At 37.1% G+C, this 57,671-nt stretch carries 58 protein-coding genes (2 of these 58 only partly in view); 28 read left to right on the forward strand and 30 right to left on the reverse strand.

What is annotated here, in order from left to right:
- Positions 1-183 carry the 5' portion of a hypothetical protein gene (locus Q2T41_RS18410; RefSeq protein WP_143815189.1) on the reverse strand. 240 nt of this gene lie to the left of the window's left edge, so the window shows 183 of its 423 coding nt (coding positions 1-183); it begins with the start codon at positions 181-183; the stop codon falls past the left edge of the window.
- A 149-nt stretch (positions 184-332) separates the two neighbouring features.
- On the opposite strand from Q2T41_RS18410, the gene Q2T41_RS18415 reads away from it, so the two are divergent.
- Positions 333-788 (forward strand): hypothetical protein, encoded by a 456-nt coding sequence (locus Q2T41_RS18415; protein WP_304437274.1) that lies wholly within the window; start codon positions 333-335, stop codon positions 786-788.
- A gap of 3 nt (positions 789-791) precedes the next feature.
- Here the strand turns inward: Q2T41_RS18415 and Q2T41_RS18420 are convergent, their stop codons facing one another.
- Entirely contained in the window at positions 792-2,276 is a 1,485-nt protein-coding gene (locus Q2T41_RS18420) for a S10 family peptidase (protein ID WP_304437275.1), read from the reverse strand.
- A 202-nt stretch (positions 2,277-2,478) separates the two neighbouring features.
- On the opposite strand from Q2T41_RS18420, the gene Q2T41_RS18425 reads away from it, so the two are divergent.
- The 3 genes from Q2T41_RS18425 to Q2T41_RS18435 all read left to right on the forward strand — a co-directional run bounded on the left by Q2T41_RS18425 (position 2,479) and on the right by Q2T41_RS18435 (position 7,280).
- A complete protein-coding gene (locus Q2T41_RS18425) occupies positions 2,479-3,615 on the forward strand; it encodes a Gfo/Idh/MocA family protein (protein ID WP_304437276.1) in 1,137 nt (378 codons plus the stop codon).
- Positions 3,616-3,816: 201 nt separating this feature from the next.
- A complete protein-coding gene (locus Q2T41_RS18430; protein ID WP_304437277.1) occupies positions 3,817-5,391 on the forward strand; it encodes a PhoX family protein in 1,575 nt (524 codons plus the stop codon).
- A gap of 68 nt (positions 5,392-5,459) precedes the next feature.
- Positions 5,460-7,280 carry a cytochrome-c peroxidase gene (locus Q2T41_RS18435; protein ID WP_304437278.1) on the forward strand — a complete coding sequence of 607 codons (1,821 nt, stop codon included), beginning with the start codon at positions 5,460-5,462 and terminating at the stop codon, positions 7,278-7,280.
- On the opposite strand, the gene Q2T41_RS18440 is transcribed toward Q2T41_RS18435, so the two are convergent.
- The 3 genes from Q2T41_RS18440 to Q2T41_RS18450 are packed head-to-tail and all read right to left on the reverse strand — an operon-like array spanning position 7,277 to position 9,285.
- Positions 7,277-8,041, reverse strand: a complete 765-nt coding sequence (locus tag Q2T41_RS18440; RefSeq protein ID WP_304437279.1) for a TIGR02757 family protein — start codon at positions 8,039-8,041, stop codon at positions 7,277-7,279. The genes Q2T41_RS18435 and Q2T41_RS18440 overlap by 4 nt on opposite strands.
- Positions 8,038-8,595 (reverse strand): CPBP family intramembrane glutamic endopeptidase, encoded by a 558-nt coding sequence (locus Q2T41_RS18445; RefSeq protein ID WP_304437280.1) that lies wholly within the window; start codon positions 8,593-8,595, stop codon positions 8,038-8,040. The genes Q2T41_RS18440 and Q2T41_RS18445 overlap by 4 nt, the downstream gene beginning before the upstream one ends.
- A gap of 9 nt (positions 8,596-8,604) precedes the next feature.
- Positions 8,605-9,285, reverse strand: coding sequence for an ABC transporter ATP-binding protein (locus Q2T41_RS18450; RefSeq protein ID WP_089260511.1), 681 nt, complete (start codon positions 9,283-9,285; stop codon positions 8,605-8,607).
- Between the two features lie 217 nt (positions 9,286-9,502).
- Between Q2T41_RS18450 and folE the strand changes: the two genes are divergently transcribed.
- The 4 genes from folE (at position 9,503) to Q2T41_RS18470 (ending at position 12,201) form a co-directional block, all read left to right on the forward strand.
- A complete protein-coding gene (gene folE, locus Q2T41_RS18455; protein WP_089260510.1) occupies positions 9,503-10,102 on the forward strand; it encodes a GTP cyclohydrolase I FolE in 600 nt (199 codons plus the stop codon).
- 78 nt (positions 10,103-10,180) lie between these two features.
- The gene (locus tag Q2T41_RS18460; protein WP_089260509.1) at positions 10,181-10,480 is read left to right on the forward strand and encodes a hypothetical protein; all 300 of its coding nucleotides are present in this window, start codon (positions 10,181-10,183) and stop codon (positions 10,478-10,480) included.
- 54 nt (positions 10,481-10,534) lie between these two features.
- On the forward strand, positions 10,535-11,755 hold the full coding sequence (locus tag Q2T41_RS18465) for a sulfite oxidase (RefSeq protein ID WP_304437281.1): 1,221 nt from the start codon (positions 10,535-10,537) through the stop codon (positions 11,753-11,755).
- A complete protein-coding gene (locus Q2T41_RS18470) occupies positions 11,755-12,201 on the forward strand; it encodes a monoheme cytochrome C (RefSeq protein WP_304437282.1) in 447 nt (148 codons plus the stop codon). Before Q2T41_RS18465 ends, Q2T41_RS18470 begins: the two co-directional genes overlap by 1 nt.
- Positions 12,202-12,274: 73 nt before the next feature.
- Here Q2T41_RS18470 and Q2T41_RS18475 read toward each other — a convergent pair whose 3' ends face one another.
- The 8 genes from Q2T41_RS18475 to Q2T41_RS18510 form a co-directional block, all read right to left on the reverse strand.
- Positions 12,275-14,542, reverse strand: a complete 2,268-nt coding sequence (locus Q2T41_RS18475; RefSeq protein ID WP_304437283.1) for a TonB-dependent receptor — start codon at positions 14,540-14,542, stop codon at positions 12,275-12,277.
- Positions 14,543-14,612: 70 nt separating this feature from the next.
- Entirely contained in the window at positions 14,613-14,864 is a 252-nt protein-coding gene (locus tag Q2T41_RS18480) for a hypothetical protein (protein WP_304437284.1), read from the reverse strand.
- A gap of 131 nt (positions 14,865-14,995) precedes the next feature.
- A complete protein-coding gene (locus tag Q2T41_RS18485) occupies positions 14,996-15,313 on the reverse strand; it encodes a DUF6787 family protein (RefSeq protein WP_304437285.1) in 318 nt (105 codons plus the stop codon).
- Positions 15,314-15,343: 30 nt separating this feature from the next.
- Positions 15,344-15,811, reverse strand: a complete 468-nt coding sequence (locus Q2T41_RS18490) for a DUF6146 family protein (protein ID WP_304437286.1) — start codon at positions 15,809-15,811, stop codon at positions 15,344-15,346.
- A gap of 65 nt (positions 15,812-15,876) precedes the next feature.
- On the reverse strand, positions 15,877-16,509 hold the full coding sequence (locus tag Q2T41_RS18495) for a DUF937 domain-containing protein (RefSeq protein ID WP_144800435.1): 633 nt from the start codon (positions 16,507-16,509) through the stop codon (positions 15,877-15,879).
- Between the two features lie 68 nt (positions 16,510-16,577).
- A complete protein-coding gene (locus tag Q2T41_RS18500; RefSeq protein WP_304437287.1) occupies positions 16,578-17,528 on the reverse strand; it encodes a D-2-hydroxyacid dehydrogenase in 951 nt (316 codons plus the stop codon).
- Between the two features lie 68 nt (positions 17,529-17,596).
- Entirely contained in the window at positions 17,597-18,661 is a 1,065-nt protein-coding gene (gene serC / locus Q2T41_RS18505) for a 3-phosphoserine/phosphohydroxythreonine transaminase (protein ID WP_304437288.1), read from the reverse strand.
- A 73-nt stretch (positions 18,662-18,734) separates the two neighbouring features.
- Positions 18,735-19,796: an acyl-CoA reductase gene (locus Q2T41_RS18510; RefSeq protein WP_304437289.1), complete on the reverse strand. Its 1,062-nt coding sequence runs from the start codon at positions 19,794-19,796 to the stop codon at positions 18,735-18,737.
- Between the two features lie 89 nt (positions 19,797-19,885).
- Here Q2T41_RS18510 and Q2T41_RS18515 point away from each other — a divergent pair, with 89 nt between their 5' ends.
- Positions 19,886-20,239, forward strand: coding sequence for a 4Fe-4S dicluster domain-containing protein (locus Q2T41_RS18515; RefSeq protein ID WP_089260499.1), 354 nt, complete (start codon positions 19,886-19,888; stop codon positions 20,237-20,239).
- A 209-nt stretch (positions 20,240-20,448) separates the two neighbouring features.
- On the opposite strand, the gene Q2T41_RS18520 is transcribed toward Q2T41_RS18515, so the two are convergent.
- From Q2T41_RS18520 to Q2T41_RS18530, 3 genes are read right to left on the reverse strand one after another with little or no spacing between them, the layout of a single operon-like run.
- Positions 20,449-23,550 (reverse strand): TonB-dependent receptor, encoded by a 3,102-nt coding sequence (locus Q2T41_RS18520; RefSeq protein WP_304437290.1) that lies wholly within the window; start codon positions 23,548-23,550, stop codon positions 20,449-20,451.
- Between the two features lie 13 nt (positions 23,551-23,563).
- Positions 23,564-24,577, reverse strand: coding sequence for a FecR family protein (locus tag Q2T41_RS18525; RefSeq protein ID WP_304437291.1), 1,014 nt, complete (start codon positions 24,575-24,577; stop codon positions 23,564-23,566).
- A 56-nt stretch (positions 24,578-24,633) separates the two neighbouring features.
- Positions 24,634-25,212 carry an RNA polymerase sigma factor gene (locus Q2T41_RS18530; RefSeq protein ID WP_304437292.1) on the reverse strand — a complete coding sequence of 193 codons (579 nt, stop codon included), beginning with the start codon at positions 25,210-25,212 and terminating at the stop codon, positions 24,634-24,636.
- 202 nt (positions 25,213-25,414) lie between these two features.
- Here Q2T41_RS18530 and ychF point away from each other — a divergent pair, with 202 nt between their 5' ends.
- Positions 25,415-26,509, forward strand: a complete 1,095-nt coding sequence (gene ychF / locus Q2T41_RS18535) for a redox-regulated ATPase YchF (RefSeq protein ID WP_304437293.1) — start codon at positions 25,415-25,417, stop codon at positions 26,507-26,509.
- Here ychF and Q2T41_RS18540 read toward each other — a convergent pair.
- Positions 26,506-26,799, reverse strand: a complete 294-nt coding sequence (locus tag Q2T41_RS18540) for a chaperone modulator CbpM (protein WP_304437294.1) — start codon at positions 26,797-26,799, stop codon at positions 26,506-26,508. The genes ychF and Q2T41_RS18540 overlap by 4 nt on opposite strands.
- A 1-nt stretch (position 26,800) precedes the next feature.
- Positions 26,801-27,697 carry a DnaJ C-terminal domain-containing protein gene (locus tag Q2T41_RS18545; protein WP_304437295.1) on the reverse strand — a complete coding sequence of 299 codons (897 nt, stop codon included), beginning with the start codon at positions 27,695-27,697 and terminating at the stop codon, positions 26,801-26,803.
- Between the two features lie 237 nt (positions 27,698-27,934).
- Between Q2T41_RS18545 and Q2T41_RS18550 the strand changes: the two genes are divergently transcribed.
- From Q2T41_RS18550 to Q2T41_RS18565, 4 genes are all read left to right on the forward strand, one after another.
- A complete protein-coding gene (locus Q2T41_RS18550; protein WP_304437296.1) occupies positions 27,935-29,800 on the forward strand; it encodes a DNA topoisomerase IV subunit B in 1,866 nt (621 codons plus the stop codon).
- A gap of 25 nt (positions 29,801-29,825) precedes the next feature.
- A complete protein-coding gene (locus tag Q2T41_RS18555) occupies positions 29,826-32,489 on the forward strand; it encodes a DNA gyrase/topoisomerase IV subunit A (RefSeq protein WP_304437297.1) in 2,664 nt (887 codons plus the stop codon).
- Between the two features lie 8 nt (positions 32,490-32,497).
- Positions 32,498-32,926, forward strand: coding sequence for a large-conductance mechanosensitive channel protein MscL (gene mscL, locus Q2T41_RS18560; protein ID WP_304437298.1), 429 nt, complete (start codon positions 32,498-32,500; stop codon positions 32,924-32,926).
- A 108-nt stretch (positions 32,927-33,034) separates the two neighbouring features.
- Complete coding sequence (locus Q2T41_RS18565; RefSeq protein WP_304437299.1) at positions 33,035-33,994, forward strand: sterol desaturase family protein; 960 nt, start codon at positions 33,035-33,037, stop codon at positions 33,992-33,994.
- A 66-nt stretch (positions 33,995-34,060) separates the two neighbouring features.
- Here Q2T41_RS18565 and Q2T41_RS18570 read toward each other — a convergent pair whose 3' ends face one another.
- The 4 genes from Q2T41_RS18570 to Q2T41_RS18585 form a co-directional block, all read right to left on the reverse strand.
- Positions 34,061-35,530, reverse strand: coding sequence for a Gfo/Idh/MocA family protein (locus Q2T41_RS18570; protein ID WP_304437300.1), 1,470 nt, complete (start codon positions 35,528-35,530; stop codon positions 34,061-34,063).
- 110 nt (positions 35,531-35,640) lie between these two features.
- Positions 35,641-36,450 (reverse strand): TerC family protein, encoded by an 810-nt coding sequence (locus Q2T41_RS18575; protein ID WP_304437301.1) that lies wholly within the window; start codon positions 36,448-36,450, stop codon positions 35,641-35,643.
- A gap of 2 nt (positions 36,451-36,452) precedes the next feature.
- Complete coding sequence (locus tag Q2T41_RS18580; protein WP_304437302.1) at positions 36,453-36,830, reverse strand: hypothetical protein; 378 nt, start codon at positions 36,828-36,830, stop codon at positions 36,453-36,455.
- 50 nt (positions 36,831-36,880) lie between these two features.
- Positions 36,881-37,243, reverse strand: a complete 363-nt coding sequence (locus Q2T41_RS18585) for a helix-turn-helix domain-containing protein (protein ID WP_304437303.1) — start codon at positions 37,241-37,243, stop codon at positions 36,881-36,883.
- A gap of 254 nt (positions 37,244-37,497) precedes the next feature.
- On the opposite strand from Q2T41_RS18585, the gene Q2T41_RS18590 reads away from it, so the two are divergent.
- The 3 genes from Q2T41_RS18590 to Q2T41_RS18600 all read left to right on the forward strand — a co-directional run bounded on the left by Q2T41_RS18590 (position 37,498) and on the right by Q2T41_RS18600 (position 39,805).
- Positions 37,498-38,598 (forward strand): M14 family metallopeptidase, encoded by a 1,101-nt coding sequence (locus tag Q2T41_RS18590; RefSeq protein ID WP_304437304.1) that lies wholly within the window; start codon positions 37,498-37,500, stop codon positions 38,596-38,598.
- 116 nt (positions 38,599-38,714) lie between these two features.
- Positions 38,715-39,194, forward strand: coding sequence for an Lrp/AsnC family transcriptional regulator (locus tag Q2T41_RS18595; RefSeq protein ID WP_027066901.1), 480 nt, complete (start codon positions 38,715-38,717; stop codon positions 39,192-39,194).
- 41 nt (positions 39,195-39,235) lie between these two features.
- Positions 39,236-39,805: a DinB family protein gene (locus Q2T41_RS18600; protein ID WP_304437305.1), complete on the forward strand. Its 570-nt coding sequence runs from the start codon at positions 39,236-39,238 to the stop codon at positions 39,803-39,805.
- Here the strand turns inward: Q2T41_RS18600 and Q2T41_RS18605 are convergent.
- On the reverse strand, positions 39,802-40,143 hold the full coding sequence (locus tag Q2T41_RS18605) for a hypothetical protein (RefSeq protein WP_089260483.1): 342 nt from the start codon (positions 40,141-40,143) through the stop codon (positions 39,802-39,804). The genes Q2T41_RS18600 and Q2T41_RS18605 overlap by 4 nt on opposite strands.
- A 109-nt stretch (positions 40,144-40,252) precedes the next feature.
- The gene (gene aroB, locus Q2T41_RS18610) at positions 40,253-41,314 is read right to left on the reverse strand and encodes a 3-dehydroquinate synthase (RefSeq protein ID WP_304437306.1); all 1,062 of its coding nucleotides are present in this window, start codon (positions 41,312-41,314) and stop codon (positions 40,253-40,255) included.
- A 111-nt stretch (positions 41,315-41,425) separates the two neighbouring features.
- Between aroB and Q2T41_RS18615 the strand changes: the two genes are divergently transcribed.
- Positions 41,426-42,592, forward strand: a complete 1,167-nt coding sequence (locus tag Q2T41_RS18615) for a proline dehydrogenase family protein (protein WP_304437307.1) — start codon at positions 41,426-41,428, stop codon at positions 42,590-42,592.
- A 1-nt stretch (position 42,593) separates the two neighbouring features.
- Here Q2T41_RS18615 and Q2T41_RS18620 read toward each other — a convergent pair whose 3' ends face one another.
- The 6 genes from Q2T41_RS18620 to porX form a co-directional block, all read right to left on the reverse strand.
- The gene (locus Q2T41_RS18620; RefSeq protein WP_304437308.1) at positions 42,594-42,977 is read right to left on the reverse strand and encodes a DUF4258 domain-containing protein; all 384 of its coding nucleotides are present in this window, start codon (positions 42,975-42,977) and stop codon (positions 42,594-42,596) included.
- Between the two features lie 79 nt (positions 42,978-43,056).
- Entirely contained in the window at positions 43,057-44,256 is a 1,200-nt protein-coding gene (locus tag Q2T41_RS18625) for an alanine dehydrogenase (RefSeq protein WP_304437309.1), read from the reverse strand.
- A 93-nt stretch (positions 44,257-44,349) separates the two neighbouring features.
- A complete protein-coding gene (locus tag Q2T41_RS18630) occupies positions 44,350-44,784 on the reverse strand; it encodes a hypothetical protein (RefSeq protein ID WP_304437310.1) in 435 nt (144 codons plus the stop codon).
- 327 nt (positions 44,785-45,111) lie between these two features.
- Entirely contained in the window at positions 45,112-45,243 is a 132-nt protein-coding gene (locus tag Q2T41_RS18635) for a hypothetical protein (protein WP_304437311.1), read from the reverse strand.
- Positions 45,244-45,481: 238 nt separating this feature from the next.
- A complete protein-coding gene (gene tsaE / locus Q2T41_RS18640) occupies positions 45,482-45,892 on the reverse strand; it encodes a tRNA (adenosine(37)-N6)-threonylcarbamoyltransferase complex ATPase subunit type 1 TsaE (RefSeq protein ID WP_304437312.1) in 411 nt (136 codons plus the stop codon).
- A gap of 10 nt (positions 45,893-45,902) precedes the next feature.
- The gene (gene porX / locus Q2T41_RS18645; RefSeq protein ID WP_089260475.1) at positions 45,903-47,447 is read right to left on the reverse strand and encodes a T9SS response regulator signal transducer PorX; all 1,545 of its coding nucleotides are present in this window, start codon (positions 47,445-47,447) and stop codon (positions 45,903-45,905) included.
- Between the two features lie 86 nt (positions 47,448-47,533).
- Here porX and Q2T41_RS18650 point away from each other — a divergent pair, with 86 nt between their 5' ends.
- From Q2T41_RS18650 to Q2T41_RS18695, 10 genes are all read left to right on the forward strand, one after another.
- Complete coding sequence (locus Q2T41_RS18650; RefSeq protein WP_304437313.1) at positions 47,534-48,763, forward strand: HD domain-containing protein; 1,230 nt, start codon at positions 47,534-47,536, stop codon at positions 48,761-48,763.
- Between the two features lie 23 nt (positions 48,764-48,786).
- Positions 48,787-49,803: a UDP-3-O-(3-hydroxymyristoyl)glucosamine N-acyltransferase gene (gene lpxD / locus Q2T41_RS18655; protein WP_304437314.1), complete on the forward strand. Its 1,017-nt coding sequence runs from the start codon at positions 48,787-48,789 to the stop codon at positions 49,801-49,803.
- Positions 49,804-49,805: 2 nt separating this feature from the next.
- The gene (locus tag Q2T41_RS18660; RefSeq protein ID WP_304437315.1) at positions 49,806-51,206 is read left to right on the forward strand and encodes a bifunctional UDP-3-O-[3-hydroxymyristoyl] N-acetylglucosamine deacetylase/3-hydroxyacyl-ACP dehydratase; all 1,401 of its coding nucleotides are present in this window, start codon (positions 49,806-49,808) and stop codon (positions 51,204-51,206) included.
- Between the two features lies 1 nt (position 51,207).
- Positions 51,208-51,993, forward strand: a complete 786-nt coding sequence (gene lpxA, locus Q2T41_RS18665) for an acyl-ACP--UDP-N-acetylglucosamine O-acyltransferase (RefSeq protein WP_089260471.1) — start codon at positions 51,208-51,210, stop codon at positions 51,991-51,993.
- A 45-nt stretch (positions 51,994-52,038) separates the two neighbouring features.
- Entirely contained in the window at positions 52,039-52,605 is a 567-nt protein-coding gene (gene efp, locus Q2T41_RS18670; RefSeq protein WP_089260470.1) for an elongation factor P, read from the forward strand.
- A 42-nt stretch (positions 52,606-52,647) separates the two neighbouring features.
- Positions 52,648-53,583, forward strand: coding sequence for a UDP-3-O-(3-hydroxymyristoyl)glucosamine N-acyltransferase (locus Q2T41_RS18675; protein WP_304437316.1), 936 nt, complete (start codon positions 52,648-52,650; stop codon positions 53,581-53,583).
- A 71-nt stretch (positions 53,584-53,654) separates the two neighbouring features.
- Positions 53,655-54,527: a succinate--CoA ligase subunit alpha gene (gene sucD, locus Q2T41_RS18680; protein WP_089260468.1), complete on the forward strand. Its 873-nt coding sequence runs from the start codon at positions 53,655-53,657 to the stop codon at positions 54,525-54,527.
- Between the two features lie 106 nt (positions 54,528-54,633).
- Positions 54,634-55,383 (forward strand): 3-oxoacyl-[acyl-carrier-protein] reductase, encoded by a 750-nt coding sequence (gene fabG, locus Q2T41_RS18685; protein WP_089260467.1) that lies wholly within the window; start codon positions 54,634-54,636, stop codon positions 55,381-55,383.
- 67 nt (positions 55,384-55,450) lie between these two features.
- Positions 55,451-57,478, forward strand: a complete 2,028-nt coding sequence (locus Q2T41_RS18690; protein ID WP_304437317.1) for a VWA domain-containing protein — start codon at positions 55,451-55,453, stop codon at positions 57,476-57,478.
- A gap of 10 nt (positions 57,479-57,488) precedes the next feature.
- A protein-coding gene (locus tag Q2T41_RS18695; RefSeq protein ID WP_304437318.1) for a prohibitin family protein crosses the window boundary here: on the forward strand, positions 57,489-57,671 show its 5' portion. The gene runs 633 nt beyond the window's last position; the window shows 183 of its 816 coding nt (coding positions 1-183); its start codon is at positions 57,489-57,491; the stop codon falls past the right edge of the window.

A 57,671-nucleotide genomic window follows, 5' to 3' on the forward strand; every position in this document is an offset into this window, starting at 1 on the left:
TAACTGTATGTTCAAGGTCATTTTTTTAAAAACCCATTGACTGCCAAAATAACCTAAAAGAGCCAAAACAGGAACTATGAATAGAAAAATATCCTGGCCATTGGTACTTGTATTAAAGCTATTTATTTGTAACACTATCCAAACCGTAAATATGCCTAAACCTGCTACAAGGAATAAATGCATAATAGAGAGACTTTTGATAAAATTTTTTAGTTCCATAAGTTATTTAAAATGGTAAGATACTATAATTATAAACTCTAATGAATAGGTGCTGTTGCAAACTTAGGATTTTATGAAATTTAGGAAATTAGAATAATTATCTTTGTGGACTTATGGTAAAATATATTTTGGTCTTACTTGTCCTTTTAACCATGCATACGGCTAAAGGACAAATTGAAAGTGATAAGGCTTTGCATTTTTTGGGTGGAAACCTGTATGGTTTGGTTGGAGCCGGTATTGCAAATGAAATTTCTGATGGAGATAGAACCTGGACCTTTATTGGAGCAGTAGGCGGTAGTTTGTTAATTGGCGTGGCCAAGGAAAGTATTGATCAAAAGCAGTATGGAGGTTGGGACAATGCAGATTTGATTGCCACTGTACTGGGTGGTGCCACTATAGGTTTCACCATTGATATTTTCAAAAAAAGAAAGCAACGTAAACGCGATAAGATTTTCAAAGATGCAGTTGGTGAAAACTACAACTACGATAGAGAAACATTCCCAGTACAAGAGTTGAAAATTAATTCGTTGCACGTACTAGGTATGTCCAGTACCGTATTACATAGATAATTATTAGTATTTGGCACTTTTTCCGTTGGCCATTGTTCGCAATATAAACTCCCTTACATCATCATTAGCTGTTTTTAGGTCCTCTCTACGTAAATACATCATATGGCCGGAACGGTATCCCTTAAAACTAAAACGGTCTTTTAGCCTTCCACTTGGGTCAACTTGCCACATGGTATATTTTGCATTGAAATAGTTGGTTGCACCGTCATAGTATCCAGATTGAATCATTACGTTCAAATATGGATTTTGGGCCATGGCCTGTCTTAAATCATCTCGGGTTTTGTCGTTTTCATTGTTCCAAGGGTGCACGGGGCCAAACATGTTATATTTTACATCGGTCTTAAAATTAAGTTCCTCTTGTAAATAATAGTTTATGGCAGGGGTAAAGCTATGTAACCAGGAAGTTAGTTCAGAATTGTAATCAGGTCTCATTCCGGCCATTTGCCTATCTATGCCCAAATATCTTGAATCTAATCTGCCTACGGTGTATCCACCCTTATCCCTTAAAAGGTTTTTCCAAAAAAAGGATGTTGGTACGGATAGATTTTGATCAATAACATCTTGTTGATCTAACCCGGAATAGTAAGCAATCTTTTCAGCCACCTTCTTCTTTTCGGATGCATCTAAAAATCCACCTTTGGCCAATGCCGGTATTAACTGGTTAATGGTGTAATCTTCGGATTCCGGTAAAATATCAAGAAGGTCTTTTTCCTGTAATGCCTTTGGCAATGCTTTGTGGTGCCAAGCCGCCGCCGTGTAATAGGGCAGGTTTATTGCTTCCGCTACTGGGCCGCTATTACGGATGACTTTATAATCTGCGGGAGAAACCATGATTACCCCGTTTAAATACATCCATTGTTGATTTTGTAAAGCTAAGGAAAGGCCCATGACCCTTGTACCGCCATAACTCTCCCCAATGATATATTTAGGGGAACGCCATCTATTATTTCTGGTCACAAATGTGTTAAGCCACTCCGCTAAATATTTAATATCGGAATTAATTCCAAAGAACTTATCCCTGTCAACTTCTTTTCCGCTTTCCGGAATAGTTCTACTATATCCTGTATTTACTGGGTTTACATAGACTATATCGGCAACATCCAAAACGGAATATGGATTCTGATCTACACCATAGGGCTGTACAGGATAACCTTCATCATCTATTTTTAATATTTTAGGTCCTGTATAAGCCAAATGCATCCATACGGATCCGGAACCCGGACCACCGTTAAATGAGATCAATAAAGGTCTAGCGGCGCGATCTTTAATATTATTCCTGGTATAGTATGTATAATGTAAAGTTGCAACGGGTTTGGAATTACTGTCCCAAACGGGTTGGGTGCCGGTAGCTGCGGTATATGAAAAGGTACTACCGTTTATCGTTGCATTGTGCTGGGTGGTAATTACCGTATCTACAGGTATGGTACGCGATTGCGCAAATACTGCCGAAGTTAAAACTAAGAAGAAAAGGTGTACAATTTTTTTCATGTTCAATTGGTGTTGGTGAGTATACGAAAATAAGAATATTACAGGCATCATTTAATGGGTATTATTGAATACTTAAACTCATTTACACCTTGGATTCATTTCGATAATCTAACGATAAGGAAAGTTTTCAGATTTTTTAGTATTCTAATGTCCTATCTGTTAATTTTAATTAATTTAATACTAAAGCTAAATCACGAAGAACATGAAACACTATACAAGACGTAATTTTGGAAAGCTGGCTACAACAGGTTTTTCTGGCGCTGTCGTTTTTGGGTCCGTACCGTTGGCTATGGGTTTAAATAAGGGGAATGAAACTAAAAAACTTGGTGTTGCTTTGGTAGGACTGGGTAGTTATAGTACTTATCAATTGGCTCCGGCACTTGTCCAGACAGAACATTGCTATTTGGCGGGCATAGTAACGGGTACAAAAGAAAAGGAGGCCACATGGTCTAATAAGTATAATATTCCAAAAAGAAATATATATAACTATGAAAATTTTGACGCGATAGCCAATAATGATGATATCGATATAGTATATGTGGTGTTGCCCAATAGCATGCATGCAGATTTTAGTATAAGGGCCGCCAAAGCAGGAAAACATGTAATTTGTGAAAAACCTATGGCGGTCAGCGTGGAAGAATGTGATGCCATTATGGCCGCATGTAAAAAAGCGGATGTAAAATTATCTGTAGGGTATAGAATGCAAAGTGATCCCTATACACAGGAAGTAAAAAAATATGTAAGGGAAAAAACCTTTGGCGATGTTCATTTTGTATCCTCCGATGCCGCTTATATTTCTAGGGGAAATCCAGATCAATGGAGGTTGAACAAGAAATTGTCGGGCGGTGGGGCTCTACTTAATATGGGTGTTTATGCAATACAGACCAGTATTTATGGGGTAGGAGAAAATCCCACAAGTGTATCTGCGCAGGAGTTTAGTACACGACCAGAATATTTTAAGGATACGGATGAGACCATTACTGCCCAGTTTAGATTTAACAATGGTGCCGTAGCCCATATGATGACTTCCCATAATGCAAACGGGAACCGACTAAAAGTACATTGTAGCAATGGCTGGTTTGAGCTGGATCCTGCCCATAACTACGGACCAATCAATGGTAGAACATCCAAAGGAACTACTATTTCCTTTCCTCATCAAAGTCAGCAAGCATTACAGATGGATGATTTTGCAAGACACATTCTATTAGGTACCAAAAATGTTGCTCCTGGTGAAATGGGAAAGCGTGACATGATTATTGCCGAAGCAATTTATGCATCGATTGCAAATGGCGGCAAAACACAACCTTTAAATTTAGGTACCATGGGTATTGTAAGTTAAATTTATGATTTACAATGTATTATATTTTGTAATCGTAGCGGTTAACAATTAGTTCAATGTTACGTAATTCTATCATTACCTAAATTTTACATAGTAACACTAATTTAAGATAAGCATAAAGCAATGCTAATTTTAAGGGTACCTTAAAACAAAGATGTCAATATAGTTTTGTGGAGTAGATAACCTAAAACTAAATTGATAATGAAAATCACAAAAAACGTAGTAATAAAAACCTTGCTATCATGTATTGTTATGGTCGTAATGAGTTGCGACCCTGAGGATGGAATTGATGGAATAAATGGAAAAGATGGTGTTGACGGCGTAGACGGGGTAGATGGCCAAGATGGAAAAGATGGTGAGGATTTTACACCACCGGCAACCATGTTCGAAAACAAGTCCAACTTAGCTCCTTTAGTAGCCATGATGCCCCAGTTCAATTATGTGGAGGCATATTCATTAATAAGCTCCTCTGATACTTTAAGCAATGATTTTAAATTGGTAGGGGCACAGGACGGTGCAGGTTTTTTAAAAGACCCTGAAAGTGATGGTTATATCTATGTGGTAAATTCTGAAGATGCCTATGCAGTGAGCAGGATTAAATTAGACGCCAACCTTAATCCTATTAGTGGGGATTGGTTATTGAATTCTGGTGTGGCCGATTTTGCTAGACAATGCTCCGCTACCATGTGGGAAGCAGATATACATGGCGGTGGGTCAGATATATTTCTTTCTGCTTCTGAAAGTATTAATTACGATGTAAAGGGAATTGATCCCTATGTAGCAACACCTACACCGACCGCAGATTTTGGTTTGGATGCTCTTGGTGAATTTTCATGGGAGAATGCAGTGCCTTTACCAAAGAATGCCTATCCTGGTAAAACGGTTATTTTAGGCGGGGACGATGATTCCAGTGGCTCTGAAGGCCAAGTTTCATTATATTACTCGGAGGATGGTGATGCAGATCTTACCGGAGGAAAAATCTATGTACTTCGTTTTAAGCAAGTGTCCGATGGGTCGGGGGGTGTTATCGATGCTACTCCTGAAACCATATATAACGAATCTAACTTGGACTTTCAAACCACCTATGATGTAGAGTTTGTTGAAATTGTGGATGGTGCGGATATGACCAAGAACGAAATGGAAGACGCTTCCGTAGCGGTATATGCATCTGCATTTATGAGGGTAGAGGATGTTGATCATCAAAAAGGAACAGATGAAAAGGGAAGAAACGTATTTTTTGCTGTAACCGGCAGGGGACCTGGTGCTGGCACGTATAATGACTGGGGAACGGTATACAAACTGGAGCTGGATGAAGAATCGCCATTGACCGGAAAATTAACGCAGATCGTTAGTGGAAATACCGATAGTAACAACGCGGACGGGAACCTAAGCATGTTGCAAAGCCCGGATAATATCTGTGTTACGGAAAACTTTGTATACTTTCAGGAAGACCCTAATTCTTTTGACAGGGGCCATGCTGCATATATATATCAATCAGATTTAAATGGTAACAGTATACGTCCGGTTCTTGAATTAGTGCTTAGGTCCGATCTTACCGCTGATGGATCGCTAAATGTTGGTGATGGCGATGGTGGCGAATATGGTGCGCTTATAGATATTTCCGACAAAATAGGGGTTCCGGATACATTCATTTTAAACTTACAGCCACATTACTGGCAAGATGATTCATTTAAGGGGCGTGATGGACATGTAAACACGGATTATGAAGATAATCAAGGTGGACAAATCGTTATCCTTAAGGGGTTACCTAGATAATTTTTCTTTAATCAACTGAAAGGGCCTACCCAATTTTTTGGGAGGTCCTTTCTAATTTAAATACGTTTATGTTCAAGAATCTTTGTTATCTATTGGTGTTTGGGGTTGTGTTGGTTTCATGTAAGGATGTATCAATCACCACTACGGAAACCTTAGATAAGGTGCCGGATTTTACTAAAGCTCATGACTATTATTATTCAAACATGGTTTTGGCCGTTAACTATATGGATTCATTGATGATGGTCAAGGTAGATGATCCTTTGGCAAAGCAATATTTTAAAGAGGTCCGTACCTCTTTCAAAAAAGCGGAGCCATATGCGTCCTATCTTAAACCGGAAGTTGGTCATAGGGTAAACGGACCGGCTTTACCGGTTCTGACCGAAGATACCCAAAAAGTACTTGCACCCATTGGACTGCAAAAGATCGAGGAGAGTATTTATTCAGGAATAGATGATGAGAAAACTTATGAGCGCGAGTTGGAGTTGACCAAGGGGCTTATGGTAGTTTTACGCAATTATATCCCAAAACGTACTCTTACCTCCCAACGTTTTTTTATAAGTATCCATCAACAGCTTATGAGAATTGTGAGCTTGGGTATAACGGGTTTTGACACCCCTGTAAGTCAACTAGGAATTGAAGAAACCAAAACATCGCTCAACAGTTTATTTAATGTATATAGTATGTCGTTGGCACATATTGTAAAAGAGCGGTCACCAGAACTTAATGAGGATTTTGAGAAAACCGTTGCTTTGGCAATCAATTTTATTGGGGACAATCCCAATTTTGAGACTTTTGACCGGTATGTGTTCATTAGGGATTATTTTAATCCTATAACTAGAAATTGGCTGGCCATTAGAAAAGCATCTAGTAGTTGGGAGCCTGTAGATAACTTTCCATTTAATTTTGATGCTCCCACTTTTTTTGAATCCAATTCATTTAACCCAAACTTTTTTATATCGAACACCAATAAAAATCCGACCCAACAGCAAATAGACTTAGGAAAACAATTATTTTTCGATAAAAATCTATCCAAGAATAAGGATATGGCCTGTGTCACCTGTCACAATCCAAATAAGGGTTGGGCGGATAACGTGGTATTGAATAAGGATAATGAAGGAAAAGATTTAGACCGTAATACACCAACGTTGATCAATGCTACATTTCAGCAAAGTCAATTCTGGGACGGGCGTTCACCAGATTTAATAGCTCAAGTATCCGCTGTGTTTACTAATGAGAAAGAATTTGCATCTTCGGTTCATCAATTTTCCAACGAGATCATGATCAACGATAGTTATCGGCTCTTGTTTAAAGAGGCCAACGGAGATATATCCATAAAAAATATTGATATGGTTAAAGCGATATCTTCCTATATAGCCACCCTTAACGGATTTGACTCAAAGTTTGATAAAAATATTAGGGCAGAAGTAAATTCATATACAGAGGAGGAAAAATTAGGATTTAATCTGTTTACGGGAAAAGCCCTTTGTGCTACTTGCCACTTCATACCTTTGACCAATGGTACTGTACCACCATTTTTTGCGGAACATGAGAAAGAGATTATTGGTGTTCCTGCCAATGCCAATAACAAACAACTGGATGAAGATGTAGGGTTTTATGCAATATCCAAAATAGACCTACAAAAAGGAATGTTCAAAACCCCAACGGTACGTAATGTAGGTGTTACTGCTCCTTATATGCATAATGGTGTTTATAATACCCTAGAGGAAGTCGTTAATTTTTACAATCTTGGTGGAGGTATAGGTTTGGGCTTTGATCTACCGCACCAAACACTACCTTTTGATCATCTGGAGCTGACTAGTAATGAGGAAAATGCATTGGTAGCATTTATGAATACTTTGACAGACGTTCCCAAAATCACCAATTATTAAAATTTTTCAAAAACGCCGAGTCCAAATAAGGCAAAGTCATATTTTACGGGATCAACTGGATCTAGCTTCCTTAAATTGGCATCTAGTTCTACTAAAGCCTTGGCATCATTTTGTTTACGTTTTAGCAGACCTAGTTTACGTGCTACGTTACCGGAGTGTACATCCAAGGGACATGATAATATTGAGGAAGGTATATTTTCCCATAAACCAAAATCAACTTCAGTACTTGCATCCCTGACCATCCATCTTAGAAACATATTAATGCGTTTTGCCGCAGAACCTTTTAATGGGTCAGATACATGTTTGGTTGTTCTGGTTTCATGGGGCAGTTCAAAAAAAAGCTCTTTGAATTTAGATATCGTAGGTTGTAATGAATTTGATGTCTGGTATTTGGTAAAGATTCCTTCAAGCCCATTATGTACTTTATAGATATGCCTTAAACTTTTTATGAAATAGCTTAAGTCAATTCCATTAAAAGTTCTATGTACAAAATTGGCTAATTGGTCCAAATCATTTTCACTGTAATTACTTATGAAATCATAAGGACTTTGGCCCATTAACTCCATTAACTTATGTGAATTGTTAATGATACTTTTTCTGTTTCCCCAGGCAATTGTAGCTGTTAAGAAAGCACTGATTTCAATATCTTCCTTTATGGTGAACATATGTGGAATTTGGATAGGGTCTGTATCCAAAAACAGTTTATTGTTGTAAGCAATGACTTTTTCATCCATAAATACCTTTAAGTCCGCCTTGTTCATTTAATGTCAATTTTTAGTATGGTTACAATCAAAACAGGGGCTAACAAAATAAGGTTGTAAAGCCCATGCAGTATTATGGACCATAATAGACCAAACTTGATTCTTATAAATCCTAATATGAATCCTGCACAGATTTGTGGTGCTACCAATAGGGGCGCAAATAAAATTACTTGTGTAGACCATTCAAAATTACTGATGTGAACCAAACCGAACAATATTGTAAATGCATAAAAGATTTTTGGGAAAGAAGTCTTGTTTTTAAAATAAACCAATGGCGCTCTAAAAACTAACTCTTCTAGTATGGGCGCTACGATTACTGCCAAAAAAAATATGGTCATGGGTGAATATTGGGCAAATAAATCCTCAACGGCATGTTTGCCCATGTCCAAATCAAAAATTTGCTGTACAACTCCCGCAATGGTCAAGAGTAATACACTTAATGCCAATGAGATTAATAAAAGTTGAACTAATCTCACCCATCTATAAATAGATGATCTGTTTGCATCTATTTGATATTCAGGTCGCTTTGCAAATGCATAAAGTTCTTCTAGCATGTTATTTAATTATGCTATGATAATTTCTTTATCCACAATTTTGCCATCGACCATGGTAAGTTTACGGTCGGCCATTTCAGCTAATTCTTCATTATGGGTAACGATTACGAAAGTCTGTCCAAACTTTTCACGAAGCTCAAAAAATAACTTGTGTAGATTGTCCGCACTTTCAGAATCTAAATTTCCGCTTGGCTCATCCGCAAAGATTATTGATGGATTGTTGATCAGTGCCCGGGCAACTGCTACACGTTGTTGTTCTCCTCCCGACAATTCTGCCGGTTTATGATCAATTCTATGAGAAAGACCTAGGAAAGCCAATAGTTCCTTCGCCCTTTTCTCAGCTTCAGCTTTTGGTGTTTTTTTAATGAAAGCGGGTAAGCACACATTTTCCAATGCCGTGAATTCTGGTAACAGCTGGTGGAACTGAAAAATAAAACCAATATGTTCGTTTCTGAATTTTGCCAGCTCTTTGTCGTTTAAATTGGTGGTTTCAATATTATTGATCAATAAATTGCTGTCATTTCTATTGGATTGTACATCTAATGTTCCCAAGATTTGCAACAAGGTGGTTTTTCCTGCACCGGAAGCACCTACAATAGATACAATTTCTCCTTTTTTTATATGCAGGTCTACACCTTTTAAAACCTCTAATGTTCCGTAATATTTATGAATGTTAGAAGCTTTGATCATAGATGAGGTTATTTAGATATGTGTTCAAAATTAATGAAAATAGCGCTTGCGAAAAATACTATGTGCAATTATACTTTTACAAAAGCTTTCAAAGGTACAATGAATTTCAAAATGAGTAATTTTGTTGCTTTTATGAATAATAAGTAAGGTAATTGAAAAAAGATTACGTAATTTTGTTCAACGAAAATAAAATTTTATTAAACATAATTTATACTATATGTCCTCTTATAGAAATTTAGAAGAATATAATCTTGAAATAACCGATGAAGTAAGAAGCAGGTATTCTTCCATTATTGAAGAAATTGGTGAAAATGTAGAGCGGGAAGGGCTTATAAAAACTCCTGAGCGTGCTGCAAAAGCTATGCTTTTTTTAACTCAAGGATATAAACAGGATGCCGTTGAAATTCTCAAAGGGGCCATGTTCAAGGAGTCTTATGATGATATGGTCATTATAAAGGATATTGAATTGTATTCCTTATGCGAGCACCACATGCTACCTTTTTTTGGAAAGGCCCATATTGCTTATATACCCAACGGCCATATAGTAGGACTCAGTAAAATACCTAGAGTGGTAGATGTTTTTGCAAGAAGATTACAGGTACAGGAGCGCTTAACACATGACATTCTAGAATGTATCAATACTACCTTAAAGCCAAAAGGGGTTGCCGTAGTCATAGAAGCATCACATATGTGCATGATGATGAGGGGAGTGCAGAAACAAAATTCGGTCACTACAACTTCTGGATTTAGAGGGCAGTTTGAGAAAATAGAAACCCGGAACGAATTTCTGAAACTTATAAGCGCTAAACTTTCCTAGTCCTTTTTTTTGAATTAAAACCTATGAAAATTTGGCATCTTTGTTGTATACCACATAAAGATTAACTAAATTTTCATTATGTCTATTTTAAAAAATAAAAAATATAAACAACTCCTTATGGGGCTGTTGTTCGATGGTATTGGTATGCTGTCTTTTGCCATACCATTTGTAGGTGAGTTCTCCGACATTGTATGGGCGCCTTTGTCAGGATGGCTAATGACCAGAATGTATAAAGGTAAAGTTGGTCAGGCAGCGGGTATATTTACATTTGTAGAGGAGATTATACCAGGTTTTGACATTATTCCCTCCTTTACGTTAATGTGGTTATATACTTATGTCTTTAAGAGTGAAGAAAAAGGCAAGACTATTGAGGTCTAATTAACTTTCTAAAAATTTGTAAATGGCTTAACTTTAACTCAAATCGGAAATGTTTTGAAAAGAAGAAGTTTTGTCACCAAATCGAGTCTGGCAGGTCTGTCCAGTGTTCTCGGAATAGATATTGTTTACGGAGCGTTAATGCCATCTGGTTATACGCCATTGGCCTATCAAGATGTAAATCCTTTTACCTTATTTAAAAAGGACGAAGCCATGGTTGTTCTTAATGATAGACCTTGGAATATGGAAGCCCAGGCACATTTGTTAAATGATCCGGTTACGCCTAATAAGTATATGTTTATTCGTAACAACGGACTCATTCCTGAAACAATTGATGAAAAAACATGGATGCTTACAATTAACGGTGAATCTGTTAAAGCATCCAAGACCTATACGCTTCAAGATCTAAAAACTAAGTTTAAACATTATACCTATCAACTTACTTTGGAATGTGGTGGTAATGGCAGAAGTGAGTTTGATCCACCGGCAAAAGGAAATCAATGGACTATTGGTGCCGTTTCATGTGCCAATTGGACAGGAATAAGGTTAAAAGACCTTTTGACAGATGTTGGCCTAAAAGATGATGCCGTTTATATAGGCTATCATGCGGCAGACCAACATTTAAGTAAAAACCCGAATAAAGAACCTATTTCTAGGGGAGTGCCCATAGCCAAAGCCATGCAAGATGAAACTTTAATAGCTTTTGCAATGAACGGTGAGCCTATACCAAAAGTTCATGGTTTTCCAATACGATTGGTTTGTGGAGGCTGGCCAGCTTCAACGTCCGGAAAATGGTTGACCGGTATAAGTGTAAGAAATAAAGTTCATGACGGAGAGAAAATGGGTGGAAGCTCATACAGGGTGCCTTGCGAAACCGTGGCGCCGGGTGAAACGGTTACGGATGATCAAATGTGTATCATAGAGTCCATGCCAGTAAAATCCTTAATTACTTATCCTAGGTCTGGAGCAATGCTAACAGAAGGTAATATTTTGAAAATCAACGGTCATGCTTGGGCAGGGGAATTACAGGTTGCAAAAATGGAATATTCAATAGATTTTGGTTCATCTTGGAATACCACAACTTTAGAAAAACCTTCCAATAGGTTGGCCTGGCAAGCTTTTAACGCAAGTGTATCCTTTCCTAAAAAGGGATATTATGAAATTTGGGCCAGGGCCACGGATGAAAATGGTACTAAACAACCCATGGTATTACCTGGATGGAACCCTAAGGGATATTTGAACAATGCTTGTCATAGAATTGCCGTAAAAGTTGTATGATGCAAGAACATAAAGAAACCGAAAGAATTATTTTTAAGCCTGTTTTTAAAATTATCATTTTAATATTGATAAGTTTTGTGGTTTTGGGAGCTTTGGCAATCATGCTATATGGTCCAAAGGAAACTCAAGTAGCGTTGCAAGAAGGTAGTCCTGAAGGTATTGAAAATGGAATACATTTGCGTACAGGACTTATTGACGCACCAGGTTTGCAGGCCGTAATCACCAATTGCACCACCTGTCATTCCTCACAACTTATTATTCAGAATAGAATGGGAGAGGAGCAATGGAACGCAACCATTCGTTGGATGCAAAAAACACAGGGACTTTGGCCATTGGGCGATAATCAAAAAGTAATTGTAGACTATCTGGTGAAAAATTATCCACCTCTTAAAAAGGGTAGAAGACCTGCACTCACCAATATTGATTGGTATAACCTCGATGAATAATTCTCAAATATATAAAAGCCCCTAATGGATAAACTAATAGGGGCTTTTTCTTAAATCTATTCACGGTATGTGTCTAAAGCGGGATACTTACACCTAAATTAATGTTTCTTCCAATATTTCCAATGCCATCGGATTTAAGTCTTGATAAGTGAGAAATATATTCTTTATCTAAAATGTTATTTGCACTCAATTTTATTTCAATGGGTTGGTTAGAAATGGCAACAGTAGCACCAAAGCCTAGATTCAATAATGAGTAAGCACTTGTTGGCGTTTCAAACTCACTTACTCTAGTTTGGGCGAAATATGATTTTAAAGTAACAAAACCATAACCATTATATAGATTCTCATTGATCTTAGCCAATTCAAATCGTAAAGTATTTGTCCAGTTATTTGCAGGAATTAAAGGTAAATTGCCACCATTTTTCAAATCTCCATTTACTATGGAAAAATTGCTTTCCATGTGTAACCAATCTAATGGATGTGGGTGATAATGAAGCCCGGCTTCACTGCCATATAAATTTGCATCCTGTTGTTGGTATAGAAAAACAGCATCACCGTCAACAGTAGTTCCATTTGGCTCTAAATAAATATAGTCGGAGATAGAATTATAAAATCCGTTAATATAAAATTCAAAATGTTCGTTTTGAAATTCTAAAGATAAATCTGTTTGTACATTACGTTCATTGTCTAAATTTTCATTACCAATTTCATATCTATTTGTACCTTCATGAGAACCATTCGAAGTTAATTCTGCCAGATTGGGAGCCCTAAAACCAGAAGCCACATTAAGTCGACTTATAATATTCTTGCTCAAATCAATTTTATAACCTGCGGCTAAATTAAAACTGTTGTAACTTCTATCTAATGCTGCTATATATCCTTCATCTCCAATGATTCCGTTTTCTTCTCCATCTATAATACGTCTGTCAAAACGAATACCTAATTGTATATCACTTTTCTTGAAATGTATATGAGAAGTAGCTAATACACCAATGTCATTCGTACTTGCGTCAGGAATTAAAACTTCTTCACCATAGTTTTTATTTGTTTGGTTCATACCTTGAACACCTACAATAGTTTCAACGGCTCCGATTTTCGCTAAATTATATTGAATATTATAGCTTAAGGTTTGCAATTTCATGTCTAAAGCAGCTTCTTCACCTTCATGATGTTCTTCTTCTTCGTCATGATCTTCACCTTCTTTGTGTTCTTCACCTTCTTCCTCCTCGTGGTGGTGGTCTTCGAATTCTTGTCTATTATTGTTGGTAAGGCCTAAAATGACCTGTAGACTTGAATTATTAAAATAAATATTAGATTTTGAACTCAGTATATGGCTGGTAATATTTTGAAAAGGTTCTATGGCATTTCTGTCTGTAGATTGTTCACCTATTTCCTCTGGAATACCAAGTTCAGAATTGTTGTAATTATAGCGGACCTCTGTTTTAAAATGGCTCAATTGGTAGGCTAAACCTGTTTTTAAATCTTTTTCATTAAACCTAGAATTTGTCACACGTTCATCACCTCCAGTTTTGTAATCGACATGAGAGCTTCCGCCAAAGCGGGCTAAAAATTTAAGTTTGTCTGAAGATGCTTTTATACCTGCATTACCATTTATACCTTGAGTATTAGAGAAATAGTTAAGGTTTATATCTCCGTCAACTTCGTTTGTATTTGCGAATTTTTCAGGATTAAGATAAAGAACACCGCCCAAAGCATCCGAACCATATAATAAAGAAGCGGGACCTTTAATTACTTCAATACTTTCAATACCTGCATCACTAATTCCTAACCCATGCTCATCACCAAATTGTTGATTTTCTAAACGTATACCCTGGGTATAGGTCAATACTCTATTTGAACTTAAACCTCTAATTACTGGCTTGCCAATACCAACCCCCGTAGATACACTTTCTACACCAGGAATGTTCGTTAGGCCTTCGGCTAAATTAATTGCTCCGGCATTTTGCAACTCTCTTATGCTGCTTCTTTCAACTTTCATTACATTTTCTCGCTGTAATTTATGAAATGGTGTAGATACGATAACTTCTTCCATTTCAATGGCACTCGTATTTAATTCTAAAGAAAGCTTCGTAGATTTATTTAAAATTTCAAGAGTTTGCGAATAGGTTTGGTACCCTATATATGAGACTACTATTTTAAACTTTCCGGTAGGTAAATTATTGATTTCATAATAACCGTCAGCATTTGTAACCGTACCTTTTTCCAACTGTGGAAAATATATGGATACTTGTTCTAGAGGTTCTTGGTTTTCTTTGTCTTTAATAGTTCCGTTCAAACTATTTTGCGCGAATGCAAAGTGTGCTAACAATGCAAATAGCATTGTTATATGTATATTTTTCATATAAAATTGTATTAAGATATTAAGATTTAAACGTGTTGCTAGGATTTTTCTAACAAGTTGGGGGACCTCTTAATACAAAATGTAGTTGTTGATATTTACTTAAAAAGTAATAGTTATTAGCAATTACCTTGGTAATTGTAGAAGGAGCAATAAAGTTAGGGCAATCAAATTCTGGATTAAAAAATGTAGATAAATGATAATGTTCAAAATCACAGTTAAACTCTACGGCGTGAATATGTAATTCACCTTTCATAACACATTGAACATTTTCATGTTCATGCATTGCATGCGAAATTTTCACAAAATAAGGCCCTAGTAAACCGACCAATAAGATGATGGCCACTATAGAATTTACAATTTTGTGTTTTGTTAAACTCATGTTTGCAAATCTAACCCATGCATGTTGCAAAAAACTGTTAAAGAACTATTAAATTATGTAACTAAAAAACCTAGTCCAATTCTTTTTAGCATCTTTTTTTCAAAAGCCCAGAAAAATTTAAATTGTCCAAATAACCAGCCATAAATTACCAATAACACCTGATAAAAGGGAAAAATCAGAAGAATCCGCAAAATTATATATAATGTGTTTCCCCACCAAGTTTCAGAAAAATTTGCTTGATCCAGTCCTATAAAATCCAGAAAAGGCTTAGCGACGTATACAGATGAAGAGCCGGTAATGGCAAATACGAAGAATATGATAATCAATTGAAAATTGTTGGTAATGCCCCAACGTTCTTTTAACCTTTGCATTTTATTGTTTAAAGGCTGTAAAGATACTTCTTAAATACGTGGTAAAAAAGGACCTAAACGTTGATTGTACTTTCTTTGGAAATAAATAAAATAATTGTATAATTTGTAGTTGACCTCGTATCCATAATCAATATTTCGATTGTAATCTATTTGAAGTTCGTATAGATTGGGGTTATAGCGCATAGGTTGTAATACGCGCTGGTTCCATTCCACGACCATCAAATAATTTCTATTTTCCAAAAATTCCTGTGAATAATAACCTTCTGGTTTGGCAATAGAATTCAGCCAAGTGTTAAAACCGGGTTCTATTATAATGATTTCATATTCGGTCTTATCGCTTGCAATCGTTATTGTATCACCTTTAACTTGTTCAAATACCGTTTTCTCAGCACTGGAAATAGATACCGCTTCTTTGCTACTACCGCAACTGGATATAAAAAATACATAGATGCAGGAAAGTATTGAAAATGTTAGGTTATAAATTTGTTTCTTTTTCATAGGATTTAAAATACAAAAAGCCGCATGCAATTGCAAGCGGCTTTTTTATATAGGTAACCGTTAATTTATTTTCCGAACAATCCGCCTAAAAGGCCACCTAAGCCTCCTTGCTTTTTGTTACTGCCCATTACCATACCGGCAACATCGTCCAATATACTACCATCACCGTCTGCGTCCAATAAGGTAGTTATCAAACTTTGGTTTTCTTGGGGTTGACCACCAAGCATACTTCCAAGCAAGGCGTTCATTCCAGAGGAATCGCTAACATTACTTTGTGCGGTTTGCTTTCCTAGGTAACCCATTACAATAGGTGCAGCAATCTTTAATATTTGAGCAATAGAACCGGCATCCAATCCAGATTTTTGGCTCAGTGCATTTTCTACCTGTGGTTGTTTGTTACCAAAGACATGGCCAAGTATACCGGCACCATCCTGTATAACATTGTCATCTACGCCACCATCAAACAGGCCTCCTAAATTGTCTAATATTCCTCCGTTATGCTTGCCGGAAAGGGCACTCATTAATCCTTGTGCTCCTTCTGGAGAAGATACATTTTTCTTCATTGCACCTAATATTAAAGGCATTGCCATACTAAGCACATCTGCTGTTTTACTTTCGGGTTGGTTGGTTTGCCCTGCAACCCCACTTATTAATTGTTTGCCCATGGGGCTGTTCAATAGATCTAATAATCCTGCCATTGTTATAGTTAATTTAATGTTCGTGGCTTAAAATACAAAAAGAGTTAGAAAAAAACGCTATTGAGCACTTATTTTAATATGGAAATTATTTGTTCTGCCAGTTCAAGGCCTATTCTCTCTTGTGCTTCTAGCGTCGCTGCGCCAATATGTGGGGACAACGAAATACTTGAATGCATCAATAATCGCATTTCTGGATTTGGTTCTGATTCATAAACGTCCAAACCGGCAAATGCCACGGTGCCGTTCTCCAATGCTTCTACCAGTGCCACCTCATCCAATACGCCACCACGAGCGGCGTTAATGATTCCAACACCTTGTTTCATCTGGGAAAACTCCGTTTTACCCAATATATAATCCTGTTGATCCGGTACATGGAGAGAAATGTAATCAGATTGCTTCAAAAGCTCTTGCTTAGGTGTATTCTGCAAGGTAAACGCTACTTGTTGGCCATCATAAAAAGATAGATTGATCTGTGCACTTTCTACCTCTGGATCACAATAGACAACTTTCATGCCCACACCTAAGGCTATACGTGCTGTAGCTTGGCCAATATTGCCAAAACCAAAGATGCCCAACGTCTTACCGCGTAATTCTGTTCCTTTTGAATAAGACTTTTTAAGACCTTTAAAATTAGTGTCTCCTTCAAGGGGCATATTTCTATTGGCATCATATAAAAATCTAGCTCCACCATATAAATGTGCAAAAACCAATTCTGCCACAGATTCTGAAGAGGCAGCAGGAGTATTGATTACATGTATACCCTTTGCCCTTGCATAGTCTACATCAATATTATCCATACCAACTCCACCACGGCCAATTAATTTAAGGCTTGTGCACGTATCAATAACATCTTTTCTGACCTTGGTGGCACTTCTGACCAACAAGGCTTCTATATTATTGTCATTTATAAAGTTGATCAGTTGTTCTTGGGCAACCGTTGTGGTCAAAACTTCCATCCCGGCCTTTTCCAAAGCTTCTATCCCATTTTTGGATATACCGTCATTTGCTAAAATCTTCATTACTTTTCAATCATTTAATTATAGAGTCCATACATCCTTTATCGACATCTTCAACAACTTTTAGAGGACTATCCCTTACGCTCCATTTCACTCATTACGTCCACTAATACACCTACACTTTCTAAAGACAGGGCATTGTACATACTAGCCCTATAGCCACCAACGGAGCGATGGCCGTTGAGCCCATTAATACCCGCTTCTTTCAATAACGATTCAAAAGTGGATTTTAAACTTTCATTGGTCAGGTTAAAAGTAGCGTTCATTATGGAACGGTCCTCTGTATTTGCATATCCTTTAAATACCGGATTTAAATCTATTTCCGAATAAAGTAAGCGTGCTTTTTTCTCATTAATCTCTTCAATGGCCGCTATACCGCCAAGTTTTTTAAGCCATTCCAAAGTCAACATGGAGGTATAAACTGCAAATACAGAAGGTGTGTTGAACATACTGTCCTTGGAAATATGTACTTGGTAGTCTAGCATTGAAGGTATTGTTCTGGAGACCTTGCCCAGTATTTCCTCTTTCACAACTACCAATGTTGCACCTGCTGGGCCCATGTTCTTTTGGGCTCCGGCATATATCAAATCAAATTTTGAAAAATCCAATTGTCTTGAAAAAATATCGGAACTCATATCACATACCAAGGGGGCATCCGTTACCGGAAATTTTTTAAACTGCGTACCGTATATGGTATTGTTTGATGTTATATGTAGGTAATCCAATCCTTTAGGAACTGCATAGCCTTTTGGTATATACTTATAGTTTTCATCTTTTGATGAGCCAACTTCAACAACTTCACCATATAGTTTGGCTTCTTTAATGGCCTTGTCGCTCCAAGTACCGGTATTTAAATACCCGGCCTTGGTCTCCATTAAATTATTGGCTACCCTTAAAAATTCCAAACTGGCACCACCTTGTAGAAATAAGGCTTTGTATCCTTTATCCTTAAGGTCTAAAAGTTCCAATGCCAAGGAACGTGCATTTTCCATTACAGCAACAAAGTCTTTGCTCCTGTGAGATATTTCTATGAGAGACAATCCGGAACCATTGAAATCCATAACGGCTTCCGATGCCTTTATGATAACTTCTTTTGGTAAAATACAAGGACCTGCGCTAAAATTGTGCTTTTTCATTTTGGATGTAATTTAGGGAAGCAAAGGTCAGGATTTTTTCAATAATCAGCGATATTGAAATGTATTTAATTCGTTAGGTTGCCAACAGGAACTCAACAGTGTCCAAACCATCTGCATAATCCGTTAAGGAAGGTGTCTGCGTTGTACCAAATGCCACTTCAGCATCCAGAAAATTAGAGGATACTATGCATTGTATTTTTTCACTGTCTGCACTCAGCCTTTTTTGTAATTCAGCAGCATCTTCATAATACTCATAAAATAAGGAGGCTATAGGGGATGCATAACTTTCATCTTCTTTTAGGATAAGAAATCCGTTGTCCAATATCTTAAATTCGCTCATTAGGTACACGGCCTTATTGTAGTCATAATTGTTCGCGTACTTATTATGGTTGATAATCTCGTTGTAATTGAACATTGCCTTATAAAATTGATCTATCTCATATTTTTTAGGAAGGAAAATTTTTGAGACACTCCTGCAGCCTAGTCCAAAATACCTAAAAATATCTTCTCCTAGGGCGGTCAGTTCCTTGTGCGATTCCTTTCCTCTTAAAACGGCAACAGAATTTCTGTTCTTTCTTATTATATTGGGTTTTTTGCTAAAATAGTACTCAAAGTACCGTGCTGTATTATTGCTTCCGGTGGCTATAACCGCATCAAAATTTGTTAGGCGTTCTTTGGTAAAAACAACCTTGTCCTTGAAATAGGGCTCTATGGAGCTTAAATATCGTATAAGTAAAGGAATCAGTTTTTGGTCGCTACTAGACAGTTTCACCAATGCCTTGTTGCCTGTTACCAAAACGGACAATAGATCATGAAACCCCACCAAGGGTATGTTGCCTGCCATAATTAAGGCTACCGTCTTTTTTTGGTTTCGTTCAAGGTCATAAGTGCTTAACCAGTTCTCCAGATTTAGTTGTGTAAGCGTATTGCCCCAAGTGCTAAAGGCATGAATACAGTTATCCTTGGTAAACCATCCGTTATAATGATGGGCCATTTCAACCTCGGTCCTGAATATGGATAACCATTCATCGTCAGTTGTGTCCAATCTATTTCCGGATTCAATATATTCACAAAATGATCTTAAAAAATCACCAAGTTTAACAAAAGCTTTGATAGTAAGGTTGTGATCGCTCATTATATTTGTATACTAATCCACTAGGAATTACCTTTGTGCAAAAATAAGCATGCCCGTTCTTTTTTGGGCATTTTAATGTAGAAGAAATTATGGCGATTATAATAACCGATGAATGTATTAATTGTGGGGCTTGTGAACCAGAATGTCCAAATACTGCGATATATGAGGGTGCGGATGAATGGAGGTATAGTGACGGCACCTCATTAGAAGGGGAAGTTGTATTACCCAATGGAAAACAGGTTGATGCAAATGAAGTACAGGAACCTATTAGTGATGAAGTATATTACATTGCTCCGGACAAATGTACCGAGTGTATGGGCTTTCACGAAGAACCACAGTGTGCAGCTGTGTGTCCGGTTGACTGTTGCGTTCCGGACGATGACCATGTAGAATCTGAAGAGGTGCTATTGGCCAAACAAAAATTTATGCACCCGGAAGATTAATATATTTTTACCAATATTGGAAAAGGCTGCCTATAGGGGCAGCCTTTTTTGTACGTATTAATTTATATGTGCTATTTATAGCGATACGAACTACACCTACTATTAGTAATATTTTTTTATAAAAAACATGTGATTTCAGATTGATCAATATAACACAAAAAAAAGGCCACCTATGCACAGGTGGCCTTTTCAAAATAAACTAACTCAAACTAGAACTTATAGTTCAACGAAAGGTTGAACATGGTTCCTAATTGGCTAAAGTGGTATCCATCATATGTCATTTGAGAATACCGTTGGTTAAATGTTATTAAGTTAGACTGATTCTGTACTTGTGCAGGATCTGCCAAAATAGCGTCTCCGGCTGCGTTTTTGGATTTGAAGCTCCATTCTGGTAGGACATTCAAAATATTATTGATGTTCAATGCCAATGTCAACTTATCCGTAGCGCTGAAATTAACTCCTAAATCAGTAACAATTTTTGGTGTAAACTCGGTAAAGATATTATTGTCCATACCTTGTTGTTGAAAGGTAGTCTTGCCAAAATAGGTGTTGTTCAAAGAGATGCCGAATTTATTGATATCGTAGTTTGCACCTAAAATCCATTTTGTTTTTGGACGAGAAGTGAAGAACAAAGCTTCTTGAGTCTCGTTAACTACAGATTGTCCAGAATTGGCAACCAAAGGAACATCTTTTACAGGTCCGTCTCTTTCATTCTGTATGGTATAGTTTCCAGAAAGGTTTAGGTCAAGACTTCCAGCTCCTAAATCAATTCCTTTATATGCCAATACTACATCTATACCAGAAGTTTTGGTGTCAATAGCATTGGAAAAGAAGCTAACATCGCTTAAGTTGTTATCGGCCAAAAGGATATCCAACGGATTGTTAGCGTCACCACTTGGACCAATTTCAGAACCTAAAACAATTCTATCCTTAACGGCTATATTGTAATAATCCAAGGTATAGCTGAACTTGTTCGCTATTTTGCCTCCAAAACCTACTGTAAAGTTTGTGGATGTTTCAGCATCCAATTGTTGTATGCCTAAAAGTTTGGCCTGTGTAGATACGTTGTTGATCAACCCACCTACTTGAATACCTTGTCCAGGTACAAAACTGTACTGCGCTTTCTGGGTATAGATTTGGTGTAGGGTAGGAGCCCTGAAACCAGAAGAAATAGATCCCCTTAAGGTAAATGCGTCGTTTACCTTATATCTTGAACTGAACTTATAAACGAATGCATTACCAAAATCCGAATAATTTTCAGTTCTTATGGTACCGCTTAACAAAAACGCATCAGTCACATCATAATCCAAACTTAAGTATCCACCAATATTGTATCGGTTAAATTTACCTGAGTTTTGAGGAGAGGCTCCTGCAAATGAATCTGCACCACCACCGTCATAAGAGGCTAGTTCACCTTCAATAACTTCAAAGGTCTCTGTTCTAAACTCTGCACCAACACCAATACTCACTTTGTCAGAAAGTAACCTGGAAATATCAATGTTACCTACATTGTGCGTAAACTTGGTTCCTCCCGGATCAAAGGATTGTTGACTATTTTCCCTGTATAATTGAGAGCCTTCGGTAATTTCACCATCATCCACAGAACCGTTACCATTTGCATCTACCCAAGTAGATGGGGAATATACCACATTTCTGTTATGGGATTGGTTTACCTTATATGTCTGCAAGTTGCCACCAGTGGTAAAACTTGCATCTATATTCCAATCGTTTATGGTTGATTTAAAACCAACAGTACCATTATAATCGCTCAAAAGACCTTCAAAAGTTGGTACGTAACCATCATACCCATTTGGGGTATTAGGATTGTTTCCTGGAAAGAAATCAGCTAAATAAGGAAAATCCTCAACCGTTCTCCAATAAGGTGTTCTGTAGTTGGCAAAACTATTTACGGCCTTGTATACATAGGCTGCATTTGCGTATAATGAAGTATTCTCACTTAAATCATATCCAAAGTTTGCAGAAAATTTGGCTGCTGCTGTTTCCGGTGACCCGTTGATGTTACCGGCATCTGGTCTTCTGGAAAGGAATGACTGTACATCGGCAATATCAGCTCCAAAATCTGCCGCTTCACCAGCAGCATTGACCGTACCCGGCCTATTGGCCAAATTAACCTTTGAGAAATCTACCGTATAGTTTACGAATCCTTTGTCATCTGCAATGGACGAACCGTTATTAACCGCAACACCGAACATTTCACCATCTCCTTCAGAGGTAATTCCTGTTCTAACAGTTGCAGACCCTTCATTTGGGGAATCTTTTAAAATAATGTTCATTACACCTGCAATTGCATCAGAGCCATATTGGGCAGATGCACCATCTCTAAGAATTTCAACTCTTTTGATCGCATCTGTAGGTATTGCGGAAATGTCCGCTCCTGTCTCACCACGACCTGGTGAAGTTTGTGTGTACAATAACGCACTTAAGTTTTTACGTTTGCCATTAATCAATATCAACGTTCTACTTGGACCCATATTTCTAATTTCATAAGGGTCTAATAATGAAGTTGCATCGTTAACAGGTGTTTGCACGGTGTTAAATGAAGGTATTCTATATTGAAGTGCTTTATCAAAAGTGACCTGTCCGGTAGAATTTAATTCTTTTACACCAACAACGTCAACAGGTAAGGGAGTATCCGTGTTACTTCTTGGTGCTGTTCTTGATCCTACAACAATAAATTCATCCAATTGCATACCTTCTGTCAATTGCACGTTGATTGTGCTCTTGCCCGCAGTGGCTATTTCCTGTGTGGCAAATCCTATATAGCTAAAAACCAATTTGGTGTCATCTGTAATATTTATGGAATAATTACCGTCAAAATCTGATGTTGTTCCGTTGGTAGTACCTTTTTCTACAATATTTACTCCTGCAAGTGGCATACCTGAGGCATCTGTTACCTTACCTGTAATCGTATTTTGCACTTCTTCGTTAAGTGTTAGTGCGGAAAGGCCGTTCTTATATGAATCAACCTTCAATACTTTGGCACGTTCATTTTTTTTATGATAAACTACATAATATTTATTGCCCAGATATTCAAAATCAAAACTTGTTTTACGCTCCAATTTATTTATAATCTTGTCCAATATTGGAAATTTATATTCCTCAGGGTTTAAACTGGTACTGGCTACCAATGTAGGATTATAGGTAAAAAATACTTCGTACTTTTCACTGATTTCGTTTAAAAACTCGTCTAGAGTCACCTCTTTGTCGAGCTTATTAGCTGCTGTCATATTAATACTACTTGAAATAAGCAGTACTGCAAGCAGTGTTTTCATTAATTTGTTCGTTCTCATAAATAGTATAGTTTTAGTTATTAATAGGGTTTTCTGTTACTTGTAAAGTGTCGTTTTTATGAATAATTCTAATGCCGGTCGCTTTTTCGATCGCCGCTATACAAATTTTTAGGTTTTGGTTAGGAATACCTCCGGATATAGGAATATTCTTTAATGAGTCATTTGAATAGAGCACCTTAATGCCATACGTATTTTCTATGTTGAACATAACTTCCTTTAAAGGAATTTCATTAAAAGCGTACGTGCCACCCCTCCATAGTGCATAAGGTGTCTTAACGGAAACTTTTTTATGGATAAGATTTTCGCTTTCCTTGGAAAATGATACCAGCTCTCCCGGAATCATTTTGGTTACGGTACCGTTGTTGAACTCCAAATGTATAGACCCCTCGTCTAGGACTACATTGGTTTTTTTCTTTCTTGTGTTTACATGGAATTGTGTACCCAAGACCTCTACCTTAAGGTCTTCCGTTAATACCCAAAATTTGGCATTGGTGCTTGGAATGGATTTTACCTTGAAATAGGCTTCACCATCCAAAGTAATTAATCTAGGATTATTTTTATTATAGGATATCTGGGAATTACCGTTCAAAACTACAGAGGTACCATCTGGTAATTTCAAATCAATAATTTCCCCAAAATTTGTTTTATGTGTTGTAGTGTTGTAATTATTGAACAATGATAACCCGTTCCAGCTTAAAAGTATCAGGAAAATAGCTGCCGTTGTCAACAAAAAAATCTTTTGGGAAGAGCGTAAAGATTTTTTTGGCTTTACCGCGGGTTCTTCAATGGCTAACTTGGGCAAGATTTTGGCAAGCTCATGTTCAACCTTTATTTTATCTGGATATTGTTGGACAAAACTTACCCCTAGTATAATAGATTTAGCGCTTTCTACTGTCTCTATATGCTGTGGATTGTTCCTAATCCAAAGATTCCAGTATTCTATATCATTCTTGTTAAGCCCTCTGGCCCAATTTTCAAACGAGGCATCTTCTAGGAAGAAAGATAAATTAAGGTCGTTGTTTTTCATTTAATAGGGTGTTCATACTTAAGAGTGTGCAGTCTTAATTATATACCCTATTATTTTTAATTTTTTTTCAAAATTGTTTTAATCTGTTGATTTTCAGAAGATACGCGTAGTTTTTTCATTGCCTTTTGTAAGGTGTTCAGTACGCTTTGATAATTCATGTCCATAACTTCGGCAATGTCCGTTATGTTCATTTCACTATAATATTTTAAATAAATAACTTCTTTTTGTCGCGGAGATAATTGATTGATCAAGCTGTTTAGGGTACGGGTACATAAAAATTGTACCTCTTGACGAATGGAAATCTCTTCAGCAGAAAAAGTAAAGTTTGTCATGAATAATTGTGCTTCTGAAATAGGTACATTTTTTTGATTTCTCTGCAATTGCTTAATTAATCTTCTTTTAAAGGATACAAATAAATAGGCCTTTAAATTTTTAATGTTCCTTGGTTTATCCCGTTCCTCAAACAATTGTATAAAGAAATTTTGAAGACAATCTTCCGTTATTGCAGGGGAACTGCTAATCTTTGTTCCATACACATGTAACTGTGGATAGAATTTTTTAAAAAGTAACGAAAACGCATTGTGCTCGCCTTTTTTAAAAAAATACCATAGGGTTTCATCAGAATGTAATTCCATAATTTTCCATGTATTCTGGCCACAAAGTATAGATTTTTTTCTTAAAAAGTGTTAATTATGTGTATTTTGTTTGTTGTCCAGCTAAATAATTTGAGTATTATGTAAAAAATTAGTATAGATTTTATTGAAAAGTTTAGCAGTTGTTTAGACTTTAAAATGTTCAACTAAAAACTATATTTGCACCCTTGAAATATTCTTAATTATGAAAGCAGGTATTGTAGGATTGCCCAATGTTGGAAAATCGACTCTTTTTAATTGTTTGTCCAATGCAAAAGCACAAAGTGCAAACTTTCCATTTTGTACTATAGAGCCTAACATTGGTGTGGTCAACGTACCCGATTCTAGGTTGGAAAAATTAGAGTCGTTGGTTAATCCAGAAAGGGTATTGCCCGCTACGGTAGAAATTGTTGATATTGCAGGATTGGTAAAAGGAGCCAGTAAAGGAGAGGGATTAGGGAACCAATTTTTAGGGAACATTCGTGAAACGGATGCAATTCTCCACGTACTGCGTTGTTTTGATAATGATAATATTGTTCATGTGGATGGTAGCGTTGACCCAATAAGGGATAAGGAAACCATTGATATGGAGCTACAATTAAAAGACCTGGAAACCGTAGAAAAAAAGCTTGAAAAAGTTAAAAGGGCGGCAAGGACCGGTAATAAGGATGCCCAAAAGGAAGAGGCTGTGCTTCTTTCCGTTAAGAACGGTCTTGAGGCAGGAACATCAGTTAGGGCAATTAACATTGATGATGAGGCTAGGGCAGAATTTATTAAACCCCTACAATTCATTACCGACAAGCCTGTTATGTATGTTTGTAATGTAGATGAAGATGCGGCCGCTACCGGTAATGACTATGTAAATAAAGTAAAAGAAGCCGTTGCCGCAGAAAATGCAGAAGTTATTTTTCTAGCTGTTGGTACGGAAGCGGATATTACGGAGCTGGAAACTTATGATGAGCGCCAAATGTTTTTGGAGGACTTAGGGCTTGAGGAGCCAGGTTCTGCAAAATTGATCAGAGGGGCTTATAAATTATTGAACCTTGAAACCTATTTTACAGCCGGTGTCAAAGAGGTCCGTGCTTGGACTATTCCTGTTGGCGCTACAGCACCACAAGCGGCAGGAGTTATCCATACCGATTTTGAAAAAGGTTTTATTAGGGCAGAAGTTATTGCTTATGACGACTACGTTGCTTATGGAAGTGAAGCAAAAGTTAAAGAAGCAGGTAAAATGAGAGTTGAGGGCAAAGAATACATTGTTAAAGATGGTGATGTAATGCATTTCCGTTTTAATGTCTAGGTTTCATAGATCATAAGACGGTCCTGCAATAACTTAACTTCTTTTTCCAAAGAATTTATTTTTTGTAACATATTGTTTAAGGTCGCTATACCTTCCAGATTAATTCCTAGGTCATTACGTAGTCTATGAATACGTTCAATTTCTACAATTTGTTGGGGTTGAATATATTTCTTGTGCTCAATATGTTCTATCTCTATCATTTCAAATTCTAATAGGTCTTCTATAAATTCAAGTGGTGTCTGTGTGCGTTCGCAGTACACTTCTATTTGTATATATCTACTTGTGTCCATATTATTTTAATTCTGATAATTGCTTAAACAATTCTTTTTCTTTTTGAGATAGGTTGGTTGGCATAGTTATTTTATAGGTGATGTACAAATCTCCATGCAAACCTTTCTTCTTATAAACGGGCATTCCTTTTCCTTTTAATTTTACCTTGGTATCGTTTTGCGTTTCTGGTTTTACCTTTAATTTTACCTTGCCGGTCAAGGTATGTAGTTCAATAGTGCTACCTAAAATGGCATCATAAAGAGTAATTGATTCATTTTTATATAAATCATTGCCAACTCTTTTGAAATCGGTATTATTTATAATTTCAAAAGTTAAATATAAGTCGCCTTTTGGTCCACCGTTCACACCTTCGCCACCGTAACCTGTAATTTTTATTGTTTGGCCGTCTTCTACACCAGCAGGTATGTTGATCCTTATTTTCTTCTGCCCTAGGTCTAAGGTTTGCTTTTGATTCTCTAAGATATCCAGAAGGTTTAGCTTTAGCGTTGCGTTTAGGTCCTGGCCTTTGAATTGGGTTGTTCGTCTACCACCGCCACTAAAGCCACCGCCGCCAAACATTGATTCAAAAAAATCAGAAAAATCTTCAGTAGACCCTGTATTACCGGTATACGTTCTTCTATTACCTCCCGGGGAACTACGTTGTTGTCGTTTGGCCTGCTCAAAGGCTTCTGCATGTTCCCAATCTTTGCCATACTCATCATACTTCTTTCTTTTTTCAGGGTCGCTCAATACTTCATTGGCTTCATTGACCCTTTGAAATTTTTCTTGGGCACTTTTGTCATTTGGGTTTAAATCTGGATGTAACTTTCGGGCAAGCTTGCGGTAGGCTTTCTTTATTTCAGCCGGGGTGGCTTTCTTGTCTATTTCAAGAATTTTGTAATAGTCTATAAATTCCATAAATGTATAATATGTATTTAAAAATAAAAAATGGTTTATATTTTTACAATGACTTATATCAATAAAAACTGACTCATTTATTTTGATTTTTATCGCAATTATCGAAACTTAATTTGGTATTACGATAGTGGCTATCAACAATAAAGAAGTTTTTATTGTTAATTACTTTAACGGTTAGGGGTTTTATGTTTTGTCCAGTGGCATTATCTTTAACAACACTTTCATAAATTTTTTTTCATGTCCCAAGACACTACTAAATATACCGAAGACAATATACGCTCGCTAGATTGGAAAGAACATATCCGATTAAGGCCTGGTATGTATATAGGTAAACTGGGAGATGGCTCATCTGCCGATGATGGTATTTATATACTTTTAAAAGAGGTTATTGACAACTGTATTGATGAATTTGTCATGGGTGCCGGTAAAACCATTGAAATCGCTATTAAGGATAAAGTGGTTAAGGTAAGGGACTATGGTAGGGGCATACCTCTTGGTAAGGTGGTAGATGTGGTGTCCAAAATGAATACCGGTGGAAAATATGATAGCCGAGCCTTTAAAAAGTCAGTAGGTCTAAACGGTGTAGGTACAAAGGCGGTTAATGCTTTGTCTAGTTTTTTCGAGGTACAATCTTCTAGAGATAATCAGGTTAAAACAGCTCAGTTCAGTTCTGGTAATTTAGAGAACGAAATTGGTCCTGAAGAGTCTTCTAAAAGAAAAGGTACAAAAGTTACCTTTATTCCTGATGAGGCGATATTTAAAAACTATAAATATAGAAATGAGTATGTGGAACGCATGCTCAAGAACTATGTATATTTAAATCCAGGTTTGACCATTGTCTTTAATGGGGAGAAATTTCATTCTGAAAACGGATTGAAAGACCTTCTTGAGGACAATAATAATATGGAAGATTTGCTTTATCCTGTAATACATTTAAAAGGAGAGGATATTGAGGTAGCACTGACCCATAGTAAGACACAATACAGTGAGGAATATCATTCATTCGTTAATGGACAGCATACCACGCAAGGAGGTACGCACCAAGCTGCATTCAGGGAAGCTATCGTAAAGACCATTCGTGATTTTTATGGCAAAAATTATGATGCATCGGATATAAGAAAATCTATTATTTCCGCAATTTCCATAAAAGTTATGGAGCCGGTTTTTGAGAGCCAGACCAAAACTAAGCTAGGGTCAACGGATATGGGGGGCGATTTTCCTACCGTACGTACCTATATCAATGATTTTATTGGAAAATACCTAGATAACTACCTTCATAAAAATACGGAGACGGCAGAAAAGCTACAACGTAAAATTATGATGGCCGAGAAAGAGCGCAAGGAGCTTTCTGGAATACGAAAGTTGGCTAGGGATAGAGCCAAAAAAGCCAGTCTGCATAATAAAAAATTACGCGATTGCCGAGTGCATTTAAGTGATATGAAACATGACCGTAGATTGGAAAGTGCCTTGTTCATCACAGAGGGTGATTCCGCATCTGGATCAATTACAAAATCTAGAGACGTAAATACACAAGCGGTATTCAGTTTAAAGGGAAAGCCTTTGAACTCCTATGGCATGTCCAAGAAAATAGTATATGAAAATGAAGAGTTCAATCTGTTGCAAGCGGCATTGAACATAGAGGAATCCATTGAGGATTTACGTTATAACAATATTATTATCGCGACCGATGCCGATGTGGATGGTATGCACATACGGTTGTTATTGATTACTTTTTTCTTACAGTTCTTTCCGGAACTTATTAAGGAAAATCATTTGTACATTTTACAAACACCATTATTTAGGGTACGCAATAAAAAGGAGACCATTTATTGCTATAGTGATGAAGAACGTCAACATGCAATCAATAAATTATCTGGAAAACCGGAAATTACAAGATTTAAAGGATTGGGTGAGATTTCCCCAGATGAGTTCAGGCATTTTATAGGTGAAGATATAAGGTTGGAGCCCATTATGTTGGACAAGGCCATGTCCATAGAAGAATTGTTAAGTTTTTATATGGGTAAAAACACACCCGACAGACAAAAATTTATTATAAACAATCTTAAAGTTGAAGTTGACTTAATTGAAGATAAAGTAATATAAACTAAGAAAATACGATTACTTCTGAATGGAGGAAAATGATGATTTGAACGAAGAAATTAACGATAATCTTTCTGAGGATAATAGTATAAATACTGAAAATTCCGAAGCGTTGACCAGGGTATCTGGCATGTATAAGGATTGGTTTTTGGACTATGCATCCTATGTAATTTTAGAGCGGGCGGTTCCTGCAATTGAAGACGGATTTAAACCCGTGCAGCGCCGTATTATGCACTCGTTGAAGGAATTGGACGATGGCCGCTACAATAAAGTGGCCAATGTAGTTGGTCATACCATGCAATATCACCCCCATGGTGATGCAAGTATAGCAGATGCCATGGTACAGATCGGACAAAAGGACCTGTTGATAGATACTCAGGGAAACTGGGGTAATATTCTTACAGGTGACCGGGCCGCGGCATCTAGGTATATTGAAGCACGGTTGTCCAAGTTTGCACTGGAAGTGGTGTTCAGTCCCAAAATAACCGAATGGCAGGCATCATATGACGGTAGAAAAAAAGAGCCTGTAAATTTGCCGGTAAAATTTCCCTTGCTATTGGCGCAAGGAGCAGAGGGTATTGCGGTAGGTCTTTCTACTAAGGTATTGTCCCATAATTTCAACGAACTTATAGACGCTTCCATAAAGCATTTAAAAGGGCAACGATTTAAGTTGTTTCCAGATTTTCCAACGGCGGGTATAATAGATGTGACCAATTATAACGATGGTTTAAGAGGTGGAAAAATCAGGGTTCGCGCAAAAATATCACAGTTAGACAAGAATACGCTGGTAATCAATGAGATACCATACGGTACCAATACCGGTAGTTTAATAGATTCTATTCTAAAGGCCAATGAAAAAGGGAAGATAAAAATTAAGAAAATTGAGGATAATACCGCAGCGGAAGTTGAGATATTGATTCACTTACCTGCCGGAATATCTCCAGATAAAACCATAGACGCCCTTTATGCCTTTACGGCCTGTGAATCCTCCATTTCACCATTGGGTTGTATTATAGAGAATAACAAACCATTGTTCATAGGTGTTACTGAAATGCTTAAAAGGTCTACAGATTCTACCGTTGATCTGTTAAGGCAGGAACTTGAGATTCAATTGAACGAGCTTGAGGAACAATGGCATTTTGCATCATTGGAACGTATTTTTATTGAGAATAGGATTTATCGTGATATAGAGGAAGAAGAAACTTGGGAGGGAGTCATCAGTGCCATTGCCAAAGGACTGGAGCCATTTACCAAACATTTAAAGCGTCCTGTAACTGAAGAAGATATTACCAGGTTAACGGAAATACGAATTAAAAGAATTTCCAAGTTCGATTTGGATAAGGCGCAACAGCATTTAGAAAGCCTTCAGGAGCGCATTGCAGAGGTAAAACACAACTTGGCAAACTTAGTGGAGTTTGCTATAGATTATTTCAGAAATCTTAAGGAAACCTATGGTAAGGATAGGGGTAGAATGACGGAGATTAGAGTTTTTGATGATATTGAAGCCACCAAAGTAGTCATACGTAATACCAAACTTTATGTAAATAGGGAAGAAGGTTTTGTAGGTACATCCCTTAAAAAGGATGAATACGTGACCGATTGTAGCGATATTGACGATATTATTGTCATTACCAATGAAGGTAAAATGATGGTGTCCAAGGTAGATTCAAAATTATTTGTAGGTAAGGGTATTATACATGTGGCCGTATTCAAGAAAAAGGACAAGCGTACTACATATAATATGGTCTATAAGGACGGAAAAGGTGGACCTACATATATAAAACGATTTAATGTCACCAGTGTAACCAGGGATAGGATTTATGATTTAACAACGGGTAAAGCCGGGTCTCAGGTTTTATATTTTTCTGCCAACCCTAATGGTGAGGCGGAAATTGTTACCGTTTTATTGCGCCAGGTAGGTAGTATCAAAAAATTGAAATGGGACGTAGATTTTTCAGATGTACTTATAAAAGGTAGGGCTTCAAAAGGTAATATTGTCACTAAATATTCCGTAAAGCGTATAGAGCTTAAAGAGAAAGGGGTTTCCACGCTAAAACCAAGAAAAATTTGGTTTGATGACGTGGTACGAAGATTAAATGTTGATGGTAGAGGTGAGTTATTGGGTGAATTTAAAGGAGATGACCTGCTATTGGTCATCAACCAAAAAGGTATAGCTAAGACATTTTTGCCGGTCCTGACCTCACATTTTGACGATGATATGATCGTATTGGAAAAATGGATTCCCGAAAAGCCGATATCGGCCATTTATTGGGAAGGTGAAAAAGAACGTTTTTATGTCAAAAGATTTCTAATAGAAAACGAAAATAAGGAGGAGATGTTCATTTCAGAGCATCCAAAATCCTATTTGGAATTGGTGTCGACAGATTGGAGGCCAATGATAGAAATTGAGTTCCCTAAGCCAAGAGGTAAAGAAGCCAAGGAAAGTGAACAGGTTGATTTAGAAGATTTTATATCTGTTAAGGGAATAAAAGCTTTAGGTAACCAATTAATAACAGAAAAGGTGAAGAGTATCAATAGCCTTGATCCTTTGCCCTATGAGCCCGTTGAACCCCAAAAGCCAGAAAATATTGAAGTGGTAGATGAGGAAGCCGTAGGGTCCAATGACAATATCGTTAAACCAGCGGACGGAAAAGAACTTCCGCCAGAAGAACCCAAAACACTATTTGATTAATCGGAATTATGAAGAATTTTTTTCAAGAGTTTAAAAATTTTGCCGTTAAAGGCAATATGATAGACCTTGCTGTTGGTATCATTATTGGAACGGCATTCAATAAAGTGGTTAGTACCATTGTGTCTGCCATCATCATGCCCCCTTTATCTTTGTTGACGGATGATGTAAATCTATCCAACAAAAAGTGGGTGTTAAGAGCGGCTACGGATACTGTTGAGGAGGTTGCGGTAGGGTATGGGGAACTGATAGAATCCTTAATTGATTTTGGAATAATAGCCTTTACCATTTTTGTAATGGTAAAATTTATCAATAGATTCAAGGAAAAATCGGAAGATCCGGCCAACAAAGAGGTGGAGACACCAAAAAATATTGCGTTATTGTCAAGTATGGAGAGTCTGCTTAAGGAACAAAACGAACTTCTTAGAAAACAAAAATAGCACGTTTGTTCAATCATTAATTTTGCCTATTCATAAATAGGCACATAAGATTAGACAACTTATGGAATGGAAGCTTTTATAACTATCTTTACCTAAATTTTTTGATTAATGGATTTTACCAACCCTCTGGTATACGGTGCGCCCGCTTTTATAGCCTTTATTTTATTGGAACTTACTTATAGCAAAACCCATGGGGACGATGATCTCTATGATTGGAAGGATTTTGCGGCTAGCAGTGTAATGGGCATTGGTTCTGCAATTATTGGACCTTTGTTAAAAGTAGTTTTGTTAGTTGTACTTTTTGAGTATGCCTATGAATTTTTTAACCCTTTGGTAGATGATGGTGTTAGGACCAATATTATGGGTTATAAGTCTTTTGGTTATGCTTGGTACGTTTGGTTACTATGTCAATTGGCAGATGATTTTACCTATTATTGGTTTCATAGGGCCAATCATGAGATACGTATTCTTTGGGCTGCACACATAGTACATCATTCATCAGATAATTTTAATCTAGGTACGGCTATCCGAAACGGATGGTTCACTTTATTGTACAAGCCGTTCTTTTATGTTTGGATGCCAATTGTTGGCTTTCCGGTAGAAATGGTCGTAGTGTGTTTGGCAATTGAATCCTTTTGGCAATTTCAATTACATTCCCAATATGTTCCTAAAATGGGCTTTATCGAGAAAATATTCAATACGCATACCATGCATCAGGTTCACCACGCTCAGAATGTGGAATATTTGGACAAAAACCATGGAGGTTTTTTAAATATTTTTGATAAACTGTTTGGAACTTGGAAAGAATATGATGAAGAAATAGATGTTAAATTTGGAGTAATCCATGCGCCTAATTCCAACAATCCAATTGTAATCTTAACGCATGAGTTTAAGGATATTTGGGCGGATGTTAAAAAATCAAAAAAGCTAAGTCATAAATTAATGTATATTTTTGGGCCTCCTGGTTGGAGCCATGATGGCAGCACAATGACCGTTAAGCAACAGCAGCGGTTGTTCAAAGAGCAAAAGGAAACCAATCCTAAGGTGGCTTTCAATAGGCCAAATTAATACTGTTGGATACTTAAAACAAAGGAGGCAATTCGCCTCCTTTTTTAGTTGATAGTTTGTGGATTGTTATACTTCCCAGCCTTCTCTGTATTGCCTTCCAACAAATTGGTTGGCTTCTTCCATATTTGTAATTCTCATGTTTTCACCGTCCCATAATAATTTTTTACGTGCAAAAAATTCCTTTGCACCTTCTGAATTTTCTCTTTGTAGCATATAGCTTCTAATTGCCAAGTTGCCCATGAGTACAGTTTCTGTCATAGGACCGGCATAATCAAATGAAGATGTAAGCCCTAAATGTTCCTCACTTCCAAAACCAGCTTTACAGGCATCTACCCACTTGCGTTGATGTCCATATTCCGGTTCAAGGTTTTCTTCCGTTTCAGGTCCAAATTCAGTAGTACCGTCATTTAAATAAAGCTTGGGCATTAATGGCGAACTGTCATTGATATTTGTGGAAATAATACCTTTCTCTCCAATTATCAATACGCCATTGGCGCTGCCTTTACCGCCAATATCGTCATTTGCCGGTATAATATCTGGGTGTGATGGACGTATGCCGCCATCGCTCCAAGTCATTTCAATGGGTGATTTTGATTTTTCCGTGGCATCAAAATGTAAGGTTATAAAAGAGGAAGGAGGGCAGCCTTCCGGGTAATAATCCGGAGTCCACATTTCTGAAAAGACGGAAGCTACACTACACTCGGCATCTTTTGGATATTTTAAGTTCAGTGTCCTAAACGGTATATCAATTAAATGACATCCTACATCGCCCAGTGCCCCTGTACCAAAATCCCACCAGCCCCTCCAATTAAATGGGTGCAGATTTGGTATATATTCTCTTTCCGTTGCAGGGCCTAACCATAAATCCCAATTTAATGCGTCTGGTTTTAAACTGGCGTTAGGTAGTGGCATTTCAATACCCTGTGGCCAGACAGGTCTGTTTGTCCATACCTGAACTTTGGAAATTGCGCCAATTTTATCGTCATCTATCCATTTTTGCACCATGCCCAACAGTGGATTGGAGCCTCCTTGGTTCCCCATTTGGGAGACTATTTTATTGTCCCTGGCCATTTGCGTTAATGCCCGTGCTTCCTTAATGTTGTGGGTCATTGGTTTTTGAACATAAACGTGTATACCTCTTTCCATTGCCCATTTTGCGGCAGGCCCGTGTACATGGTCCGGAGTTGAAATTGTTACCGCATCTATATTTTTCTTTTTATCAAGCATTACCCTAAAATCGTCATATAGTTTTGCTTTAGGGAAATTTTCAACACTCTTTGCTGCGCTTCCTGAGAAATCAACATCACATAAGGCAACTACACGTTCCCTGCCATTTACGGAAGCATTTTTAATATCGCTGATGCCTTTACCTCCGGCGCCAATGGCCGCTATATTCAAACGGTCGCTTGGGGCAAGAAAACCGGGTCCGCCAAGGACATGTCTTGGTACTATGAAAATTGAGGAGGCCAAAGCGGATTTTTTTACAAAATCCCTACGGTTAAAACCTGCGGATTTTGGTTTGTTGTTGTTTTTCATGGTTGGATTTGTTTTGTTTTGAAATAAGTATATCCAATATACGCAAAAGACCCTTGTAAAACAATTGTGATAGTATTGATTACAAGGGTCTCAAATAAGTAAGTATGTCTTTAGTCCTCTATGGGAGCAGTAGGTTTTTTGTTCTTTTTCATTCTTAGGTCAAAAAACTCGACCATAAGTGAAAAGGCAATTGAAAAATAAAGGTAGCCTTTGGGAATGGTGCCAACTTCGTTGCCAAATACAATTAAATGACTTAAATGAGCAGATTCGGCAATAAGCATGAAACCGATCAAGATTAAAAATGAAAGGCCTAGTATTTGAATGGAAGGATGCCTGTTTACAAACTCTCCAACAGGATTGGCAAAAAGCATCATTATAATAACAGAGATGACCACAGCAACGACCATTAAGACCAGTGCATCATTAGGGTTGGGAGAAATACCGTTGGTCATACCTATTGCGGTTAAAATAGAATCAAATGAAAAAACGATATTAATAACGGTAATCTGCATAATAGCATTGGTCAAGGATGTGGACCTAGCCTTTTTTACTTCACGTTCGTCATGTCCTTTATCTTCTACTTTTTCGTGTATCTCCTTGGTGCTCTTGTACAATAGAAACAATCCTCCAAGAAATAAAATGATTCCTTGCCCACTTATGCCACCGGTTATCCATTCACTGTCAAAAACCCAAAAAGGCTTTTTCATTGAAGTTAACAGTGATATACCGAACAAAAGGACAATACGCATTACCATAGCCAATACCAATCCTAAATTGGTGGCTTTCTTACGCTGTGCGGGTTCAAGTTTACCTGCTGCAATGGAAATAAAAATAATGTTATCGATCCCTAATATAATTTCTAAAAATGTTAAGGTAAGCAATGCGATCCACGCATCTGGATTGGTGAAAATTTCGAACATGGTTAGTTGGTTTTATATGCGGTTCCTGTTTTTACGATCAACTCCTTATTAGGGTCCTTGATGGCACTTTTATACTGGAAAGTGTAGGTAGAGTCAGTAGTGCTAATTATTTTGTATTGAATGGCATTTTTACTGTTAATATCCTGAAGAACAAATTCACAGTCATTATACCATCTTACGGTAGCACTGTCTATTTGATCTTCATAATAGTCTACGCTATACTTATCATCCCTTATAAATTTCCCCTCCTTTTCAAGCCCGTTAATTTCATAGGTAAACGTAAACGTGCCTGTTTTATAAGCTTTACAATTTCGTTCAGGTTCATAGCAGGAAGTAAGGGTAGCGCAAATTCCTATAGCAATAAAAAAATTTTTAATCATGATGTAAAAATAGGGAAAATAGCGCGTTGGAATTAAAAAAAAATGTGCACTTACTTCTCGCTGTAGGTTTTAAATGTGCCGTCTTTATAAAAAATGATTATACGATCAATGAGACCTTCTTCGTTTGCTTGGGTTGAGGGGGCGAGTGTTTGTGCAGCAGTATGTGGTTCATTTTGTTCGTGTGATGAAGTGGGGAAAGTGCCTTTACCATATAAAAGCCATGGCAAGGCTACTTCTGGAAATGCCTCGTGAATTTTCATCACAAATTCTAGACTAGGTTTATTTCTACCGCTCAATAAATGTGATATGCTGCTACGCTGAACATGTATTGCATCTGCAAATGCTGCAGCGGACAAATTATAATACTCCAGTAGTGCTTTTGTTCTTTTAATAAATGAAGCGGAATCCAACATGTTTACAAAATTAAGTTTTATGTTATATTTTTAATGTTAAATATTATAAACTAGGCATTTTTTTAGAAAATATGTTTGAATTATTAATTTATATAATAAAATATATAATATTGATTTATAGTAACTTAAGTGTTAATTTTAATATTTTCAATTATTTTGTTGTCATTTGTGTATTTTGACCCTTATTTAGTAGGGTGAAATTGTTTACAATTGTAAACTTAAGCTGTAGTATTTTTGTGGTTTATTAATAATTTATGGCACTAGTAGATAAAGAGTACAATTTGTTTTATGTATCTGAAATTAAAGGAAGGTATGTTCATTATGACCTTATTAATTCTTTTCTAAATGAGTTACCCAATACTTTTAAAAATGAAGTGATCGGTAAATCCGTTCGTGGTGAGGAAGTAAGGAGTATTACTTTTGGTCAAGGGCCAAATAAAATTTTAATGTGGTCACAAATGCACGGCAATGAATCGACCACGACAAAAGCCGTTCTGGATTTACTTCGTTACTTGGAACACAATGATGAACTGAAGCGAACATGTACTTTAAGAATAATTCCTATACTTAATCCAGATGGAGCTAGGGATTATACCCGGGTAAATGCAAATGGCATAGATCTTAATAGAGATGCCCAAGACCTCTCACAACCGGAAAGTATTATTTTAAAGCAACAGTTCGATTCTTTTTTACCTAATTTTTGTTTTAACCTACATGACCAACGCACCATCTTCAATGTTGGTGATACCAACAAACCAGCTACAGTTTCTTTTCTAGCTCCAGCTTTTGACGAAGAACGTAACAATTCCCCTTCTAGGGCGCGCAGCATGCAGTTGATAGCTGCCATGAACGAAACGTTACATGGATTAATTCCCGGTCAAATAGGAAGATATGATGATGGCTTTAATGCTAATTGTGTAGGAGATGCATTTCAAATGAAAGGAATTCCGACCATTTTATTCGAAGCCGGTCACTTTCCCGATGATTACTCCAGAGAGTATACCCGTATGTATATTTTCAATGCCTTATTAAAAGCGATAACTACAATTGCCGACAATACTTTAGATCATTATAAGGTTGATGAATATTTGGCCATACCTGAAAATAGTAAACAATTTGTAGATATATTAATATACAATTACCCATCAGGTAAATTAAAAGGGCCCGGTATTGAAAATGGAATAGCCGTACAGTATAAGGAGGTTTTAGAAAACGCACAGCTTTTGTTTAAGCCAGAACTTCATGAGTTTGAAAAAATTCCTCTAGTAGTTTTTGGGCATAAAATGATTGATTTTTCTAATGATAAGGACCTAAATTGGCTGAAAGAGCATGGTATATTAAAACTACTTAATTGATATTCATTATCTTATTTCTTTGAAAAAGTAAAATTGTTTACATTTTCATTAAAAAAAATAGAGTTTTGATGCATTTAATGTGATAATTAATTATTTTTGGCAAAAAAAATATTACAATGGGCAAAGTCAAATTAGACGAAATAGACCACCAGATTCTGGATATGTTAATTGATAACACCAGAACTCCTTTTACTGATATTGCAAAAAAACTTTTGATTTCTGCGGGTACGGTACATGTTAGGGTTAAGAAAATGGAAGAGGCAGGAATCATTAAAGGTTCTTCCCTTACATTGGATTATGTAAAACTAGGATATGCATTTATTGCATATGTTGGTATTTTCTTGGAAAAAACGCATCAGACTAAATTTGTACTAGAACGATTGAACCAAATACCAAATGTGACCATAGCGCACATTACTACGGGCAAGTTCAATATATTTTGTAAAATAAGGGCTAAAGATACCACGCATGCCAAGAACATTATTTTTAAAATTGACGATATTGATGGTATAAGTAGAACGGAAACTATGATTTCATTAGAGGAAAGCTTTAATGATAAGAAACGTTTGATGCATACTATTTTTAACGAATTATAATTTGGTTAATACCAATTTGTAAAAGCTCAATTGTTCTATAATTGAGCTTTTTTATTTTATTGAGTGTTCAATTAAGTACCGGAATTATGAGAATTTCAGACCTTCAGGAAAACGAGTTTAATTATTTTTATGCCACTTATCTTAGAACGTTGGACGAGGAAGATGATCTATTAATGGCACTAATACAAGGTAGAGAATGGTTTCAGTCATTTGTGGAGCGGATTTCTACAGAACAACTGGCTTTCAAATATGCAGAAGGAAAATGGACCATAGCAGAAGTGCTTGTTCATTTGGTGGATACGGAACGTGTATTTCAATACCGTGCCTTTAGAATTTCCAGAAATGACAAGACTCCATTGCCTGGTTTTGAACAGGATGATTATGTCTTGGAAAGTGAAAGCGATCAACTGTCCAAAGAAGATATCTTAAATGATTTCCTTGCTGTACGTGATGCCTCTATTAATTTGTTCAAGAATATGAGCCGTAATAAGCTACAGCAAATTGGTACGGCAAGTGGAATGCCTTGGTCCGTTGCCGCTTTGGGACTAGCCATTAGTGGGCACCAAAAACATCATGAACATATTTTACGAGACCGCTATTTGGTCGTTTAATTTAGTTCAAGGTCCATTTCAGATTCGGAGCCTTTTTCAAAGTTTAAGTAAAGGGCTTTAGTCAAATCGTCTGATTGCATAACTTCTTCGGCCGTTTTGCTTTCCAGCTCTTTATCAATATTCTCTTCAAAATTGGCAATAAAGTTAGAAAGGCTTTTACTGATCTTTACCAAGTACAAAGTATCCTCTGTTTTTAATTCTACGGCTTCCACGTAATCCCCATTAATGTTCTTAAAGGTTATGATATCGTCATCACCATATCCATAAGGATATTTTTCTATAAGGAGTGTGGCTAATTTGTGGTCTAATTTCCTGTGGTCAATAAGTCGTCTGGTCATAACTGGTTTAGGTTTAGAAGGTTGTGGTTATCTTTATTCTAAACTAGTCATTAAAACGATTAACGGTCTTAAAGAGTTGTGAAAGTACGGTTTTTGGTATATGAAGTTTTTATTCCTTGTAGTAAGCAAATGCTTGTTTGAATAATTCTACGGGAATTTCAATATCAGCAACGGGTTCACCAATTTTTTTAAGAAGTACAAAATTTACTTTTCCATGAGAATTTTTCTTATCGTACTTCATGAGTTTCAATAGATTATCAATATCCTCGTTAGCAAATTCAATTTTTGTATAGCGCTCTAAAAAGGTGGTTTTTATATCATGCATTGATGATAGCTCAAGGCCAAGCAATTTGTGGGATAAAAAGGCTTCTAAAATCATACCTATGGCAATGGCCTCACCATGTAAAAGCATTTCTTTGGTACCATGGTTCAATAAATAAGATTCAATAGCATGGCCAAGTGTGTGCCCATAGTTAAGGATTTTACGAATATGCTGTTCCGTTGGGTCCTGTAGAACTACATTATTCTTTATTTCAATAGAAGTTAATATATGGTCTTTCATTTCTTTAAGACCGTTGACCGTTTTTAGCGTATCCCAATACAGAGGGTCTTGTATAAGCCCATGTTTTAACATTTCGGCAAATCCGCTTTGTACCTGTCTTTCTTCCAATGTATCAAGAAAATCAGGAATTATCAGTACCATGACCGGTTGATTGATGACCCCTATTTGGTTTTTAAGGTTGCCCAGGTCTATTCCTGTCTTTCCACCCACAGAAGCGTCTACCATGGATAATAGGGTAGTGGGTACATTAATGAAATCTATTCCTCTTTTAAATGTAGACGCAATGAATCCGCCCATGTCAGTGAGTACACCACCTCCCAAATTGATCATGACACTTTTGCGGTCGGCGCCCAGCTCTGATAAAGCTTCCCAAACGCCAATACAGGTATCGATATTCTTATTCGTTTCCCCAGATTCTATTTCAATAATCTCAAAATTATGCTCGCCGTTTATTTCTGCCATAAAACTTGGCAAGCAGAGTTCATGGGTGTTTTCATCCACCAGAATAAAAACAGTAGAATATTTTTTTTCTGATAAGTGGGCATTTAATGCCTTAAAGGCTCCCTCGTTAAAATGTACCGCGTAAGAATCTGAAATGATTGAATCCATCAATAAATATGGCTTAATTTATTAGCTATTTATACACAAAATAAAGGTAATTTTTAGTCTTAGGATTATAAAATCTGTGATTATCTTTGAAAGCTGTAGAAAACTTAATAAATGGACCAGATATTTGAAAATACTGCAACAGCATTTGCGTTAAAGTCAGATTCAGAATTAGAACGAGCCTATTTTCTTTTTAAGATGATTTCAAACGAACCTCTCGTAAAACTAGGTTCGGTAATTACCAATTTTGCATTTAAGGCAAACTTACCTGTAGAAAGTTTGATAAGGGCCACTGTATTTGACCATTTTTGTGGTGGGGTCAATGAGCGCGACTGCCTTCCGGTCGTTGATCGTATGTGGGAAAAAGGGGTATGCTCCGTATTGGATTATTCGGTCGAAGGCAAAGAGGAGGAAGACCCTTTTGATACGGCTACGGAAATTATTTTGACTATTTTGGATTTTGTCAAGGAAAAGGAAGCTATTCCGTTTGCGGTATTTAAGCCAACAGGATTTGGACGTTTTGCGCTGTATCAAAAAATAAGCGAAAAGAAAACATTGACTTCCGATGAAAAAGCAGAATGGCAGCGTGTAGTCAATAGATTTGACAAAGTCTGTAAAAAAGCACACGATTTGGAAGTTTCCTTGCTGATCGATGGTGAAGAAAGTTGGATGCAGGATGCTGCAGATAATTTGGCCGAGGATATGATGCGTAAATACAATAAAAAGAAAAGAATAGTATTCAACACGTTGCAAACCTATAGATGGGATCGTTTGCCGTATTTAAAAGAATTGAAGAAGAGAGCGGAAGAGGAAGGCTTTTTTGTAGGGATGAAAGTTGTTCGTGGTGCCTATATGGAAAAGGAAAACGAGCGAGCCAAGGAAAATGGTTATCCTTCGCCTATTTGTAAAAGTAAAGCAGAAACGGACGATAATTTCAATGATACCATTGCATATATGATCGATAATTTGGAGACTCTCTCCATTTTTGCAGGTACCCATAACGAGGAAAGTTGTTATAACTTGATGGAGTTAATGCAGCAAAAGGGAATTATTAAAAATTATGAGCATATATGGTTTGGTCAATTGTACGGAATGAGTGATCATATTTCTTACAATTTGGCAGCCAATGGATATAACGTTGCCAAATATTTACCTTTTGGCCCTGTTCGTGATGTTATGCCTTATTTGATAAGAAGGGCCGATGAAAATACATCTGTGGCCGGACAGACCAGTAGGGAACTGACATTATTGAAAAAAGAGCGTAAACGTCGTAAAATGTAATTTACTGGGCCGCTACATTTTGTATAGTGGCCCTTTCCCTACAGTTTTGAACGGTAAAAATATAGTTGCTCTGTTTGCGTTCAGCCTCAATAACATATGTCTTACAGGGAACGGACTCGGTGTCACTTTTACTGAAATCTACATCCCCTTCGGTCAAAATATAGGTAACGTCCGTTGAGTCTAATTGGTATTCCTTAAGTTTTTGCAAGGCTTCATCACTATAATACATTGATTTTGAACGTATATCCTTTAACGTCCTGCAGTTTGGTAAATAGCAAAAGTAAACGCCTGTCTCATCAGATTTCTTCTTTAAAAACATGGTTAGGAATACTATGCCAATGGACATACCCACCAAATAAAAACCCAATCGTTTTAAAAAATCCATGCTAGCTTATCATTATTTGATCTAATGACCGCGAAATTATGTCTTTTTAAAGGATAGGAAAAATAAAGTGTTGGTTAATCTAAAAAATAAGGAAGTTAATATCGCTGTATTGTAGATCAAACCATTCACCTACCGATTTATTGGTCAGGATACCGTGATACATATATAGGCCGTTGCGCAGTCCTTTGTCAAATCGTAACGAATTTTCAAGTCCGCCATCTTCACCTATTTTCAACAAATAAGGTGTAAATATATTACTTATACTTACAGATGCTGTTTTTGGATATCTAGATGGTATATTGGGTACGCCATAATGAATGACCCCAAATTTTTCCTTTGTGGGTTTGTTGTGCGTAGTAATCTCGCTTGTTTCAAAACAACCACCGGTATCTATGCTTACGTCAATGATTACAGCCCCTTTTTTCATGTGTTCCACCATGGTACTGGATACTACTACCGGTGACCTATCCTTGCCACGTGTTGCGCCAATGGCTACATCACACCTTTTTAAGGCCTTCAACAAATTTTTTGGCTGTATGGTAGAAGTGTAAACGGTTTGTTTAAGATTGGTCTGTATATTTCTAAGCTTGGTAATTGAATTGTCAAAAACCTTAACATTGGCACCGATTCCTATGGCGGATCGTGCCGCAAATTCGCCAACGGTACCAGCACCTACAATTACTACTTCAACAGGAGGTACACCACTTATATTGCCAAACATTAGACCGTTGCCTTTGTTATTTGCCGCCATTAATTCCGCTGCGATCAATACCGAAGAAATTCCTGCAATTTCACTAAGTGAACGTACGGCAGGGTATTTGCCTTCTTCATCACGAATATATTCAAATGCAATTGCCGTAATTCTCTTACGGGCAAGTTCTTCAAAATAGGCCTTGTACTGTGTTTTTATCTGTAGGGCAGAAATAATTACCGTCTGTGGATTTATATGGCTTATTTCAGATAAGGTAGGCGGTTCAACCTTTAATATTAAAGGACAGGCAAATACCTTTTTAGTGTCTCTAGTGATTTCGCCTCCCGCTTTGGTATAATCCAAATCAGAGTAATGCGCTCCTTCACCTGCTCCTGACTCTATTAAAACACGATGGCCGTTAGAAGTTATTGCATTAACGGCGTCCGGGGTTAGGCAAATACGTTTTTCATGATTTTGATTTTCCTTGGGAATACCAATAAACAATTCTCCTTTTTGTCTATATACTTCTAACGTTTCTTCTTGTGGAAGTAATTGTTGTTTACTAAATGGGGAAGCGGGTTGGTTCATAAGAAAAATGTACGTTGTTCAAATCTAAGACCTGAAACTCAAATGTACAATTTTTAAGATAATCTATATAAGGATTATAACACGTGAGATAACCTAAAATTTAAAATTCAACCATCCTTGTAAACGGTCCTGAATTCCTTTCAGGAAAGTTTCAATACTGTTCGTTGAAAGCTTGGTGTTTACTTTATCGGCCAATGACAAGGTGCTTTCATCCTCTTTCTCAACAGTATTATCAATACTAGTATTTTGGTCTTCAGCTTGGATTCCTTTCATTTTTAATTCTTCCAATTCTGCATCCATGGCCTCCAAGTCAATACCGTGCACATGCTTGTCATATAATTTAATCCTGATGAAATACACAAAGGGAATTGTGATCATACAAACCGGAATTAACCACCATATATTTTCGGTATCCACATAATTATCCGAATCATACATAACCTCAAATAACTGAAATGCATACATCGCAATTGGAATTATGATAATGTGATACCACCAATCACGCGAAGTAAGAAACCAAAATATCATTAAATAGAGAGGTATGATCTTAGAAGTTAAAAACCATAAATATGTTACAGTTTCTTCAAATCCATGGTCTCCTATTGTAAACCAAAGAAAATTTATTGTACCATCAGAATTTGCTGGTAAATATTCATAAACTTTATATAAAAAAGGTGATAGGGCAATAAAAAAAACTACAAAAGATTCAAAGAATATCTTTTTTTTCGCTTTTTTCTTTTTTGATTTAGGAATCATGTGTTATAAATCTTACGTGTCCATAACGAGATTACTAAAAAAATAGTATAAAAAAAGAGGTGATTTTATCACCTCTTTCCAATCACTGCAAAATGTGACTTAGATTCTTTTTTTAATGGTTCTCTTATCAACACTAATTTCTTGATTGTCAAGATTAATTACTGGTGCGGCCATTGCTAATAGAAATACGCCTAATGCCAAGGAGGCAAGAAAAGTCCTTTTGTTTTTCATTTTCAAGGGGTTTTTGGTTAAACAAGAATTAGTTCTCCTTACAAACGTAAGAAATAATGTACTACAATGAAGTATTTGAACGTTAAAATTATGCATTTTAACGGAAAAAATATACATTTTAACGAATTCCGTGCTGTTCATCGATTAAACACAATAATAATCGATGTAAAACGATGTAGGAATTTTTATTTGTTCACTTAAAACACACCATGTAAAGGGTTAAGTCTTTTCATTTTGATTACACCAACGTAAGTTTTCTAGTTTTTTGGTCTAAAATTTCTATTTTGAGGGAGTGCATATTTTCGGGTGTTAAATTGGGTATTTTTTCTGGCCACTCCATAAATATCCATGCGTTGGACTGTAAATAGTCATCCAGTCCCATATCGAGTGCTTCGGTTTCATCTTTTAAACGATAAAAGTCAAAATGATAAGCTAATAGTTCTCCATTATCTAATTGGTACTCGTTCACTAAACCAAAAGTAGGACTGCTCACATTGTCCGTACTGCCCAATTCTTTGATCAAAGCTTTGATCAATGTAGTTTTTCCAGCACCCATGGGGGCATAAAAGGCCAATATTTTAGTATCCACATATTCAAGTATGGTTCTAGCAATGGAAGGTAGGTCCTGCTCCGTATAAATAAGTTCCATGTATTCAAATCTATTTAGGTTCCAAAACTACAAAAGGAATTATCATTTCTTCCAACGAAACTCCACCATGTTGATATGTGTTTCTATAATAGCTAACATAATGGTTGTAGTTGTTAGGGTAAGCAAAGAAATAATCATTTTTGGCAAAAATATATGAACTACTCATATTAATGCTGGGCAGGAAAATGGATTTTGGGTCTTTGGCAGCTAAAACATCATTTTTTTCATACGTAAGGCTTCTGCCTGTCTTATACCTTAAATTGGCACTGGTATCACGGTCACCCACCACTTTGGAAGGTGATTTTACATTAATGGTGCCATGGTCCGTTGTAATGATCAGTTTTAAACCTAAGGTTTGGGCCTGTTGTATGATTTCAAGCATTGGGGAATTCTTGAACCAACTTTTGGTAAGCGATCGGTAAGATTTGTCGTTAGATGCCAATTCCTTGATCACTTCCATTTCTGTTTTGGCGTGGGAGAGCATATCCACGAAATTATATACAATGACCGTTAAGTCATTATCCTTTTGTGATTTAAAGTTTTGACTTAAATGCTTTCCTTGCTTAAGGCTACTGATCTTATGGTATTCCCACTTTAGATCTAGACCGTTTCGTTTTAACTGTTCCCCTAAAAACTTATCCTCAAATAAGTTTTTGCCGCCGTCATCAGTATCGTTTTTCCACCAATCCGGATATTTTTTTTCCATATCCAATGGGGTGAGTCCAGAAAATATAGCGTTTCTGGCATATTGCGTGGCCGTGGGCAAAATGCTATAGTATGAATCCTCTCTTTTCTTTTTATAGAAGGAATTGACCGTATCTTCAAATGCGTACCATTGGTCATAACGCAGATTATCAACTACGATTACCAAAGTTTTCTGATCTTTGATTTCGGGTATGATCCACTCCTTAAAAACAGTATGGGACATTACTGGGGCATCTGCATCGGTAAACCAGTCCGTATAGTTGCGGTCTACGAATTTTCCAAATTGTTGATTGGCCTCTATTTTTTGGGATTCCAAAATCTCAAACATGCCGCTATCTTCAATCTCTTCTAACTGTAATTCCCAATAAATTAGTTTCTTATATAAATCTGCCCATTCTTGGTATGAGTTCACCATAGAAAGGTCCATGGCAATCTTTCTAAATTCTTGTTGATAATTGCTAGTGGTTTTCTCGGAAATTAATCTAGAATGGTCTAAATTTTTTTTGAGGGAAAGTAATATTTGATTTGGGTTTACGGGCTTAATCAAGTAATCCGCTATTTTGGAACCAATAGCTTCTTCCATTATAAATTCTTCCTCACTTTTTGTAATCATTACTACGGGCAGGGCATTATCAATGACCTTGATTTCGGAAAGGGTCTCCAATCCAGAAATTCCTGGCATATTTTCATCTAAAAAAACTATATCTACCCTTGTTTCTGCCAATTCCTCTAACGCCTCCTGTCCACTTTGGCAGGTAAGTACTTCATAATTCTTGGCTTCTAAAAAAAGGATATGGGGTTTAAGTAGATCAATTTCATCATCTACCCACAATATTTTTATTTTGTTCATTCAATTATTATTTGACGATTATCAAATTCTATGCTGATGCTTTTGTATAACTTTGAACTGTTAATTTCAGAAAAGACATACCTATCTTGAAAACATCGAACAAACTGAAAATCTTTAATGATCCAATTTACGGATTTATTAGAATTCCAAATACACGCATATTTGACCTGATTGCTGAATCCTATTTTCAACGACTTCGCAGAATTTCACAAGTTGGCCTTTCGTATCTGGTTTATCCAGGGGCGCACCATACACGTTTTCATCATGCCTTGGGTTGTATGTATCTTATGCAAAAATCTATTCAAGTGCTTCGTTTTAAGGGAGTTGAAATAAATAATAAAGAGGAAAACGGTTTATTGGAGGCTATACTTTTACATGATATTGGGCATGGTCCTTTTTCCCATGCCATGGAACATAGTATTGTTGAAGGGGTAAGCCACGAGTTTATTTCGCTACAATTCATGAAAGAACTCAATGACCGATTTAACGGAAGTTTAACGGAAGCCATTTCTATATTTACCGGAAAACATCCTAAAAAGTTTTTAAATCAGTTGGTTTCCAGTCAGTTGGATATGGATCGGTTGGATTATCTAAAGCGGGACAGTTTTTATACCGGTGTGGCAGAGGGTAATACCAATGCAGAACGATTGATTACCATGCTTAACGTTGTGGACGGTAATTTGGTCGTTGAGGAAAAAGGTACCTATTCCGTAGAAAAATTTTTAATGGCCAGGCGTTTCATGTATTGGCAGGTTTATTTGCACAAAACAGGTGTTGCTGGAGAGCAGATCCTTATCAATATCTTAAAAAGGGCTCGTTTTCTTTTAAATAAAGGCCAAGAATTGCACTGTTCACAACCTTTACTTTATTTCCTGACGCATGCGATAAATAAGGATAATTTTAATACTAAGACCTTGAACACTTTTGCCAAATTGGATGATATCGATATTCTTTCTGCTTTAAAGGAGTGGCAGCATCATAAGGATTTTGTGCTTTCATCACTTTGTGAAATGATCATAGATAGAAAATTGTTGCATATAAAACTTAAGAAAGAACCTATAAGCAATCGTAAATTCAGTATAAAATTCAATAAAATAAAGGAGAAATATAAATTGACCGATGAGGAAACTTCCTATTTTGTTTTTAAGGGGGAATTAACTAATAAAGCTTACGATAGGGAGTATCAAAACATTAATATTCTTAGAAAAAATGGTAAAATTACCGATGTTGCCAAACTGTCCGATCATCTAAATCTCAACGCACTTTCCAAAACGGTCACCAAATATTATATCTGCTACCCCAAAGTGGCAGTTTAACTATTTTTGTTACTTTTACGCCCATGAAATTTACAGCCGGTCAAATTGCGGGTATTTTAGAAGGAGAAGTACATGGAAATCCAAATATTACCGTGTACAAACTTGCAAAAATTGAGGATGGGGAAGATGGATCCCTTACCTTTTTGGCTAATCCTAAATACACTTCTTTTATATATAAGACCAAGGCTTCAATTACTATTGTAAATAAGAATTTTGTTCCAGAACAGGATATTACTACCACTTTAATCAAGGTAGATGATGCTTATAAATCCTTTTCAAAATTATTGGAATACTACAATCAGGTCAAAAACAACAAGTTGGGTATAGAAGCCCCGATCTTTAAGTCAGATTCCGCAACATACGGACAGGATATTTATTTGGGTGCCTTTAGTTATTTGGGCAACAATGTTCGTTTGGGTGATAATGTAAAGGTTTATCCTAATGTATATATTGGCGATAATGTTACTGTTGGGAACAATGTAACCATTTTTGCTGGTGCCAAAATATATTCAGAAACAGTTATCGGAGACAATTGTGTTGTTCATAGCGGAGTAATCTTAGGAGCCGATGGTTTTGGATTTACCCCAAATGAATCTGGTGAATTTACCAAAGTACCGCAGACGGGGAACGTAATATTGGAAAGTAATGTAGACGTTGGTGCGGGTACTACCATTGATCGTGCCACTCTGGGTTCTACTATATTGAGGAAAGGGGTAAAGCTAGACAATCAAATACAGATCGCCCATAACGTAGAAATTGGTCAACATACCGTAATTGCGGCCCAAACGGGTATTGCGGGATCTACAAAAATTGGGAAACATTGTATGATCGGTGGCCAAGTAGGTATTGTAGGCCATATTGTCATTGGAGATTATGTTAAGATACAGGCTCAGTCCGGTATAGGAAGAAACGTTAAGGATCATGAGGTATTACAGGGTTCGCCAGCTTTAAATTATGGCGATTATAACAAATCCTATGTGCATTTTAAGAACTTACCAAAAATAATAAGTAGAATCGACACTTTAGAAAAGAAAGACTGACGATGAGTACAGCAAACAACAAACAGAGAACCATAGGAAAAAAAGTGAGTCTAACAGGAGTTGGCTTACATACGGGAAGCGATGTCACTATAAGTTTTTTGCCGGCAGAGGAAAATCACGGCTATAAGTTTAAAAGGGTAGACCTGGAGGGAGAGCCAATAATACCTGCAGATGCCAATCTTGTAGTGAATACACAACGAGGCACTAACCTAGAAAAGAACGGTGTTAAGATACAGACTTCTGAGCATGTATTGGCCGCTTTGGTGGGTCTGGAAATTGACAATGTGCTCATTGAATTGAATGCGGCCGAACCTCCTATAATGGACGGCTCCTCCAAATTTTTTGTAAAGGTCCTTGAAGATGCCGGGGTTGTGGAACAAGAAGCCGAACGGGAGGAATATATCGTAAAGGAGGTCATAAGCTTTAAGGATGAGGACACGGGAAGTGAGATTACCATTATCCCGTCCGATGAATACCAACTTATGACCATGGTAGATTTTGGGACCAAAGTACTGGGGACCCAAAATGCTACTTTAGACAATATATCCGATTTTAAGTCAGAAATAGCCAATGCCCGTACTTTCAGCTTTTTGCACGAGTTGGAAATGCTATTGGAAAACGGACTTATAAAGGGAGGAGATTTAAACAATGCCATTGTATACGTAGACAAAGAAATTTCCGAGGCAACGATGACGAAATTGGAAAAGGCATTCGATAAAAAGAAGTTATCCGTAAAGGCCAACGGTATCTTGGACAATTTGACCCTTCATCATCCAAATGAGGCCGCCAGACATAAATTACTGGATGTTATTGGTGATTTGGCATTGATAGGTACACGTATTCGTGGTAAGGTCATAGCCAATAAACCTGGGCATTATGTAAATAACCAGTTTGCTAAAAAATTGGCTCAGATCATAAAAATAGAAAGAAGAAACAAAGTTCCTAAATACGACTTGAATCTTCCGCCGTTAATGGATATCCATCAGATTATGGATATGTTACCACATAGGCCTCCTTTTTTGTTGATAGATCGTATTATAGAGCTTTCAGATGAGCATGTGGTTGGTATGAAGAACGTTACCATGAACGAACCTTTTTTTGTAGGTCATTTTCCGGGTGCACCGGTCATGCCGGGCGTTCTACAGGTAGAGGCAATGGCCCAAACCGGAGGAATCCTGGTCTTGAGTACGGTACCTGATCCGGAGAACTATTTAACCCTGTTCATGAAAATTGATAAAGTTAAATTTAAGCGCCAAGTACTACCTGGTGATACATTGATATTCCATTGTAGCTTAATTACTCCTATAAGAAGGGGTATCTGTCATATGCAAGCATACGCCTATGCCAACGACAAACTGGTCAGTGAGGCAGAGCTTATGGCACAAATAGTTAAAAGAACATAGTATGAACCAACCATTGGCCTATATACATCCGGGCGCAAAAATTGCTAAAAATGTTGTAGTAGAACCATTTACTACAATTCATAATAATGTCACTATTGGTGATGGTACCTGGATCGGCTCCAATGTAACGATAATGGAAGGGGCCCGTATTGGTAAAAATTGTAATATTTTTCCAGGGGCCGTCATATCCGCTTCACCACAGGACCTTAAATATGATAATGAGGATACTACCGTGGTCATTGGTGATAATACTACCATTAGGGAGTGTGCCACTATCCACAAGGGAACTGCGGACCGTATGAAAACGGTAATTGGTAAAAATTGCCTGATTATGGCATATTGCCACGTAGCCCATGACTGCCTGGTAGGCGATAACTGTATTTTTTCAAATAATTCTACCTTGGCAGGTCATGTAACCGTTGGTGATAACGTCATATTGGCCGGTTTGGTGGCCGTGCATCAATTTGTTTCCGTAGGTCAACATGCTTTTGTAACGGGTGGATCTTTGGTTAGAAAAGATGTCCCACCTTACGTAAAGGCAGCGCGTGAGCCCTTATCCTATGTTGGTATTAATTCCGTAGGGCTAAGAAGAAGGGGGTTTGAATCGGATAAAATCAGGGAAATACAGAATATCTATAGAATTCTATATCAAAAAAACTATAATAATACCCAAGCGGTTCAGATTATAGAAGCTGAAATGGAAGCAACCCCGGAGAGGGATGAAATTCTTCAGTTTATAAGAGATTCCCAACGTGGAATCATGAAAGGATATTTCAGCAACAATTAAATTATTATTTAAACTTTTAGTTAACTACAATAACAACAATTACACATGGCATCTACATCAGATATACGAAAAGGATTATGCATCAGATATAACAATGATATTTATAAGATCATTGAATTCCTACATGTAAAACCGGGTAAAGGTCCTGCTTTCGTACGTACTAAATTAAAAAGCGTTTCTACAGGTAAAGTATTGGATAATACATTTTCTGCTGGCCATAAAATAGAGGACGTTCGTGTAGAGACCCGTTCGTATCAATATTTATATCCAGAAGGTGAAACATATCACTTTATGAATACTGATGACTATAACCAGATCACTTTACAGGAAAGTTCACTTGATGCTCCCGGTCTATTAAAGGAAGGGGAAGTCGTTAAGATAATGTTCAATACCGAGGACAGCATGCCATTATCCGTTGATATGCCTGCAAGTGTTATATTGGAAGTAACTTATACCGAACCAGGGGTAAAGGGCAATACAGCCACGAACGCTACTAAACCGGCAAAGGTGGAAACAGGGGCAGAAGTAAACGTGCCATTGTTCATTAATGAAGGTGATAAAATTAAGATAGATACTGCTACAGGTTCTTACATGGAACGTGTTAAGGAGTAATAACGACCATATTGGTTCAATTAATAGACTTAAAACGGTCCTTTGAAATTTCCAACTTCTTTTACCTTAAAGCAAATAGCCGAAATCATATCCAGTGAATATGTTGGTGACGATAACTTTCCAGTGCTGGGCATGAACGAAATTCATGTCGTTGAACCCGGAGATATCGTTTTTGTGGATCATCCAAAATATTATGATAAGGCGCTGGCTTCCAAGGCCACAATCATTTTGATTAACAAAAATGTGGATTGCCCTGAAGGAAAGGCTTTGCTTATTTCTGAAGACCCCTTTAGGGATTTCAATAAGCTTACAGCCTTTTTTCAGCCTTTTGTACCCAGTAAGCAGCCAATTTCCATATCGGCCATTATAGGGGAAAACACGGTCATACAGCCCAATAGTTTTATTGGTAACAATGTTATTGTGGGAGACAATTGTACCATTCACAGTAATGTTACCATTTATGACAATTGTGTAATAGGTAATCATGTAACCATACATGCGGGAAGTGTATTGGGAGCAGATGCATTTTATTACAAAAAAAGACCGGAGGGGTATGATAAATTGCGGTCAGGTGGAAGGGTGGTTATTAAAGATCATGTGGATATAGGTGCTCTTTGTACCATAGATAGGGGTGTAACGGGAGATACTACCATTGGCTTTGGTTCCAAATTGGATAATCAGGTACATGTTGGCCATGATACGGTCATTGGTAAAAAATGTCTCATTGCATCGCAAACGGGAATTGCCGGATGTGTGATCATTGAGGATGAAGTGACACTTTGGGGGCAAGTAGGGACTAATAGCGGTATTACCATAGGAAAAAATGCCGTTATTATGGGACAAACTGGAGTAACCAAATCCGTTGCCGGTGGTAAGAGTTATTTTGGTACACCTATAGAAGAATCCAGGGAAAAATTGAAACAATTGGCATACATTAAGAAGATTCCGGAAATAATTAAAAAAATGAACGATAAATAAGCGTGTTAATGCTTTAAAATTCATTAACAAACCTATATTTTTGTTCTGTTAAAAATAAAAACTACAGTAGTATGAGCGTATTAGTAAATAAGGATTCCAAAATAATCGTACAAGGTTTCACTGGTAGTGAAGGTACTTTCCATGCCGAACAAATGATAGAGTATGGCACAAACATCGTTGGTGGTGTTACTCCGGGCAAGGGAGGTCAAGAGCATTTAGGAAAACCTGTTTTCAATACGGTTACCGAGGCTGTTGAGAAAGTGGGTGCAGATACTAGTATTATTTTTGTTCCGCCTGCATTTGCCGCAGATGCTATTATGGAAGCCGCTGAAGCGGGAATAAAGGTTATCATAACCATTACTGAAGGTATTCCTGTTGCGGATATGGTCAAAGTGGCCAATTATATTGACAAAAGAGATTGCAGGTTGATCGGTCCTAACTGTCCGGGAGTAATTACTCCGGGCGAAGCAAAAGTGGGTATTATGCCTGGTTTTGTTTTTAAGGAAGGTAATGTAGGAATCGTTTCCAAATCCGGTACATTGACGTATGAGGCTGCCGATCAAGTGGTTCGTCAAGGTTTAGGTATTACTACTGCTATAGGTATTGGCGGTGATCCAATCATTGGAACTACAACTAAAGAGGCCGTAGAGCTTTTGATCAACGATCCGGACACTGAATGTGTGGTGATGATAGGAGAGATAGGCGGACAATTGGAAGCTGATGCAGCACAGTGGTATAAGGCAAGTGGAAGTAAAAAACCAGTTGTTGGGTTTATCGCAGGTGAAACTGCTCCTGCCGGTAGAACAATGGGTCATGCTGGTGCTATTGTTGGTGGTAGCGACGATACTGCCCAAGCTAAAAAACGTATCATGAGGGAATGTGGTATACACGTTGTAGATTCTCCTGCCGAGATTGGTATGAAAGTGAAGGAAGTAATGGGCTAAAACTCCATAAAACATAGAAAGAATCCCGTTAGTAGCGGGATTTTTTTTAGCCTATAAATGAAACAAGAGGTATATTTGATAAACATCGGTTTTAAAAAACGGACTTATGAAATTATTAGAAGATAAAAATGTAATTATTACTGGAGCAAGTAGGGGAATAGGCAAGGGCATTGCACAAGTTTTTGCCGATCACGGTGCTAATGTTGCTTTTACCTATAGTTCAAGCGAAGCCCCTGCGTTGGAATTGGAGCAGGAATTAAAAGCTAAAGGGGTCAAGGCAAAAGCATATAAAAGTAATGCGGCTAGTTTTCAGGAAGCTGAAGAATTGGTTGCCCAGGTATTAGAGGATTTTGATGGAAGAATAGATGTGTTGATCAACAATGCGGGCATTACCAAAGACAATTTGCTCATGCGTATGTCAGAAGCTGATTTTGATACGGTAATCGATATCAATCTAAAATCTGTATTCAACATGACCAAAGCGGTACAGCGTACCCTTTTAAAGCAACGTAAAGGTTCTATTATCAATATGAGCAGTGTGGTTGGTGTAAAAGGTAATGCGGGACAAACAAATTATGCGGCTTCAAAGGCAGGTATGATCGGTTTTACAAAGTCCGTAGCATTGGAACTAGGCTCAAGAAACATTAGGTGCAATGCTATAGCACCAGGATTCATTGAAACGGAAATGACTGAAAAACTGGATGAAAAAACGGTGCAAGGTTGGAGGGACGGCATTCCATTAAAACGTGGAGGTACTACTGAGGACATTGCTAATGCGTGTTTGTATTTTGCATCGGATTTGTCCAATTATGTTACAGGGCAGGTACTGAACGTTGATGGTGGTATGTTAACATAAATACTGCGTTTAAAGGGGAAGGCATTGTCCGTAATGCTCTTTCTAAGAAATAATCTTAAGGATATAAATGGAAAGCAAAACGATATTGTTTAGTATTCTTGCTGCTATTGTAGCGCTGGGTATCGTTGTTTTTCAATACTTCTATAAGCAAAAGGCTAAAACCAAAATTCATTGGTATTTGGCCTTTTTACGTTTTATAGGAATTTTTGGTCTATTATTGCTTTTGATCAATCCAAAGTTCAGCCAAAAGAGCTATACCTTGGAACAACCCAATTTAGTGCTCTTGGTGGATAATTCCGTTTCCAATGCTAAGAACAAAGAGGAACTTCAAAATTTTATTGCCACAATAAAGGCTAATAATGATATCAAGGAAAGGTTTAACCTGTCTCAATACGGGTTTGGGACTGACCTTGAAATAACCGATAGTCTATTGTTCAACGATAAAGTCACGAATATCCATAAAGCACTTTCGTCATTAAAAGAGGTCTACGCCCGTGAGCAGACCGTTACATTGTTGTTGTCCGATGGTAACCAGACCGTTGGTCAAGATTATAGTTATTTTAAACCGGACCCCAGTACTACCATTTACAGTGTTGTTTTAGGGGATACTACCAAATATCAGGATATTTCCATAGGGCCTGTTTTAACCAATACGTATGCGTTTTTGAAAAATAGGTTTCCCTTGGAGACTTATGTGTCCTATCAAGGTAAAACAGCGGTTTCTACGGTAGTTTCCATTAAAATGGATGACCAGGTAATTCATAGGGAAAAGATTAACCTAAGCGATCAGAATAACCTAAAAACCATTACAGTACAAGTTGACGCGAATTCTGTAGGATTAAAAAATTTGGTCGTAGAGGCATCAACGCTTCCCCAAGAAAGAAATACGGCAAACAATAAAAGGAGTACACGTATTGAGGTAATTGATGAGAAAACAAAAATTGCCTTGGTCAGCAATATATTACATCCGGATATTGGAGCCTTGAAAAAGTCAATTGAAAGTAACGAACAACGGGAAGTTGTTATCATGGCATCTAATGTGCCTACTGAAGCTTTGGACGATATTGACTTATTTATCTACTATCAGCCAACGTCCAGTTTTAAAAGGATAACCGATTACATTCAGGATAAAGGTGCCAATAGTTTTTTTATTACGGGAACACATTCCGATTTTAATTTTTTGAATAGTTTAAAGATTGGTATTGAAGTAGAAAATGGCTATCCGCAACAAGAAGTGTTCGGTGTAATGAACAATGCCTTTTCCAAGTATGATATTTCTACTTTTGAAATGGAGGATTTTCCTCCTTTGTTAAGTGATGCCGGACCTGTATTGATTACATCTCCTTTTGAGACTTTATTAGGTACACAAATTAAGGGTGTTGATATGCAAGAACCTCTCTTAATGGTTGTAGAAAATGCAAATACCAAGAATGCGTATCTATTGGGTGAAAATTTGTGGAAGTGGAGAATGCAAACTTTTAGAAATACCGGCGATTTTGCCAATTTTGATGCATTTGTAGGTAATTTAATTCGGTATTTGACCAGTTCCAAGAATAAGGCGCGTTTAAATGTAGATTATGAAAAGGTTTATGAAGGTAGTAGCAATACCATCATTACTGCAACCTATTTTGATGAAGCCTTTATTTTTGACACCAACGCCAAAATGAATATTAAAGTTACGGATAAGGCTACACAAAAAAGCTTGACCAATCCTATGATCTTAAAAAATGGATATTTTGAAGCTGACCTATCCAATTTGGTAGCGGGGGAATATGATTTTTTGGTAACGGTCGAAAATGAATCCAGGTCAGCATCGGGGACATTTGTAATTTCTGAGTTTGATATGGAAAATCAGTTTGTATCCAGTAATTCAAGACACATGGAAAGAGTGGCTTTGAATGCCAACGGGCAAGCATATTATCCATCTCAGTTAAATGACCTTTTGCAGGAACTTATAAGTGGCGATAGGTATGTGCCAATCGAGAAAAGCAATGAAAATATCGTATCTTTGATAGATTTCAAAATATTGCTGGTCATTATTATAATGGCATTTGCGATAGAATGGTTTATCAGAAAATATAACGGATTAATTTAATTGAACACTCATGGATAAATTACCTAAAATTGCATTACCTGCAATATTTGCTTTAATAGTACTAGTAATAATTTTCTCTAAATCTACGGTCACCATAGGGTCTGGTCAGGCCGGAGTTTTATATAGAACATTCGGCGACGGTGTAGTAACCGATGAGCCCCCAATGGGTGAAGGTTTTCATATTGTGGCCCCT

It is taken from the genome of Maribacter confluentis, from assembly GCF_030505015.1.
In the GTDB taxonomy this organism is placed as follows: domain Bacteria; phylum Bacteroidota; class Bacteroidia; order Flavobacteriales; family Flavobacteriaceae; genus Maribacter; species Maribacter sedimenticola.

Excerpts from the sequence above, each read along its gene's own strand:
- Q2T41_RS18440 (WP_304437279.1), bottom strand. The coding sequence starts at position 8,041 with ATGAACAAGGCGGACTTAAAGGTATTTATGGATGAAAAAGTCATTGCT.
- porX (WP_089260475.1), bottom strand. The coding sequence starts at position 47,447 with ATGAACAAAATAAAAATATTGTGGGTAGATGATGAAATTGATCTACTT.
- mscL (WP_304437298.1), top strand. The coding sequence starts at position 32,498 with ATGAAGAATTTTTTTCAAGAGTTTAAAAATTTTGCCGTTAAAGGCAAT.
- Q2T41_RS18460 (WP_089260509.1), top strand. The coding sequence starts at position 10,181 with ATGTCTATTTTAAAAAATAAAAAATATAAACAACTCCTTATGGGGCTG.
- Q2T41_RS18485 (WP_304437285.1), bottom strand. The coding sequence starts at position 15,313 with ATGCAAAGGTTAAAAGAACGTTGGGGCATTACCAACAATTTTCAATTG.
- Q2T41_RS18475 (WP_304437283.1), bottom strand. The coding sequence starts at position 14,542 with ATGCTATTTGCATTGTTAGCACACTTTGCATTCGCGCAAAATAGTTTG.
- Q2T41_RS18420 (WP_304437275.1), bottom strand. The coding sequence starts at position 2,276 with ATGAAAAAAATTGTACACCTTTTCTTCTTAGTTTTAACTTCGGCAGTA.
- Q2T41_RS18495 (WP_144800435.1), bottom strand. The coding sequence starts at position 16,509 with ATGGCAGGATTATTAGATCTATTGAACAGCCCCATGGGCAAACAATTA.
- Q2T41_RS18470 (WP_304437282.1), top strand. The coding sequence starts at position 11,755 with ATGCAAGAACATAAAGAAACCGAAAGAATTATTTTTAAGCCTGTTTTT.
- ychF (WP_304437293.1), top strand. The coding sequence starts at position 25,415 with ATGAAAGCAGGTATTGTAGGATTGCCCAATGTTGGAAAATCGACTCTT.
- Q2T41_RS18635 (WP_304437311.1), bottom strand. The coding sequence starts at position 45,243 with ATGAAAAACAAAAGGACTTTTCTTGCCTCCTTGGCATTAGGCGTATTT.
- Q2T41_RS18660 (WP_304437315.1), top strand. The coding sequence starts at position 49,806 with ATGAGTACAGCAAACAACAAACAGAGAACCATAGGAAAAAAAGTGAGT.
- Q2T41_RS18430 (WP_304437277.1), top strand. The coding sequence starts at position 3,817 with ATGAAAATCACAAAAAACGTAGTAATAAAAACCTTGCTATCATGTATT.
- folE (WP_089260510.1), top strand. The coding sequence starts at position 9,503 with ATGTCCTCTTATAGAAATTTAGAAGAATATAATCTTGAAATAACCGAT.
- lpxD (WP_304437314.1), top strand. The coding sequence starts at position 48,787 with ATGAAATTTACAGCCGGTCAAATTGCGGGTATTTTAGAAGGAGAAGTA.
- Q2T41_RS18620 (WP_304437308.1), bottom strand. The coding sequence starts at position 42,977 with ATGGATTTTTTAAAACGATTGGGTTTTTATTTGGTGGGTATGTCCATT.
- Q2T41_RS18545 (WP_304437295.1), bottom strand. The coding sequence starts at position 27,697 with ATGGAATTTATAGACTATTACAAAATTCTTGAAATAGACAAGAAAGCC.
- Q2T41_RS18490 (WP_304437286.1), bottom strand. The coding sequence starts at position 15,811 with ATGAAAAAGAAACAAATTTATAACCTAACATTTTCAATACTTTCCTGC.
- Q2T41_RS18595 (WP_027066901.1), top strand. The coding sequence starts at position 38,715 with ATGGGCAAAGTCAAATTAGACGAAATAGACCACCAGATTCTGGATATG.
- Q2T41_RS18575 (WP_304437301.1), bottom strand. The coding sequence starts at position 36,450 with ATGTTCGAAATTTTCACCAATCCAGATGCGTGGATCGCATTGCTTACC.
- Q2T41_RS18585 (WP_304437303.1), bottom strand. The coding sequence starts at position 37,243 with ATGTTGGATTCCGCTTCATTTATTAAAAGAACAAAAGCACTACTGGAG.
- Q2T41_RS18605 (WP_089260483.1), bottom strand. The coding sequence starts at position 40,143 with ATGACCAGACGACTTATTGACCACAGGAAATTAGACCACAAATTAGCC.
- Q2T41_RS18565 (WP_304437299.1), top strand. The coding sequence starts at position 33,035 with ATGGATTTTACCAACCCTCTGGTATACGGTGCGCCCGCTTTTATAGCC.
- Q2T41_RS18580 (WP_304437302.1), bottom strand. The coding sequence starts at position 36,830 with ATGATTAAAAATTTTTTTATTGCTATAGGAATTTGCGCTACCCTTACT.
- Q2T41_RS18555 (WP_304437297.1), top strand. The coding sequence starts at position 29,826 with ATGGAGGAAAATGATGATTTGAACGAAGAAATTAACGATAATCTTTCT.
- fabG (WP_089260467.1), top strand. The coding sequence starts at position 54,634 with ATGAAATTATTAGAAGATAAAAATGTAATTATTACTGGAGCAAGTAGG.
- serC (WP_304437288.1), bottom strand. The coding sequence starts at position 18,661 with ATGAAAAAGCACAATTTTAGCGCAGGTCCTTGTATTTTACCAAAAGAA.
- tsaE (WP_304437312.1), bottom strand. The coding sequence starts at position 45,892 with ATGGAACTTATTTATACGGAGCAGGACCTACCTTCCATTGCTAGAACC.
- aroB (WP_304437306.1), bottom strand. The coding sequence starts at position 41,314 with ATGGATTCAATCATTTCAGATTCTTACGCGGTACATTTTAACGAGGGA.
- Q2T41_RS18435 (WP_304437278.1), top strand. The coding sequence starts at position 5,460 with ATGTTCAAGAATCTTTGTTATCTATTGGTGTTTGGGGTTGTGTTGGTT.
- Q2T41_RS18530 (WP_304437292.1), bottom strand. The coding sequence starts at position 25,212 with ATGGAATTACATTCTGATGAAACCCTATGGTATTTTTTTAAAAAAGGC.
- Q2T41_RS18625 (WP_304437309.1), bottom strand. The coding sequence starts at position 44,256 with ATGAACCAACCCGCTTCCCCATTTAGTAAACAACAATTACTTCCACAA.
- efp (WP_089260470.1), top strand. The coding sequence starts at position 52,039 with ATGGCATCTACATCAGATATACGAAAAGGATTATGCATCAGATATAAC.
- Q2T41_RS18425 (WP_304437276.1), top strand. The coding sequence starts at position 2,479 with ATGAAACACTATACAAGACGTAATTTTGGAAAGCTGGCTACAACAGGT.
- Q2T41_RS18520 (WP_304437290.1), bottom strand. The coding sequence starts at position 23,550 with ATGAGAACGAACAAATTAATGAAAACACTGCTTGCAGTACTGCTTATT.
- Q2T41_RS18500 (WP_304437287.1), bottom strand. The coding sequence starts at position 17,528 with ATGAAGATTTTAGCAAATGACGGTATATCCAAAAATGGGATAGAAGCT.
- Q2T41_RS18445 (WP_304437280.1), bottom strand. The coding sequence starts at position 8,595 with ATGCTAGAAGAACTTTATGCATTTGCAAAGCGACCTGAATATCAAATA.
- Q2T41_RS18570 (WP_304437300.1), bottom strand. The coding sequence starts at position 35,530 with ATGAAAAACAACAACAAACCAAAATCCGCAGGTTTTAACCGTAGGGAT.
- lpxA (WP_089260471.1), top strand. The coding sequence starts at position 51,208 with ATGAACCAACCATTGGCCTATATACATCCGGGCGCAAAAATTGCTAAA.
- Q2T41_RS18630 (WP_304437310.1), bottom strand. The coding sequence starts at position 44,784 with ATGATATTTTGGTTTCTTACTTCGCGTGATTGGTGGTATCACATTATC.
- Q2T41_RS18550 (WP_304437296.1), top strand. The coding sequence starts at position 27,935 with ATGTCCCAAGACACTACTAAATATACCGAAGACAATATACGCTCGCTA.
- Q2T41_RS18690 (WP_304437317.1), top strand. The coding sequence starts at position 55,451 with ATGGAAAGCAAAACGATATTGTTTAGTATTCTTGCTGCTATTGTAGCG.
- Q2T41_RS18540 (WP_304437294.1), bottom strand. The coding sequence starts at position 26,799 with ATGGACACAAGTAGATATATACAAATAGAAGTGTACTGCGAACGCACA.
- Q2T41_RS18590 (WP_304437304.1), top strand. The coding sequence starts at position 37,498 with ATGGCACTAGTAGATAAAGAGTACAATTTGTTTTATGTATCTGAAATT.
- Q2T41_RS18415 (WP_304437274.1), top strand. The coding sequence starts at position 333 with ATGGTAAAATATATTTTGGTCTTACTTGTCCTTTTAACCATGCATACG.
- Q2T41_RS18525 (WP_304437291.1), bottom strand. The coding sequence starts at position 24,577 with ATGAAAAACAACGACCTTAATTTATCTTTCTTCCTAGAAGATGCCTCG.
- Q2T41_RS18615 (WP_304437307.1), top strand. The coding sequence starts at position 41,426 with ATGGACCAGATATTTGAAAATACTGCAACAGCATTTGCGTTAAAGTCA.
- Q2T41_RS18450 (WP_089260511.1), bottom strand. The coding sequence starts at position 9,285 with ATGATCAAAGCTTCTAACATTCATAAATATTACGGAACATTAGAGGTT.
- Q2T41_RS18510 (WP_304437289.1), bottom strand. The coding sequence starts at position 19,796 with ATGAGCGATCACAACCTTACTATCAAAGCTTTTGTTAAACTTGGTGAT.
- sucD (WP_089260468.1), top strand. The coding sequence starts at position 53,655 with ATGAGCGTATTAGTAAATAAGGATTCCAAAATAATCGTACAAGGTTTC.
- Q2T41_RS18515 (WP_089260499.1), top strand. The coding sequence starts at position 19,886 with ATGGCGATTATAATAACCGATGAATGTATTAATTGTGGGGCTTGTGAA.